General features: G+C 61.7%; 51 protein-coding genes and 2 tRNA genes (2 of these 53 running past the window's edge). 18 read left to right on the top strand and 35 right to left on the bottom strand.

The window, feature by feature from the left end; translation table 11 throughout:
- The 4 genes from AB4Z19_RS27385 to AB4Z19_RS27370 all read right to left on the bottom strand — a co-directional run.
- Positions 1-930, bottom strand: the 5' portion of a protein-coding gene (locus AB4Z19_RS27385; RefSeq protein WP_442025892.1) for a sensor histidine kinase. The gene continues 126 nt to the left of window position 1, outside the view; the window shows 930 of its 1,056 coding nt (coding positions 1-930); it begins with the start codon at positions 928-930; the stop codon falls past the left edge of the window.
- Positions 930-1,631, bottom strand: a complete 702-nt coding sequence (locus AB4Z19_RS27380) for a LiaF transmembrane domain-containing protein (protein WP_442025893.1) — start codon at positions 1,629-1,631, stop codon at positions 930-932. Before AB4Z19_RS27380 ends, AB4Z19_RS27385 begins: the two co-directional genes overlap by 1 nt.
- The gene (locus AB4Z19_RS27375) at positions 1,632-1,991 is read right to left on the bottom strand and encodes a LiaI-LiaF-like domain-containing protein (RefSeq protein ID WP_442025894.1); all 360 of its coding nucleotides are present in this window, start codon (positions 1,989-1,991) and stop codon (positions 1,632-1,634) included.
- A 574-nt stretch (positions 1,992-2,565) separates the two neighbouring features.
- A complete protein-coding gene (locus tag AB4Z19_RS27370; RefSeq protein WP_442025902.1) occupies positions 2,566-3,447 on the bottom strand; it encodes a LysR substrate-binding domain-containing protein in 882 nt (293 codons plus the stop codon).
- A 286-nt stretch (positions 3,448-3,733) separates the two neighbouring features.
- On the opposite strand from AB4Z19_RS27370, the gene AB4Z19_RS27365 reads away from it, so the two are divergent.
- Entirely contained in the window at positions 3,734-4,285 is a 552-nt protein-coding gene (locus AB4Z19_RS27365) for an FxDxF family PEP-CTERM protein (protein WP_442036714.1), read from the top strand.
- Positions 4,286-4,328: 43 nt separating this feature from the next.
- On the opposite strand, the gene AB4Z19_RS27360 is transcribed toward AB4Z19_RS27365, so the two are convergent.
- From AB4Z19_RS27360 to AB4Z19_RS27310, 11 genes are all read right to left on the bottom strand, one after another.
- Complete coding sequence (locus AB4Z19_RS27360; protein WP_442025896.1) at positions 4,329-5,183, bottom strand: formate dehydrogenase accessory sulfurtransferase FdhD; 855 nt, start codon at positions 5,181-5,183, stop codon at positions 4,329-4,331.
- Positions 5,180-5,530: a hypothetical protein gene (locus AB4Z19_RS27355; RefSeq protein WP_442025897.1), complete on the bottom strand. Its 351-nt coding sequence runs from the start codon at positions 5,528-5,530 to the stop codon at positions 5,180-5,182. The genes AB4Z19_RS27360 and AB4Z19_RS27355 overlap by 4 nt, the downstream gene beginning before the upstream one ends.
- A gap of 10 nt (positions 5,531-5,540) precedes the next feature.
- The gene (locus AB4Z19_RS27350) at positions 5,541-6,857 is read right to left on the bottom strand and encodes a formate dehydrogenase subunit gamma (protein ID WP_442036712.1); all 1,317 of its coding nucleotides are present in this window, start codon (positions 6,855-6,857) and stop codon (positions 5,541-5,543) included.
- A gap of 14 nt (positions 6,858-6,871) precedes the next feature.
- Positions 6,872-7,096 (bottom strand): hypothetical protein, encoded by a 225-nt coding sequence (locus tag AB4Z19_RS27345; protein WP_442025899.1) that lies wholly within the window; start codon positions 7,094-7,096, stop codon positions 6,872-6,874.
- Positions 7,093-7,701: a formate dehydrogenase FDH3 subunit beta gene (fdh3B, locus tag AB4Z19_RS27340; protein ID WP_442036710.1), complete on the bottom strand. Its 609-nt coding sequence runs from the start codon at positions 7,699-7,701 to the stop codon at positions 7,093-7,095. Before fdh3B ends, AB4Z19_RS27345 begins: the two co-directional genes overlap by 4 nt.
- 10 nt (positions 7,702-7,711) lie before the next feature.
- Positions 7,712-10,669 (bottom strand): formate dehydrogenase subunit alpha, encoded by a 2,958-nt coding sequence (locus tag AB4Z19_RS27335; RefSeq protein ID WP_442036708.1) that lies wholly within the window; start codon positions 10,667-10,669, stop codon positions 7,712-7,714.
- 18 nt (positions 10,670-10,687) lie between these two features.
- On the bottom strand, positions 10,688-10,882 hold the full coding sequence (locus tag AB4Z19_RS27330; RefSeq protein ID WP_442029058.1) for a hypothetical protein: 195 nt from the start codon (positions 10,880-10,882) through the stop codon (positions 10,688-10,690).
- An 86-nt stretch (positions 10,883-10,968) separates the two neighbouring features.
- Positions 10,969-11,580 (bottom strand): TorD/DmsD family molecular chaperone, encoded by a 612-nt coding sequence (locus AB4Z19_RS27325; protein ID WP_442036706.1) that lies wholly within the window; start codon positions 11,578-11,580, stop codon positions 10,969-10,971.
- Positions 11,577-13,658, bottom strand: coding sequence for a 4Fe-4S binding protein (locus tag AB4Z19_RS27320; RefSeq protein ID WP_442036704.1), 2,082 nt, complete (start codon positions 13,656-13,658; stop codon positions 11,577-11,579). The genes AB4Z19_RS27325 and AB4Z19_RS27320 overlap by 4 nt, the downstream gene beginning before the upstream one ends.
- Positions 13,633-14,292, bottom strand: a complete 660-nt coding sequence (locus tag AB4Z19_RS27315; RefSeq protein ID WP_442022865.1) for a DUF3306 domain-containing protein — start codon at positions 14,290-14,292, stop codon at positions 13,633-13,635. The genes AB4Z19_RS27320 and AB4Z19_RS27315 overlap by 26 nt, the downstream gene beginning before the upstream one ends.
- Positions 14,282-14,758 (bottom strand): DUF3305 domain-containing protein, encoded by a 477-nt coding sequence (locus tag AB4Z19_RS27310; protein ID WP_442022864.1) that lies wholly within the window; start codon positions 14,756-14,758, stop codon positions 14,282-14,284. The genes AB4Z19_RS27315 and AB4Z19_RS27310 overlap by 11 nt, the downstream gene beginning before the upstream one ends.
- A gap of 210 nt (positions 14,759-14,968) precedes the next feature.
- Between AB4Z19_RS27310 and AB4Z19_RS27305 the strand changes: the two genes are divergently transcribed.
- Complete coding sequence (locus AB4Z19_RS27305) at positions 14,969-16,018, top strand: type II asparaginase (protein WP_442022867.1); 1,050 nt, start codon at positions 14,969-14,971, stop codon at positions 16,016-16,018.
- A gap of 62 nt (positions 16,019-16,080) precedes the next feature.
- Here AB4Z19_RS27305 and AB4Z19_RS27300 read toward each other — a convergent pair whose 3' ends face one another.
- Positions 16,081-16,983: a LysR family transcriptional regulator ArgP gene (locus AB4Z19_RS27300; RefSeq protein WP_442022863.1), complete on the bottom strand. Its 903-nt coding sequence runs from the start codon at positions 16,981-16,983 to the stop codon at positions 16,081-16,083.
- A 97-nt stretch (positions 16,984-17,080) separates the two neighbouring features.
- On the opposite strand from AB4Z19_RS27300, the gene AB4Z19_RS27295 reads away from it, so the two are divergent.
- The 6 genes from AB4Z19_RS27295 (at position 17,081) to AB4Z19_RS27270 (ending at position 26,350) form a co-directional block, all read left to right on the top strand.
- Positions 17,081-17,689, top strand: a complete 609-nt coding sequence (locus AB4Z19_RS27295; RefSeq protein ID WP_442022862.1) for a LysE/ArgO family amino acid transporter — start codon at positions 17,081-17,083, stop codon at positions 17,687-17,689.
- A gap of 141 nt (positions 17,690-17,830) precedes the next feature.
- Entirely contained in the window at positions 17,831-19,816 is a 1,986-nt protein-coding gene (locus tag AB4Z19_RS27290; RefSeq protein ID WP_442036702.1) for a spermidine synthase, read from the top strand.
- A gap of 99 nt (positions 19,817-19,915) precedes the next feature.
- Positions 19,916-21,103 (top strand): efflux RND transporter periplasmic adaptor subunit, encoded by a 1,188-nt coding sequence (locus AB4Z19_RS27285; RefSeq protein ID WP_442022860.1) that lies wholly within the window; start codon positions 19,916-19,918, stop codon positions 21,101-21,103.
- 9 nt (positions 21,104-21,112) lie between these two features.
- Entirely contained in the window at positions 21,113-24,400 is a 3,288-nt protein-coding gene (locus AB4Z19_RS27280; RefSeq protein ID WP_442036700.1) for an efflux RND transporter permease subunit, read from the top strand.
- Positions 24,400-25,788 (top strand): TolC family protein, encoded by a 1,389-nt coding sequence (locus AB4Z19_RS27275; protein ID WP_442022858.1) that lies wholly within the window; start codon positions 24,400-24,402, stop codon positions 25,786-25,788. Before AB4Z19_RS27280 ends, AB4Z19_RS27275 begins: the two co-directional genes overlap by 1 nt.
- An 82-nt stretch (positions 25,789-25,870) precedes the next feature.
- Positions 25,871-26,350, top strand: coding sequence for a Dps family protein (locus tag AB4Z19_RS27270; RefSeq protein ID WP_442022857.1), 480 nt, complete (start codon positions 25,871-25,873; stop codon positions 26,348-26,350).
- A gap of 76 nt (positions 26,351-26,426) precedes the next feature.
- On the opposite strand, the gene AB4Z19_RS27265 is transcribed toward AB4Z19_RS27270, so the two are convergent.
- From AB4Z19_RS27265 to AB4Z19_RS27245, 5 genes are all read right to left on the bottom strand, one after another.
- Positions 26,427-27,131, bottom strand: coding sequence for an alpha/beta hydrolase (locus AB4Z19_RS27265; RefSeq protein ID WP_442022856.1), 705 nt, complete (start codon positions 27,129-27,131; stop codon positions 26,427-26,429).
- A gap of 123 nt (positions 27,132-27,254) precedes the next feature.
- On the bottom strand, positions 27,255-27,710 hold the full coding sequence (locus AB4Z19_RS27260) for a MarR family winged helix-turn-helix transcriptional regulator (protein WP_442022855.1): 456 nt from the start codon (positions 27,708-27,710) through the stop codon (positions 27,255-27,257).
- Between the two features lies 1 nt (position 27,711).
- Complete coding sequence (locus AB4Z19_RS27255; protein WP_442022854.1) at positions 27,712-28,281, bottom strand: flavin reductase family protein; 570 nt, start codon at positions 28,279-28,281, stop codon at positions 27,712-27,714.
- A gap of 9 nt (positions 28,282-28,290) precedes the next feature.
- Complete coding sequence (locus tag AB4Z19_RS27250) at positions 28,291-29,037, bottom strand: LrgB family protein (protein WP_442022853.1); 747 nt, start codon at positions 29,035-29,037, stop codon at positions 28,291-28,293.
- A complete protein-coding gene (locus AB4Z19_RS27245) occupies positions 29,030-29,380 on the bottom strand; it encodes a CidA/LrgA family protein (RefSeq protein WP_442022852.1) in 351 nt (116 codons plus the stop codon). Before AB4Z19_RS27245 ends, AB4Z19_RS27250 begins: the two co-directional genes overlap by 8 nt.
- Before the next feature lie 97 nt (positions 29,381-29,477).
- Between AB4Z19_RS27245 and AB4Z19_RS27240 the strand changes: the two genes are divergently transcribed.
- The 6 genes from AB4Z19_RS27240 to AB4Z19_RS27215 are packed head-to-tail and all read left to right on the top strand — an operon-like array spanning position 29,478 to position 38,250.
- Complete coding sequence (locus AB4Z19_RS27240; protein ID WP_442036698.1) at positions 29,478-30,641, top strand: efflux RND transporter periplasmic adaptor subunit; 1,164 nt, start codon at positions 29,478-29,480, stop codon at positions 30,639-30,641.
- Positions 30,641-33,787, top strand: coding sequence for an efflux RND transporter permease subunit (locus tag AB4Z19_RS27235; RefSeq protein WP_442024196.1), 3,147 nt, complete (start codon positions 30,641-30,643; stop codon positions 33,785-33,787). The genes AB4Z19_RS27240 and AB4Z19_RS27235 overlap by 1 nt, the downstream gene beginning before the upstream one ends.
- A complete protein-coding gene (locus AB4Z19_RS27230; RefSeq protein ID WP_442024194.1) occupies positions 33,780-35,204 on the top strand; it encodes an efflux transporter outer membrane subunit in 1,425 nt (474 codons plus the stop codon). Before AB4Z19_RS27235 ends, AB4Z19_RS27230 begins: the two co-directional genes overlap by 8 nt.
- Entirely contained in the window at positions 35,201-35,881 is a 681-nt protein-coding gene (locus AB4Z19_RS27225; protein WP_442024192.1) for a winged helix-turn-helix domain-containing protein, read from the top strand. The genes AB4Z19_RS27230 and AB4Z19_RS27225 overlap by 4 nt, the downstream gene beginning before the upstream one ends.
- Positions 35,874-37,220, top strand: a complete 1,347-nt coding sequence (locus AB4Z19_RS27220) for an ATP-binding protein (RefSeq protein WP_442024190.1) — start codon at positions 35,874-35,876, stop codon at positions 37,218-37,220. The genes AB4Z19_RS27225 and AB4Z19_RS27220 overlap by 8 nt, the downstream gene beginning before the upstream one ends.
- Positions 37,221-37,266: 46 nt before the next feature.
- Positions 37,267-38,250, top strand: a complete 984-nt coding sequence (locus AB4Z19_RS27215; RefSeq protein WP_442024189.1) for a catalase family peroxidase — start codon at positions 37,267-37,269, stop codon at positions 38,248-38,250.
- On the opposite strand, the gene gcvA is transcribed toward AB4Z19_RS27215, so the two are convergent.
- The 5 genes from gcvA to AB4Z19_RS27190 all read right to left on the bottom strand — a co-directional run bounded on the left by gcvA (position 38,244) and on the right by AB4Z19_RS27190 (position 44,231).
- Positions 38,244-39,158, bottom strand: coding sequence for a transcriptional regulator GcvA (gene gcvA / locus AB4Z19_RS27210; RefSeq protein WP_442024187.1), 915 nt, complete (start codon positions 39,156-39,158; stop codon positions 38,244-38,246). The two genes, AB4Z19_RS27215 and gcvA, sit on opposite strands and share 7 nt — an antisense overlap.
- A 21-nt stretch (positions 39,159-39,179) precedes the next feature.
- The gene (locus AB4Z19_RS27205) at positions 39,180-39,926 is read right to left on the bottom strand and encodes an SDR family oxidoreductase (RefSeq protein ID WP_442024185.1); all 747 of its coding nucleotides are present in this window, start codon (positions 39,924-39,926) and stop codon (positions 39,180-39,182) included.
- Positions 39,927-40,031: 105 nt separating this feature from the next.
- On the bottom strand, positions 40,032-43,283 hold the full coding sequence (locus AB4Z19_RS27200; RefSeq protein ID WP_442036696.1) for a PAS domain S-box protein: 3,252 nt from the start codon (positions 43,281-43,283) through the stop codon (positions 40,032-40,034).
- A 143-nt stretch (positions 43,284-43,426) separates the two neighbouring features.
- Positions 43,427-43,927, bottom strand: coding sequence for an SRPBCC family protein (locus AB4Z19_RS27195; protein ID WP_442028863.1), 501 nt, complete (start codon positions 43,925-43,927; stop codon positions 43,427-43,429).
- Positions 43,917-44,231, bottom strand: coding sequence for an ArsR/SmtB family transcription factor (locus AB4Z19_RS27190; protein ID WP_442028862.1), 315 nt, complete (start codon positions 44,229-44,231; stop codon positions 43,917-43,919). Before AB4Z19_RS27190 ends, AB4Z19_RS27195 begins: the two co-directional genes overlap by 11 nt.
- A gap of 159 nt (positions 44,232-44,390) precedes the next feature.
- Between AB4Z19_RS27190 and AB4Z19_RS27185 the strand changes: the two genes are divergently transcribed.
- The 3 genes from AB4Z19_RS27185 (at position 44,391) to AB4Z19_RS27175 (ending at position 46,914) form a co-directional block, all read left to right on the top strand.
- Complete coding sequence (locus AB4Z19_RS27185) at positions 44,391-44,945, top strand: DNA-binding protein (protein ID WP_442028861.1); 555 nt, start codon at positions 44,391-44,393, stop codon at positions 44,943-44,945.
- A 76-nt stretch (positions 44,946-45,021) separates the two neighbouring features.
- Entirely contained in the window at positions 45,022-46,233 is a 1,212-nt protein-coding gene (locus tag AB4Z19_RS27180) for a cation:proton antiporter (RefSeq protein WP_442036694.1), read from the top strand.
- Between the two features lie 75 nt (positions 46,234-46,308).
- Entirely contained in the window at positions 46,309-46,914 is a 606-nt protein-coding gene (locus AB4Z19_RS27175) for a hypothetical protein (RefSeq protein WP_442027817.1), read from the top strand.
- A gap of 10 nt (positions 46,915-46,924) precedes the next feature.
- Here AB4Z19_RS27175 and AB4Z19_RS27170 read toward each other — a convergent pair.
- The 6 genes from AB4Z19_RS27170 to AB4Z19_RS27145 form a co-directional block, all read right to left on the bottom strand.
- Positions 46,925-47,001 (bottom strand) — tRNA-Arg (locus tag AB4Z19_RS27170).
- A gap of 60 nt (positions 47,002-47,061) precedes the next feature.
- Positions 47,062-47,138, bottom strand: a tRNA-Pro gene (locus AB4Z19_RS27165).
- A gap of 58 nt (positions 47,139-47,196) precedes the next feature.
- Positions 47,197-48,549: a phosphoglucosamine mutase gene (gene glmM, locus AB4Z19_RS27160; protein WP_442036692.1), complete on the bottom strand. Its 1,353-nt coding sequence runs from the start codon at positions 48,547-48,549 to the stop codon at positions 47,197-47,199.
- A 17-nt stretch (positions 48,550-48,566) separates the two neighbouring features.
- Positions 48,567-49,391, bottom strand: coding sequence for a dihydropteroate synthase (folP, locus tag AB4Z19_RS27155; protein ID WP_442036690.1), 825 nt, complete (start codon positions 49,389-49,391; stop codon positions 48,567-48,569).
- A 128-nt stretch (positions 49,392-49,519) separates the two neighbouring features.
- Entirely contained in the window at positions 49,520-51,406 is a 1,887-nt protein-coding gene (ftsH, locus tag AB4Z19_RS27150; protein ID WP_442036688.1) for an ATP-dependent zinc metalloprotease FtsH, read from the bottom strand.
- Positions 51,407-51,573: 167 nt separating this feature from the next.
- Positions 51,574-52,221, bottom strand: coding sequence for an RlmE family RNA methyltransferase (locus AB4Z19_RS27145; protein WP_442027752.1), 648 nt, complete (start codon positions 52,219-52,221; stop codon positions 51,574-51,576).
- A gap of 52 nt (positions 52,222-52,273) precedes the next feature.
- On the opposite strand from AB4Z19_RS27145, the gene yhbY reads away from it, so the two are divergent.
- Positions 52,274-52,738, top strand: coding sequence for a ribosome assembly RNA-binding protein YhbY (yhbY, locus tag AB4Z19_RS27140; protein ID WP_442036686.1), 465 nt, complete (start codon positions 52,274-52,276; stop codon positions 52,736-52,738).
- 92 nt (positions 52,739-52,830) lie between these two features.
- On the opposite strand, the gene AB4Z19_RS27135 is transcribed toward yhbY, so the two are convergent.
- The 3 genes from AB4Z19_RS27135 to carB all read right to left on the bottom strand — a co-directional run.
- On the bottom strand, positions 52,831-53,265 hold the full coding sequence (locus tag AB4Z19_RS27135) for a DUF4149 domain-containing protein (protein WP_442027751.1): 435 nt from the start codon (positions 53,263-53,265) through the stop codon (positions 52,831-52,833).
- Entirely contained in the window at positions 53,265-53,741 is a 477-nt protein-coding gene (greA, locus tag AB4Z19_RS27130; protein WP_442027750.1) for a transcription elongation factor GreA, read from the bottom strand. The genes AB4Z19_RS27135 and greA overlap by 1 nt, the downstream gene beginning before the upstream one ends.
- A 99-nt stretch (positions 53,742-53,840) precedes the next feature.
- On the bottom strand, positions 53,841-56,166 hold the 3' portion of the coding sequence (carB, locus tag AB4Z19_RS27125) for a carbamoyl-phosphate synthase large subunit (RefSeq protein ID WP_442036684.1). It continues 893 nt past the right edge of the window; only the last 2,326 of its 3,219 coding nucleotides appear in the window; the start codon falls outside the window, past its right edge — the gene reads right to left on this strand; it ends in the stop codon at positions 53,841-53,843.

Here is a 56,166-nt window from a genome sequence, read left to right as displayed (position 1 = left end):
GATACCATTACCGCGCCGCTCCGGCACGCTTTCGTCCATGGCATTGGTCACGGTGATCTTCAGCACCGATCCCGCGCGCCAGGCCGCGACCAGCACCAGCCCACCTTCCGGCAGCTGGCCGATGCCATGCTTGACGGCGTTTTCCACCAGCGGCTGCACGATCATCGGCGGCACCAGACAGGCCAGCGCGCTTTTCTCGATCGCCTCCTCATGCACCAGCCGCTCGCCGAAGCGCACTTTTTCGATGGCGAGAAAATGCCGGTTCAGCGCCATTTCCTGCTCCAGCGTGACCTTCTTGTGCGCATCCATGCCCAAGCTCTGACGGAAGAAATCCGACAAGCGCAGAGTCATTTCGCGCGCGCCCTTCGGGTCCATCGAGGTCAGGGCGCTGATCGAATTCAGGCTGTTGAACAGGAAGTGCGGATCGATCTGGGTGCGCAGCATGCGCAGCTCCGCATCGCGCGCCATGAGCTTCAGTTCCAGCTCGCGGCGCTCGGCGTTGCGGGCACGCGTGAATTCCACCACCAGGTAGTTCGCCGCCGCCAGCAAGCCATACAGCAGCACGCCCAGCAGGAACAGCAAGGCCACCAGCGCCGGACGCAGCGTCACGCCCCAGCCGAATGCCCCCAGCAGCGCATTCCATGCCTGCAGAATGCCCACCCACAGGAAGCCCGCTACGACCGCTGCCGTGGACAGCGCCAGCAAAATCGCAGCCGGCGTGCGTTCACCGAGCGGGTTGGCGCGGCACAGGTAGTAAGTCGAGAAGCCGGCCCCCACTGCAAACAGCAGCGTGGCCGGCATCATGAACAGCATGGCGTAGCCCCAGGGACCGGGCGTCATGACGGTGACGACACCGCCCAGCCCTGCCCCCAGCAACAGCCAGACCAGCAGGTAGAGCGCGGCGCCGCGGCTTGTCAGCGCGCCCTGCATCAGTTACGGATTTCCACGCCGCCCATGATGGCGTAGCCGCGGATGATCAGTCGTTTGGTGTGCTCTTTCGGCACCACGGTCTTTTCGTCGAAGCCGCCCATCAGAGGCGTGCCTTCCATTTCCACGGTCCAGTCGATCGGCACCTTGATGGTGATGCCGCCACACAGGGCGAAGGTGGTAATCACAGCCTCGCTCACGATGTCGGATTCGCGCAGGTCCAGGTCGCAGCCGCCGAACATGGCGGTGATTTCGCCGCCGCGGAAGTCCTTGCTGATCACGCGGCGCTTGAAACCGCCCAGAATCGCGGTCGCATTCAGCAGCGGCTCCGAGCCTTCGATGTCGGCCAGTCCTTCCGGATTGACGGCCGGCTTGCGGGTCGATTTGAACACCACCATCAGGCCCGCCGCGATGATCAGCATCGGCGCCAGCACGCGCCAGCTGATATAGAACCAGCCAAAGCCCTGCAGCATGAACACCGTACCAATCAGCAGCAGGATGCCGCCTACCACCGAGCCGCGCTCGGAGCGCGCCTGAGAAATTTTGAGCAGACCGGCTACGATCAGGATCACGGGCCAGAATTGCAGGTTGTATTCGATGTCGATCCAGCCCAGGTTATCGAGCAGGAAGACAAAGCCCATGCAAATCACGGCAAAGCCAATCAGCATCTGTGCAGCGGTGCTGCGTTGACGTTGGGTCCTCATTTACATCTCCTTCTTGTTGTCGAAGTATTTAATCACAATCGGCTGCAAGACCAAACTGATGCCCGCCATGATGACGAGGATTGGCCAGCTATTGCCGAAGGTCAGTCCGTACACGTGCTCGAATGCGCAGAAGAACCACACTGCGAACAGCACTTCCCATACGCCGTCCATAAAAAGTTTTCCCGTAGTAGGTGGAATCATATTGTTGATGCCGAAAGCGAGGACCACGGCCGGCCAGTAGCGCCAGAACTGGCCCACGTGGACGACGTCGGTGCGGTCCATCAGGAACACCACGCCAACGCAAACGATCAGGATGCCCCAGATCAGCTGACGGCGCATTTGTTGTGATTCTTTGCTCATTGCTGCCTCCCCGTTGATGTCATGGCGCTAATGTACCGGCGCTCAAGGGGCGGCGAAACGGCTTTTCGGTGAATGGCGGAGGGGGATCGGTGAATGACGCGCTTTTCAGCGAACGGCGAAAAAAAGCCCGCTGTTGGCGCAGCGGGCTCTCGGGAGACAGGTAATGCGGGGGGTACGGACGCTAGGACCTGCCGGTTTCCATCTTCTGGTCAAACATCATCAGTCCCCATCCTAGCTGGCGACGGATTTCCTCCGGCGTGGGAGGAGGTTTGACTTCTTGTGAGCGCCGCTCGAGGTATTCGCGCACAACGTACTTGGATGGATGATTAGCCTGAGTCATGATGGCCTCCAATATTTTGTTGGTCTTGAGCCTGAATTCTGTGGTGCCGGTACTTCAGGCGACCGGCTTGCCTCGGATGAGCGTTCGTGCTTCGTTTTGATTCGAATTGCACGCGCATCGATCACGGTTCCATCTTAGTTTTGGAACGTTGACGCCACTGTGCGCCGTCGAACATTGACGCCCTCAGTTCATCCCGCCTTTGCGTAGGCGCTTGCCTACGCCGGACATCTTCTGTTACAGCTTCTGCTGCAGGAAGTCGAGGAAGCAGCTGATGCGCTGGGCCAGCTGTGTATTGCGGTAATAGACGGCGTGGATCTGCTGGCGGAAGCCGGTATTGAAGGGCTCCAGCACGCTCACCAGACGCCCCGCGGCGATATCGGCGCGTGTCATAAAGTCCGCCAGGCACACAATGCCCTGCCCAGCAATCGCCAGCTGGCGCAGGGTTTCACCGCTGGAAGCGGAAAGCACTGGCGCCACCGGCCAGGTATTGCCGCCGTCATGCCGCAGCGGCCATTGGTTGCCCAATTCGTATTGCGCGAACCCAAGCAAGGCATGCTGCGCCAGGCCTTCCGGCGTTTGCGGCACGCCGTTCTGCGCCAGATAGGCGGGGCTGGCCAGCACATGCAGGGGGCTGGAACTGAGCGGCCGTGCATGCAAGGTGGAATCGCTCAAGCTGCCGATACGGATGGCAATATCGGTGCGGTGTTCGATCAGGTCGGCGATCTGATCATTGCTGGTGAGTTCCAGCCGGATCTCGGGGAACAGTTTGCGGAACTCGGCCACATGCGGCACCACACAGTGCAGCATGAAAGGCGACGCCGCATCCACCACAAGGCGCCCGGCCGGACGCTGGCGGCGCATGCGGATGGTTTCCTCCGCCTCTTCCATTGCCTCAAGGATGGCGCGCGCTTTCGCCAGGAACAGCTGGCCCTCTTCCGTGAGTTCCATGCGCCGCGTGGTGCGCGTCAGCAGCGAGGTTTGCAGTTTTTCTTCCAGGCGCCCAAGCGCCCTGCTCACACCGGAACTCGTCTGTCCAAGATGCACGGCAGCGGCGCTCAGCGAGCCGCTGTCGATCACGGTAACAAAGGTCCTGAGCTCATCGGAGTGAATATCCATCTGCGGATTATACGGGCTCATGCACGCAAAAATATTCCCCTTGACCTTTTCCCGGCTTTAGGCGTCCCCCTAACGCGACTCTTCTATATGTCCGCAGGCGAACATACACACTTCATTAATGAATTATTCTTTTGATACCGTGGGATATATTTGCAGCGTTAGCAGAAGGGAAAAATTGATATTTTCTACAGGCCATAGAAAGTAAAAATTTGCAATATCCCGACTGTTGACATGTAACAAACCGCTACTACGTATCACAACAACACGATTTTCAAGGGGTATTAACATGAAGAAAGCGTTATTTAGCAAGGTAGCCGGAACTCTCCTGTGCACTGCCGGGCTGCTCGCCAGCACTGCTGCCAGCGCAGATACCACGTTGACCTTCGATGCTGCAGGCAATGCCGTCTTCGGCTCTCTGCATGCTTCGCCTGGCGATTTCGTCGACACCTATCTGTTCAGTGTCGACACCAACGCCAGTTATGCCAGCGGTACTGCGGTGGTGGGCAAAACCTGGATCGACTCCGCTCGTTTGGCAAACTACGGCATTACCGACATCCAGTTCTTCCAGGTGAATGCTGACAGCAGCCATTCCAACCTGGGCACGAACTTCTCTACCTCATCCGGTATTGAGTTCTATCCTCTGGACGCACTGATGACCGGTAACTATGGCTTCACCGTCACTGGCAGCACCGCTATCGCAAATATGGGCGGTTCCTATGCCGGTAACCTGAACCTGGCTGCACCTGTCCCGGAGCCGGCAACTTATGCGATGCTGCTGGTAGGCGTTGGCCTGCTGGGCTTCACCGCACGCCGCAAATCCAACGACAAGCTGGGTTAACCCGCAACCACTCCCCCGTGGAAACCCGCTGCGGCGGGTTTTTTCAGGCGTAGCGCAGCACGTCCGCCCGCAGTTCCAATAACTCTGGCTGGAAAATGAGGCGCTCTTTGCCGGTTAACAAGAGGAAGTGCTTGCCCGTGCAGCGGGCCAATAGGGTCATTCCGACTTGTTCGGCGACCATATGCCCCATCTGCGTCGTCCCCGAGCGGGACAGCAGGAAAGGAATGCCCATCTGCGCGCCTTTGATCACCATCTCAGAGGTCAGGCGGCCCGTGGTGTAGAACACCTTGTCGCCGCCTTCCATCCCTTCCAGCCACATCATGCCCGCAATCGCGTCGACCGCATTGTGGCGGCCCACATCTTCCACGAACCACAGCAAATCACCCGCTGCGTTGAACAGCGCGCAGCCGTGCACCGAGCCGGCCTGTTTGTAGATCGATTGCTGGGTGCGAATGGTATCGACAATGCGGTACAGCGTGCCCTGGTGCAGGCGCGCGTCCTGCGGCAGGTGGATCTTTTCGATTTCGTCCATCAGGCCGCCGAATACCGAGCCCTGGCCGCAGCCGGTGGTCACCACCTTCCTGGAGGTACGGGCTTCAACGTCGGCGATGCCATGGCGCGTTTTAACGGCCACGGCATCGACTTCCCAGTCCACCGTGATGGAGACGATCTCTTTCAGGCTGCTCACCAGGCGCTGGTTGCGCAGGTAGCCCAGCGTCAGCAGTTCGGGCGCGCCGCCCAGGGTCATCAGCGTGACCAGTTCGCGCTTGTCGACGTAGACCGTCAGCGGCCGTTCGGCGGGAATGGAGATCAGCGAGCTGCGCCCTTTTTCATCCAGCACCTCGACCTCGCGGGTCAATGCGGCGCTGGCCTGCGTCATTTGCGGACGGTAGCTCATTTCTTTTGCGGCGGTGGCTGTTTGGAACCGGCTTCGGGAACCGGCTTGGAGTCGGCCACGCCTACCTCAGCGACCTGGGCGACGTACGGCCCCGGGTCGGCGCAAGGCGGCGTCGGCATGGACGCCTTCTTGCCTGCGCCCTTGTGCTTGAAGTAGTCGGCGGCGACCTTGTCCTGCACCAGGCAAAGCTTGTAGGCCGCGACCTTGTCGCTCCACGCAGTCTTGGCCTTGGTTTCATCGGCCTTGGCTTTCGCTTCCGGACTTGGCGCTGGCAGCTTGGCCTGCGCGAACGGAGCCAGTGCAACCAATCCTGCCAGCGCCAGCGCGGCGCTCAGTGCTTTGTTCATCGCTGTCTCCTCAAACGGTCTTGGGTGCCGTGCCAACCGTCGCTGCGCCTTCCTGCGTACGCACGCGCGGCACTTCGCCTTTCTGGATCTGGTCGTACCAGATGTCGTGGTGCTCGATCGCCCATTCATCGTCCACATAGCCGTCGCGCATGGCGCGGTAGGCACCTTCCATGCCGATGGTGCCCATGTAAATGTGGCCCAGCGCGAAGGCGGACATCAGCACCGCCGCGCACAGGTGGATCAGGTTGGCATCCTGCATCAGTGAGCGCGTGTAATCGAGATTGGGCACGATGCGATCCAGCACGAAGCCGGATGCCGCCACCGTCAGGCCAAGCACGGTGACGCCGCCCCAGAACCAGAGCTTTTCGCCAGCATTGAAGCGGCCGGAGCTTGCGTGGCCGTGGCTTAGGGCGCCGCCCAGCGTGAAGATCCACTTGAAGTCCGCCGCAATCGGGAAATTGTCCTTGACGAAGATGATGAAGGTCAGAATCAGCGCCACCGTGAACAGCGGACCGACGAAGTTGTGCAGGGTCTTCAGCAGATAGGTCAGGTAGCCGAACAGGGTATGCCCCATAATCGGCATCAGCACGAACTTCCCGAACAGCATGGTCAGCCCCGACACCATCAGGATCACGAAGCAGATTGCCGTGGTCCAGTGCGTGATGCGTTCAACGGAAGTGAAGCGTTCGATCAGGCGGCCGGTACGCGGACGCTTCAGCTTGAGCTCCCCCACCGTAAAATAGAATCCAGCCAGCGCTGCGATGGTCACCAGCAGCAGCCAGCCGCCGACGACCATCATCGGGCCATTGCGGAAGCGGCGCCATGCCTCGCCTGCCGTGGTTGGCACGCTCTGGCCGGGATACTGGGCCTTGGCCTGAATCAGAATGCCCGCCTCGCGGTAAGGCAGGCTGGCGTAATTCTCTACGCCGGATTTCACCAGACGCCAGGTCGGCGCGTTATTGCCAGGCTGGGTTTGCGTGCGTTCGGCCTGATTCTGTTTCAGGATGTCCACCGATTCCACATACGGCGCGCCAGGCGCACGCGCATCCGGCACCGGACCTTTCAGCGCCACGCCGGGAGCGGTCGGGCCGGGCGTCTCGGCGCCGGGGCCAGTCGCGTTCTCGGCCTTGCGCCTGGACGGATCAGCGGCCTCGGTGGCCTTGGCACTGGCCGGCGCGGTGGTGCTGACGGTTGCCGGCATGGCCGGCGTACCGGCTGCCGCCGATGCCGCAGGCTGCGCGGCGGTGCGCGGCGGCGCGTCGGCATGTGCATGCGGCATCGCGAGCGAGGCACCAGCCAGCGCGAGGATTGCAAGCCATCGTTGCATGATGCGCCCTCCCCTTAGCGGTTGGTCCGCGGGTACTCGTTCTGCAGCTGGCCGCGTTCGCGGATCTGCTTGTCCCAGGCGTCCTGCTTGCCGGGTTCCCAGCCCTTGGCCATGTACTGGTCATGCGCACCTTTGTAGGCAGGTTCGTCGCCGCGGCTTACCTTGGTGCCGGTCATGGACTGGTCCACATCGCCGCAGGCGCTCAGCGCCAGCGCGGCCAGGATCACGAAAGCTTTCATGATTTCGCTCCTTCCGGCTTTTTGCCATAGGCTGTGCCCCAGCCCCAGACTTCGCTGCCCTTGCCGCGCGTGATCACGCGGGTGCGGAAGATATCCGCCACTACATCGCCATCACCGCCCAGCAATGCCTTGGTGGAGCACATCTCGGCACAGGCTGGCAGCTTGCCTTCGGACAGGCGGTTGCGGCCATATTTTTCGAACTCGGCCTGCGAGCCGTTTTCTTCCGGGCCGCCGGCGCAGAAGGTGCATTTGTCCATCTTGCCGCGCAGGCCGAAGGTGCCGTTGGACGGGAACTGCGGGGCGCCGAACGGGCAGGCGTAGGAGCAGTAGCCGCAGCCGATGCAGGCGTCCTTGTTGTGCAGGACCACACCCTCGTCGGTGCGGTAGAAGCAGTCCACCGGGCAGACCGCCATGCAGGGCGCGTCCGAGCAGTGCATGCAGGCCACGGAGACGGATTTCTCCTGGCCGACGATGCCGTCGTTGATGGTTACGACACGGCGGCGGTTCACGCCCCACGGGACTTCGTGCTCGTTCTTGCACGCGGTAGCGCAGGCATTACACTCGATACAGCGTTCGGTATCGCAGATGAATTTCATTCGTGCCATGGCTGTCCCCTCACGCCGTGAAGCGTTCGATATTGCAGATTGTGGTTTTAGTTTCCTGCATCATGGTCACCGAGTCGTAACCGTAGGTGGTGGCGGTGTTGACCGCCTCGCCGCGCACGATCGGCGCCGCGCCCTCCGGATACCACTCCAGCATGTCTTTGCCCTGCCACCAGCCGGAGAAGTGGAACGGGATGAAGGCCGTATCCGGTCCCACGCGCTGCGTGACCAGCGCCCTTACCTTGATGCGCGCGCCGGTCGGCGTGGACACGATCACGTAATCGCCGTTGCGGATGCCGCGCTCGGACGCCGCCTGCGGATTGATCTCCACGAAGTTCTCCTGCTGCAGCTCGGCCAGCCAGGGATTCGAACGGGTTTCCTCGCCGCCGCCTTCGTATTCGACCAGACGTCCCGACGTCAGAATGATCGGGAATTTCTTGGCCAGTCCCTCCTGCACATTCTTCTGCTGCAGGGTCTTGTACAGCGTCGGCATGCGCCAGAAGGCTTTCTTGTCGTCGTGGGTCGGGTACTTCTCGACCAGGTCCGGCCGCGTGCCGTAGATCGGCTCGCGGTGCAGCGGTACCGGATCGGGGAAGTTCCACACCACCGCGCGCGCCTTGGCATTGCCGAACGGATGAACGCCGTGCACCTTCAGGCACACCCGCTGAATGCCGCCGGACAGATCGGTCTTCCAGTTCTTGCCTTCGGCCGCTTTCTGCTCGGCCTCGGTCAGATCCTCCCACCAGCCCAGCTTTTTCAGCAGCACATGGTCGAATTCCGGATAGCCGGTAGTGATGTCGGAACCCAGCGAGAACGAGCCGTCTTCCGCCAGCAGATTGACACCGTCCTTCTCCACGCCGAAGTTGGCGCGGAAATTGCCGCCGCCATCCATCACGTGCTTACTGGTGTCGTACAGATTGGCCGAGCCGGGATGCTTGAGTTCCGGCGTGCCGTAGCAAGGCCACGGCAGGCCAAAATAGTCGCCGGTGAGGTCGTAGCCGGTGATCGGGTCCTTGCCGCCTTTGCAGCGCAGGGTCTTCACGTCGAACATATGCATATTGCGCATGTGCGACTTCAAGCGCTCCGGCGACTGGCCCGTGTAGCCGATGGTCCAGCTGCCGCGGTTGATCTCGACCAGCATGGATTCCGGTTCCGGCTCCATCATGCCGCCCTTGCCCGGCACCAGTTTCAGCTTGGCCACCAGCTGCTTGCCGAAGCCCAGCTTTTCCGCCAGCTGATACATGATCATGTGGTCGGTGCGCGATTCGAACAGCGGTTCGATCACTTTTTCACGCCACTGGAGCGAGCGGTTGGATGCGGTCACCGAGCCGGAAGTTTCGAACTGGGTTGCAGCCGGCAGCAGGTAGACGGCGCGGTTCGGATTGACTTCCTGGCCCTCCACTTTCATGGCGGCCATGGCGGCAGTCGCCGATGGATACGGGTCGATTACCACCAGCAGATCCAGCTTGTCGAAAGCCTTCTTCATTTCCAGACCGCGCGTCTGCGAGTTCGGCGCGTGGCCCCAGAACACCATCGCCTTCACATTGCTGTCCTGGTCGATCAGCTCATTCTTTTCCAGCACCGCGTCGACCCAGCGCGACACCGTGGTGCCGGATTTTTCCATCATGGCCTGCGATGCAAACTGGGCTTTCACCCATTCGTAATCGACGCCCCACACATTGCACCAGTGCTTCCAGGCGCCGGTGGCCAGGCCGTAGTAGGCCGGCAGCGAATCCGGGTTCGGCCCTACGTCGGTGGCGCCCTGCACATTGTCGTGGCCGCGGAAGATATTGGTGCCGCCGCCGCTCACGCCCACATTGCCCAGCGCCAGCTGCAGGATGCAGGATGCGCGCACGATGGCGTTGCCGATGCTGTGCTGGGTCTGGCCCATACACCACACGACCGTGGAGGGACGGTTCTTGGCCATGGTCTCGGCCGCGTACAGCACCTCGGCTTCGGGCACGCCGCACGCTTCCTCGACTTTGTCCGGCGTCCACTTGGCGACTTCCTCGCGCACCTTGTCCATGCCGAATACGCGGGCCTTGATGTATTCCTTGTCTTCCCAGCCGTTCTTGAAGATATGCCACAGCATCCCGTACAGGAAGGGAATGTCCGAGCCGGAACGGATGCGGATGTAGTGGTCGGCCTTGGCCGCCGTACGCGTGAAGCGCGGATCGACCACGATCATCTTGCAGCCGGTTTCCTTCGAATGCAGCATGTGCAGCATCGACACCGGGTGCGCCTCCGCAGCATTCGAACCGATATACATGGCAGCTTTCGAGTTCTGCATATCGTTGTAGCTGTTGGTCATGGCGCCGTAGCCCCAGGTGTTCGCCACACCCGCCACCGTGGTCGAGTGGCAGATGCGCGCCTGGTGATCGCAGTTATTGGTGCCGAAGAAGGACACGAATTTGCGCAGCAGCGCCGACTGCTCATTATTGTGCTTGGACGAGCCGACGAAGAACACCGAATCCGGGCCATTCGCCTTCTTCATGGCCAGCAGCTTTTCCGATACTTCTTTCAGCGCCTGGTCCCAGCTGATGCGCTGGTATTTGCCATCCACCAGCTTCATCGGGTATTTCAGGCGATGCTCGCCATGTCCGTGCTCGCGCAGCGCCGCGCCTTTTGCGCAGTGCGAACCGAGATTGATGGGCGAATCGAATACCGGCTCCTGGCGCACCCACACGCCATTCTCCACGATCGCATCGACCGAGCAGCCCACCGAGCAGTGCGAGCATACGGTACGCCGCACCACGGGTTTGGAAGCGGCCGCCGCTTCATCCTTGGCCTGCGCCTTGCGCACCAGCTGGAATTGCGTGGCTGCCAGGCCGACGCCGACACCAATGCCGGAGCGCTTCAGAAATGCGCGGCGGTCCATGGTCGGCAGCGCGCGCGACAGGCTGTCGCCCAGGCTGGCCGCAAATCGTCCGGACGAACGCTGGCCCGCAGGCCCCTTACGCGTCAAGAGCATGATGTTCCCCTCCCCACTTTATATTTTGGTGGTGCGGTAATACTTCTTGATATGTTCGGTCACTCGGTAGCCCGGACCCGGCGGATCTGCGGGTTCCGGTGCGGCTTCCGTTTCAGCGGGGCGGGAAGCCAGTTTTGCCGCGACGCCGGCGGCGGCGACTGCGCCCAATCCGGCAAAAAAGGTCCTGCGGCCAGTCTTCGATTGCGTGGACATCACGGTCTCCTTGTCAGGGAAGATGCCTTGCTTCTAAAGATAACTAATTTACATTAGCACACTTTTATAAGTGACGCGCTTACTGCTCAACTCATATCAAACGCCTGCGCTTCCACGGCGATGAATGCCTGGGCTAACGCCGCCACGGCGCGGTAAAAGCGCGCCTGCGGATGATGGCGGATCGCGTCGCACATGCGGTCCGCCCAGGGCTGGATATGGGTCGTAAAGAATTCCTTCTGCGTTGCTATGCTGCCATGCAGCACTTCCTCCGAGGTGATCAGGAAGCGCATGACGTCGCACAGGGCAGCGAAGTGGTCTTCGCTCTCAGGCATATCGTCCACCCGTTCTACGCCGAGTTGCGCCAGGTCGGCGCGCAGATTGGCCAGCGGCTTTTCCATCATGAAGCCGGACAGGTAGTAGGAACCGTACAGGAAGAGCTCCGGCTTGCCGACGCCGATGAACAGTGTTTCGTATTCGTCGCGCGCCTGGTCTGCGCTGGTGTCGCGGCAGGCTTGCTGCAGGCCGCGCCAGGCTTCCACCAGGATGCCGTCGCCCTCCACCGGCGTCGGCCCGATTTCGTCCAGCAGGTCCTGCATCGGCGGGGCATAGAACAGCATGGCCAGCACCGCATACAGCTCAGCGCGCGCGGCTTCCTCACCCTCATCCTTGCGTTCGAAATGCAGGCTCATTTCATTCATTGACGCTTGACCTCCAGGATGGACACTTCTTTCGCCGGCTGCATCATGTCGATCACGCGGCAGTCGGAACACATGCGCAGGCGATCCAGATTGCCGGCGAAGGCGCCGTGCGCGGACAGCCTGGCCACCATGTTCTCGACCATTTGCAGCGTGCCAAAAGGCTTGTCGCAGCGGATGCAGTGATAGGGCTGGGCCTCATTCATCACGCGCGGCTGTTTTGCTTCCGGCGTGAGCAACAGGCGTAGCGTGAGCGTGATGGCGTTTTCCGGGCAGGTTTTTTCGCACAGACCGCATTGCACGCAATTGGTTTCAGTGAAGCGCAGCTGCGGCAGATTGGGATTGTCCGCCAGCGCCGATTCGGGACAGGCGCCGACGCAGGCCATGCACAGCGTGCAGCTATCCTTGTTCACGGCCAGCGTGCCGAATGGCGCGCCGTGCGGCAGCGCGATTTCCTGCTGCGGTTGCGGCGCCTGCGCCAGCAGATGGGTCAGCGCGTAGTCCAGCGTGTTGCGCTTGAGTGCTGCCAGGTTGAAGGTCGCGGGCTGCGCGGGCGTGAGCCCTGCCTCGACACGGCGCAGTGCGGTATCGAGTTCCATCGCATTATTCGCGCGCAGCAGCTGCATGTGCTGGCCGGAGTAGCCAAGCGCATTCAGGATGGTTTGCGCAATGTCCATTTGCTGTTCCAGCGCTTCGCAATGTTGCGGGGCTTCCTCGCCCGTAGCCAGCACCAGGATGTTGGATGCGCCATAGGCCACGGCGGACAGCCAGACGTCGATGCCCGTCGAGGCGATGTGATGCAGCGCCAGCGGGATCACGCGCGCGGGCAGGCCTTGCGCGGCGCCCGCCCCCGCCAGCTGGCCAAGCTGCAATATCAGCTCCGCACCCTGCCCTTCGCCATGCAGCAGCAGCGCGGGACGCTTGCCGCCTGCCCTGGCGTAAGTCGCCAGCATGGTCTTGATGGTCGCGCCGAGATCCGAGGCGCGCGGGTACACATAACTCAGTGCGCCGGACGGGCACACCGTGGCACAGGCGCCGCAGCCAGCGCACAGGCTCGGGTTGACCTTGATATGGTCGCCGTTTGCGCTGATCGCTTCCGCCGAACAGATGTCGATGCAGGCATTGCAGCCCGGCTGCTTGCTGCGGCTGTGGGCGCAGATGCTGTCTTTGTATTGGAAGAAGCGCGGTTTGCTGAAGATGCCGACTAATTCCGTCAACTGGAGCGCCTGTTCGGCGGCTTTGGTTTCGTCGGCGCCGGGGGCGAAGTAGCCTTGCGGAAGCTGGTGCATGCGCAGCAGCGGGGTTTCGTGCAGGTCGAAGATCAGGTCGAATTCGGCTTCTCGCTCGGTGTCGCGGCGGTCGAAATTGATGGCGCCGATGGCGCCGCAGGCGGATACGCAGTCGCGATGGTCTTTGCAGGCATTCAGATTGACCTGATACATCAGATCGATCGCGTTTTCCGGACAGGCTTTGATGCAGGCATTGCAGCGGGTGCAAAGATCGAGGTCGATCGGGTTGGCTTGCTGCCAGCTGGCTTTGAAGGCGCCCAGCCAGCCTTCGACGCGCGACTGCGCGCCGGTCCAGGTGGGCCACTGGCGGCCAGTGAGCGAGGCGTCGCCGCTGGTCAGCAGCACGCTCACCTGCAGTTCACGCTCCAGCCGCCTGGCCCAGCGCAGCACGCGCTCGGCAGGCCCCATCAGCAGGACGCGGCCTTCGGATTGGTATTCGACTTCCGGCACCGGCTCGGGATCAGGCAGGCGTGCTGCGGCCAGCAGGGCTGCCAGCTTTGGCGTGACATGCGCCGACTCGCTGCTCCATCCGCCGGTTTCGCGGATGTTCACGAAGCGCAGCGGCGCGACGGTCTGCTTCATTTCCGCCAGTTCTTCGAACAGCGGCTGTTCCTGCGTGCAGGCGACCACGAGGCGCTCGCCGCCTTCCAGCGTATTGATGTAGTTGTCCACCTCGCGGCGGCACAGCTGCGAAGCCACCGGCAACGCGCCCTCCCCCAACGCCGCGCCAAGCGCCTGGCCATCCACCGGCATGGTGTGGTTGCAGTTACAGACTTTGATCCGTGTGTTCATCGGCATCCTGGCTTTCGGCTGGGAAGATTGTGACGCGCGCGCCCTGCGGCGCGACGGCGCCAGCCGCGGAGGCGACATCGACGGCGTCGCCTGCGGGGGCGGCGGAGGCAGCAGAGCCGGCATCGTGGGCGCCATCGACAGCTTGGGCGGCAGCGGCGGCAGCGGCCGAAGGGGCGGCTGCACGCGCGGCTTGTGCGTTGGCGGCGGTGTTCCCAGCGGCGGGCGCCATGGCGGTGCGTGATGCCGGCAACGTGCCCGCACTGGCCGCCTCCTCGCGCGCGATCGTCGCCAGCGGATCGAGCAAATCCTTCGCGTGATTCAGCGCCGCGATCATGGTGGCCGTCATGGGCACGAACTTGTTGTAGTCCTCGATATAAGTATCCAATCCATCCATCACATTAAAGTGTGGATCGGAGAATATCTTTTTCATGGCCGCGCGGCGCACGGTTTCGTCCACGCCGCGGGCGACAAAGGGAGTGAAATCGTCATGCACGCCGAGAGCGGCGACCTGCTCCAGGGTGGGAGCGTCTTCGGTGGGAGCGTCTGCTTCAGGTACAACAGGGACCGCGGCGACTTCCTGGTTCGCCTCACTCTTGCGGCGCGACCAGCGCGCGAAGAAGGTTTCAGCGGCCACGGCGCATCACCTCCTGTTCCGCCATTTCCTGAACTGCCGCCCCGCCTTCGAACGAAGGCTTGCGGCGCTTTCGCTTCGGCTCAGGGCGGTAAAACTCCTGAACGAAGGACTCCAGCTGGCGCACGATATACGGCGGCGCGGGCAAGGTATCGACCTGCTCCCCGCCATCCATCATGCGTGCAGCTTCATTATAGGAAAGGGTAACGACCTGCGGAACGGCCAGCTCGGCATCGTTCATGCGCCACATGACAAACCAGCAAGGCGCGCGCGAATCGAGATTGAGAAAATACCCCTCCGCCTCATCGGAATACAGGCGCAGTTCGAAGCCGGTATATAACCAGCGCGTGTCGGATGGGTCGTCGTGCAGACAGCGCGGCGCGCCATCGCGCACCCACGGCGATACCACCACCTCACAAGGCTGCCACTGATACGGTTGCCAGCGGCTTTTCAGCGGGCGTCTTTGCATGACAACCGCCAGGCTGAGTGCATCTGTCTCCAACGTTCCCCCGTCATACGCTATTGCGTTGCAGCAAAAATCATTTTGAAACCGACTACGACATACTGCACCAGAATTCAGACAAATGCCATATATAAAACGTTTCCGAAACGGCTCCACTACTATAAGATGCGTCCCATTCCCGTTTCCCCAGGAGATTTCATGCTTCGTCAACAGACCATGCGATTCATTGTCGCGCTCTTTTCCTTACTGCTCGCTTTCAGCGTCCACGCTGAGAAACTTCCTAACGTGATGATCCTGGCGACCGGCGGCACGATTGCCGGCAGCGGCGCCACTTCGACCACGACCGTCGGCTATACCGCTGCCACCGTCGGCGTGCAACAGCTGATCAATGCCGTGCCGGAACTGAGCAAGGTCGCCAACGTGACCGGCGAACAAGTGTTCCAGATTGCCAGCGAGAGCATGACCAACGAGCACTGGCTGACCCTGGCCAAGCGCGTGAACACCCTGCTGGCCCAGCCGAACGTGGATGGCATCGTGATTACCCACGGCACTGACACGCTGGAGGAAACCGCTTACTTCCTGAACCTGGTGGTGAAGAGCCGCAAACCGGTGGTGGTGGTTGGCGCCATGCGTCCGGGCACCGCTTTGTCCGCTGATGGTCCGCTGAATCTTTATAACGCCGTTATTCTGGCCGGCAGCCAGGAGGCAATTGGCAAAGGCGTTCTGGTTTCCCTGAACGATCAAATCCAGGGCGCGCGCGACGTGACCAAGACCAATACCTCGACGCCGGATTCGTTTAAAACGCCGGAACTGGGCATGCTGGGTTATATGCAAGGTAATAAGCCTTACTTCTACCATGTTTCCACCCGCCGCCATACCGTAGAAACCGAATTCGACATTTCGAATCTGCAGTCCCTGCCGCAAGTCGATATCGTATATGGCTATGCGAATATGAGCCCGGTTGCGCTGAATGCATTTATTTCGGCAGGCGCCAAAGGCATTATTCACGCCGGCACTGGTGATGGCAGTCTGGCTGCCAAAGTTAAGCCTGCGCTCATCGCAGCTCGCAAGAATGGCACGATTATCGTTCGCGCCAGCCGCGTTGGTCAGGGTATTGTGGCCCGCAATGGCGAAGCAAATGACGATGAACTGGACTTCGTGGCATCCGATACGCTGAATGCCCAGAAAGCCCGTATTCTCTTGATGCTGGCACTCACCAAAACGAATAACACCAAAGAAATCCAGCGCATGTTCTGGATGTATTAATTCAAAGCCCGCCTCGGCGGGCTTTTTTATTTCTGATCGCGCCAACTCCTGGCGCGATTCAGCTAGTTTTCGGCATGTGGCCCCAATGCCCGCGCTGCGGCGGCGATCACCTGCTCCGTCAGCTTTTCCAGCTTCGGCGACTGCACGCGCCAGGAATGCCAGTAGAGCTCAACGTCCTTATATTTTCCTGGTGCCAGGTCCAGCAATTCTCCGGTTTCAAGCATGTCTTCATATTGCTGAACCGGCAGCATGCCATAACCCAAGCCCAGCCTGATCGCGTGCACAAATGGATCGCTGGCGGGCACATAAATGACCGGATAAGCGCCCGGCATTAATCCCAGTTCTTTCTTGACGAAATTCGATTGCAGTAAATCCTTGCGGTCGAATGTGGCAAGCGGCGCCTTTTTGCCCGCGTCGCGAGTAAAGCCATTGGGGAACCAACGCCGCACGAAATCCGGCGTCGCCAGCATTCGGTAGCGCATGGTTCCCAGAAATTGCGCCGTGCATCCGCGCATGGGTTTCGGCTCGCTGGATACGCCGGCCAGCGCCAGCCCTTTTTCCAGCAGCGTATAAGTGTGATCCTGATCGTCCAGAATAATATCGAGCAGGATATTTTCGCGAATCAGGAATTCGCTCAATTCAGGCAGAAACCAGGTTCCCAGCGTGTCGTTATTTACCGCGACAGCAATTGCCGTGGGCTGTGCGTCGTCCGCCGCCAATTCGGCCAGAAATTCCTGCTCCAGTAATCGGCTGCGGCGCAGATATTGCACCAGCTTCTGACCGGCCGATGTGGGACGGCATGGCCGGCTACGAATCAGCAGCGGCGTGCCGACCGCAGCTTCCAATGCGCCCAAGCGCTGGGAAACAGCCGACGGCGTCAGATGCAGCTGCGCCGCCGCCTGCTCAAAACTGCCGGTGTCGACGATGGCAAGCAGGGCCTCGCTCTGACGGGAATCGGGAAGCATAAGTTTAGAGAAATTAATGAATACTGAAAAATATTAAATCAGCTTCATTCCAAGCGCCAGCCGCGCGACAATTCCGCCATCAAAAAAGGAGGAAGAAATGCAAAGCTACGTCAACGGATTGGGCCTGGGAGCCAGCCTCATCATGGCCATCGGCGCTCAGAATGCGCATGTGTTAAGGATGGGAATCCGCCGACAGCACGTCGTCTTGACGGTGATTGCCTGCGTCATCATCGACATCGTCCTGATCTCCCTGGGCGTAGCCGGAGCTGGCGCCGTCATTCAGAATTCTCCTACCCTGCTGATCATCGCTCGCTGGGGGGGCGCCGCTTTCCTGCTCTGGTACGGTCTGCGCAGCTGGCGTTCCGTGCTGACGCCAAAATCGCTGAACCTCGGCGCCGAAGCCGCCGCGCCGGATGCCCACCAGGCCTTGACCACGGTGGTCGCGCTGTCCCTGCTGAATCCGCACGTCTATCTCGACACCGTCGTGCTGCTCGGCTCCGTCGGCGGCAGCTATCCGGAAAGCCAGCAGCGAATGGGCTTCTCCTTCGGTGCGATGACGGCATCCGTGCTCTGGTTCACCGCCCTCGGTTTCGGTGCGGCGCAATTGTCCGGGGTGTTCCAGCGCCCCATGGTCTGGAAGGGCATCGAAGCGCTGACGGGCGCCACAATGATCGCGCTGGCAGCCAGCCTGGTCCTGCGCGCTTGAGATTTTTGCTGCATCTGTTGGCTTCAACCAACACCTGTTGTGTATGAATGGCCCTAATATAGATAAATGGTCATTATTTATGCCGCAACAATCTTTCTGAGCGCTTTTCTGCTGTTCCAGGTCCAGCCTGTAGCGGGGAAGATGATTCTGCCGTGGTTCGGCGGATCGGCGGCCGTCTGGACCACCTGCATGCTGCTGTTCCAGGTGCTGCTCCTGCTGGGATATTTTTATGCGCACCTGACCACCCGCTATCTGAAGCCGCGCCGCCAGGCCGCGCTGCACATCGCACTGCTGGTCGCCGCGATACTGACTTTGCCGCTAGCGCCAAGCGTCTACTGGAAGCCTGATCCGGCCAGCGATCCCGCCATGCTCCTGCTCGGGATGCTCGCAACGACCATCGGCCTGCCCTACTTCGTGCTGTCCTCTACCGGGCCGCTGCTGCAGCACTGGTTTGCAGGCGAGCGGCCGGGCAGCGTGCCTTACCGGCTGTTCGCGCTGTCCAATTTCGGTTCGATGCTTGGCTTGCTCAGCTTCCCGCTGCTCTTCGAGCCCGAATTCACCATGCCGCAGATCGCGGGAGGATGGTCGATCGGCTTCATCGCCTTCGCCGCCTGCAGCGCGAGCCTGGCCTTGCGCTCATCGAAGCACGTTCATCACGCCAGCCCCGAAGCCCATTTCGCCACGGCGGGCGGCGGTACCATCGGCGCGCTGTCGGCGCTGTCCATCGGCGCCGGCGCGCAGGGCAGCGGTCCCTCGACGCGCGACATGCTGCTATGGTGCATACTGGCCGCCGTGCCGACGGTCTTCCTGATGGCGGCCACCAGTCACCTGACCGCGAACATCGCCCCCATGCCCCTGCTCTGGGTGCTGCCGCTGGCGATCTATCTGCTGACCTTCATTCTCTGCTTCGAAAACCCGCGCTGGTATCAGCGCCGCATCTTCCTGCCACTGCTGATGATCCTGACGCCGCTGCTCATCGGCGGCATTGACCATCCCAGCCTGCTCCCGCGCGGCATCTTCTGGCCGATCGCTTTGTACTGCGCCGGCGTGTTCGCCTTCTGCATGAGCTGCCACGGCGAGCTGGCGCGCCTCAAGCCAGCGCCGAAGCACCTGACATCGTTCTACCTGATGATCGCCTGCGGTGGCGCGCTTGGCGGCATTTTCACCGCCCTGCTCGCGCCCCGGATCTTCAATGACGACTACGAACTCCCACTCGCCTGCATCGCCACACTCATTGTGGTCGCTGCCGCGATCTGGAAGCATGAAATCGGCCGTGGCTGGGCCAAGGTGATGCTGGTATCCGCCTCACTGGTGACCATGATGTGGGGCGGCACCGTGTTCGGCCCCGGCAGCCAGGAAGTCAAAGACCGCAACTTCTACGGCACCATCAAAGTGCAGGAAGCCATGCGCGGGCACGATCACGTGCGTCAGCTGGAACACGGCGCCATCATGCATGGCTACCAGTACCTCGACCAGGCACGCCGCCGCTGGCCCACCGCCTATTTTGGTACCGATAGTGGCGCCGGCATCGCCGTGCAGGCCGCACGTGATGGCGCCGGAGAGCGCGTCGGCATCATCGGTCTCGGCGCAGGCACCATGGCCGCCTACTGCCAGGCCGGTGACGTCTTCCGCTTCTACGAAATCAATCCGCTGGTCAGCCGGTTCGCCAGCTCGCATTTCACCTATCTGCGTGATTGCCCCGGCAAGGTCGAACTGGCGCTGGGCGACGGCCGCCTCACCCTCGAATCCGAAGCGCCCCAGCACTTCGACTTGCTGATGCTGGACGCCTTCTCCGGCGACGCCGTGCCCACCCACCTGCTCACGCGCGAAGCTTTTGCCATCTGGTTCCGTCACTTGAAGCCGGACGGCGTGCTGGCGGTGCAGATCTCAAACCTTTACCTGAATCTGGCGCCGGTGGTGAGCAAAATGGCCGCCTACTATGGCCGCCATGCCTACATCGTCAGCTCGCACAGCAATCCGGCGCGCGGCACCAATGCGGCGAAGTGGGTTCTGATCGGCCCGCCCGAGCGCCTGGCCCGTTTCAGCGCCGCGCAGCCGCTGGCGCCATCACCAAACCAGCGCCTCTGGACCGACGACTACAGCAGTCTCGCAGGCATTCTTCGATAGGCATAGTTAAACTTAATTATATTTATGATATTCTGGCGCGCGACGCTGTAATAAACGGTTACCCCCCGCTGTGCAACGCAGTTCTGAAGGGTTCGCGCCATGAATACAATCGCAGCACGCATTGTCTCTGTCTCAGTCGTCGTCCTCCTCGCCGCATGCGGCGCCAAGGAAGATCCATCCAAGCAGCAGGGCCAGCCGCCCGCCGTTGCAGTCGCTCCCGTCGTCAAGCGCACGGTCCAGGAGTTCGACGAATTCACCGGCAGGCTCGAAGCACCGGACACCGTCGACGTGCGAGCGCGCGTGGCAGGCAATCTGGTGAAGGTCCACTTCAAGGAAGGCCAGATCGTCAAGAAAGGCGACCCGCTGTTCACTATAGATCCGCGCCCCTATGCGGCCGAAGTAGCGCGCGCGGATGCTCAGCTGCAGGCGGCGCGCACGCAGATGGCGCTGAATAAATCCGAACTGGCGCGCGCCGAAAAGCTGGTGGCGGTACGCGGCGTCAGCCAGCAGGAGCTGGATCAGCTGAAGGCGGCAGTGGACAATTCACAGTCCTCGATCCGCGCCGGCGAAGCAGCCCTGACCCAGGCCAAGCTCAATCTCGAATTCACCAACGTCACCTCGCCCATCGCAGGGCGGACTTCGCGCTTCAATGTCACGGAAGGCAATCTGGTGAATGTGGGCGATCCTGTGCTGACCACCGTCGTCTCCACCGACAAGGTATACGCTTACTTCGATGCCAGCGAAGCGATCTACCTGAAATACATGCGGGCCGCCCGCGAAGGAACGCGCGTCTCTTCGCGCGATACGCCAAACATCATCTTCCTCGGCCTGGCCAATGAGGAAGGCTACCCGCATGAAGGCAAGATGAACTTCGTGGACAACCGCCTGAATCCCGCCACCGCTTCCCTGCGCGGCCGCGCAGTGTTCGACAACAAGGATGGCCAGTTCATACCTGGCCTGTTCGCCCGTTTGAAACTAGTCGGGAGCGGCAATTACACAGCAACCGTGGTGCCCGACCGCGCCGTCACCACTGACCAGACGCGCAAAGTCGTTCTGGTCGTCGGCAAGAACAACATCGTCGAACAGCGCGATGTGAAGCCTGGCGCCCTGATCGACGGCATGCGCGTGGTGGAAGGCGTGAAGGAAGGAGAACTGATTATCGTGGACGGCCTGCTGCGCGCCTTCCCCGGCGCGCCAGTCACGCCTCAGGTGCTGAAGGTGGATGAGAAGGGCATGCCGATTCCCGCCCCGCCGCCCGCTGCACACGCCCCGGCAGCCAAGAGCTAAGGAGGCGCCATGGATATCTCAAAGTATTTTATTGAGCACCCGCGCCTCGCCAGCGTCCTTTCGATCTTCATCTTCCTGGTCGGCCTGCTGGCAATCTTCCAGCTGCCTATTTCCGAGTATCCGGAAGTGGCGCCGCCGCAGATCGTGGTGCGCGCCCAGTACCCCGGCGCCAACCCGCGCGTGATTTCGGAAACGGTCGCAACGCCGCTGGAAGAGCAGATCAACGGCCTGGAAAATGTGCTGTACTACCAGAGCCAGGCCACTGCCGACGGCAGCGTCACCATCACCGTCACCTTCAAGATCGGCACCGTGCCGGAACAGGCCGAGACGGCGGTGCAAAACCGCATCAACCGCGCCCTGCCGCGCGTGCCCGACATCGTGCGCCAGATTGGCGTGACGACTGAAAAGCAATCGCCCAACCTGACCATGGTGGTTCACCTGATCAGCAAGGACAATAGCCACGATGCGCTTTATCTGCGCAACTACGCCAACCTGAATGTACGCGACGATTTGCTGCGCATCCCCGGCATGGGTTCGGTGCTGTTCTTCGGCTCCGGCGACTATGCTATGCGCGTCTGGCTCGATCCGCAGAAACTGGCCTCGCGCAATATGACCGCCAGCGATGTGGTGGGCGCCATCCGCGAACAGAATACCCAGGTGGCGGCGGGCGTGGTGGGCTCTCCGCCTGCGGTGGACAACACCGACTTCCAGCTGGCCGTCAATGCCCAGGGCCGGCTGATTACGGAAGAAGACTTCTCCAATATTATCGTACGCAGCGATCCCAAGACCGGCGCCCTGGTGCGCGTCAAGGATGTGGGCCGTGCCGAAATGAGCTCCAATTCCTATGCGCTGCGCAGCCTGTTGAATAACAAGGAAGCGGCGGCAATCGGTATCTTCCAGGCGCCTGGCTCCAACGCGCTGGCGCTGTCGGAAAACGTGCGCTCCACCATGCAGCGCCTGAAGGCATCCTTCCCGGCTGGCGTCGATTACGACATCGTGTACGACCCCACGCGCTTCGTGCAGACCTCGATCGAGAAAGTGGTGCACACGCTGATTGAGGCCGTGCTGCTGGTGGTGCTGGTAGTGATCATCTTCCTGCAAACCTGGCGCGCATCGGTGATTCCCCTGTTGGCAGTGCCGGTGTCGATCGTCGGTACCTTCGGCGTGCTGCTCCTGCTGGGCTACTCGATCAACACGCTGACCCTGTTTGGCCTGGTGCTGGCCATCGGTATCGTGGTGGACGACGCCATCGTGGTGGTGGAAAACGTGGAACGCAACATTGCCGACGGCCTGGCGCCGCACGAAGCCACGCACAAGGCGATGAGCGAAGTAAGTGGACCAATTATCGCGATTGCGCTGGTGCTGTGCGCAGTGTTCATTCCGCTGACCTTTGTGCCCGGCCTGTCCGGCCAGTTCTATCGCCAGTTCGCAGTCACCATCGCGATTTCGACCGTGATCTCGGCCATCAACTCGCTGACCTTGTCGCCCGCCATGGCGGCTTTGCTGCTGCGTCCCCACGACGCGCCCAAGGACAAGATCATGGTGGTCATGGACAAGCTCTTTGGCCGCTTCTTCCACTGGTTTAACTGCTTCTTCCAGCGCCGCAGCAAGGCTTACAGCCGGGGCGTGGAAGGCATCCTGAAGCGCAAGACCGCCGCCCTGATTGTGTACGGCGTGCTGCTGGCCCTGACAGCCGTCATGTTCGGCGCGGTGCCCAGCGGCTTCGTCCCGTCGCCGGATAAGCAGTATCTGATCGGCGTGGCCCAACTGCCGGCCGGCTCCACGCTGACGCGCACTGAAAAAGTCATCCGCGATATGAGCGATATCGCGCTCAAGGTGCCCGGCATCGTGAACTCGGTGGGATTCCCTGGTCTGTCCATCGCAGGCTTCTCGGCCGCGCCGAACGAGGGCATCGTGTTCTTCGGTCTGTCGCCGTTTGAGGAGCGAACATCCTCATCGCTGTCGAAGGACGCCATTCTGGGCAAGGTGAACGGCGCCATGCAGCAGATTAAGGACGCCCGGATCTTCGTGGTGCCGCCGCCTGCCGTTGAAGGCCTGGGCGCCGCCGGTGGTTTCAAACTGCAGATCCAGGACCGCAGCAGCCAGGGCGAACAAGCCCTGTATGGCAGTGTCTGGGGCATCCTCGGACCGATTTACGGCAATCCAAAATCCGGCATCGCTACGCCCTACTCCACCTACGACATCAACGTGCCGCAGCTGTTTGCCGACGTGAACCGTACCAAGGCCAAGCAAATGGGCGTGCCGCTGCAAGCGATTTACGACACGCTGCAGATCAATCTCGGCTCGCTCTACGTCAACGACTTCACGCGCTTCGGCAAGACCTACCAGGTGGTGGTGCAGGCCGATGCGCCTTACCGCGCCAGCGCCGACAACATCACGCGCCTCGAAACGCGCAACGATGTGGGACAAATGGTGCCGCTGGGCTCCGTGATGCAGGTGAGCCCGACGTTTGGCCCGACACGTGTAACGCGCTACAACGGCTTCCCATCGGCGGACATCAACGGCGCGCCCAAGCCCGGCTTCTCCAGCGGGCAGGCGGAAGCGGAAATCGAGAAGATGGTGAAGGCTCTGCCGCGCGGCATGGGCTACGAGTGGACGGACCTGACTTACCAGGACCGGCTCACGCGCGACATCACCCTGCCCGGCGTCGGCATCAAGATCCCTACGCTGGCGGCCGTGCTGCTCGTGTCCGTGGTGCTGGTGGTGCTGGTGCTGACGGCGCAGTACGAGAGCTGGAGCCTGCCGCTCGCCATCATCCTGATTGTGCCGATGTGTATTCTGTGCGCGCTGTTCGGGGTCTGGCTATCGCACTTCCCGCCCTTCATGCAGACAGGCGACCTGAATATTTTCACACAGGTGGCGCTGGTTGTGCTGGTGGGCCTGGCCTGCAAGAACGCGATTCTGATCGTGGAATTCGCCAAGGAGCTGGAAGAAAAAGGCCGCACGATGATGGAAGCGATTCTGGAAGCTTGCCACTTGCGTCTGCGCCCGATTCTGATGACATCCATTGCCTTCTGCGCCGGCGTGATTCCGCTGATCCTTGGCAGCGGCGCGGGCAGCGAAATGCGCCGCGCCATGGGGATTGCGGTGTTCGCCGGCATGGTCGGCGTGACCGTGTTCGGTATCTTCCTCACGCCCGTGTTCTATAGCCTGGTCCGCAAAGGCACTGAGAAAGGCCGCCAACATGCCGCTGATGTACGGCGCCAGGTTGATGCCGCGGCCCATCCCTTCCATGCCGGCATCGACGATGCCGATAAGCCAAAGGGGAAACACTAATGCGCGCCCCAATCATTCTCATAGCGGCTGCAACACTGACGGCCTGCTCGCACGCGCCGCAGCTGCCGCACTATCAGTCACCGGCGCAAGCCGGCTTCGTCAACGCGCCAGCGCAGGCGGATGCCGCAGCGCCCGTGGCCGATTTCTGGCAACGCTTCCAGGATGACGAGCTGTCGTCCCTGGTGCAGCGCGCGCTGAAAGCCAATACCGATGTACGCACTGCCGCCGCCCGCCTGGCCGAAGCACGCGCCATCGGACGTGAAGCGGATGCCAATCTGTGGCCCTCCGTGAACGTGGACCTGGGCGCAGCGCGCATCCGCGCCAAGAATGACCAGGGTGTACCGACCACCAACAAGGTTTATTCGGCCGGCCTGGACGTGCTGTGGGAAGTCGACCTGTTCGGCCGCCTGAGCGATGCCCGCCGCGCCGCGCAGGCTGGCGTGCTGGTTGGCGAAGCGGGCTACCGCGCCGCCCAGTTAAGCATCGCGGCCGAAGTGGCGCGCAATTACTTCACCTTGCGCGGCCTGCAGGAACAGCTGCGCGTGGCCGTCGCCTCGCTGGAAACCCAGCGCGCCGCCTTGCAGCTGGTGGAAGCACGCGAAGGAGCGGGCCGCGGCACGGCGCTCGACACCGAACGCGCCCGCGCCCTGGTGCAATCGACCGCCGCCACCGTGCCCGCCTTCGAATCGCAGCTGGCGCGCACCCGTTATCGCCTGGCCGTGCTGTGCGGCCTGACGCCAACGGGATTGGACGGCGAACTGCAACCGGTGCGTCCCCTGCCCGGCCTGAAGTCCGTGGACCTGGGGGGCATCGGCACGCCGGAAAACCTGCTGCGCCGCCGTCCCGACGTGCAGCTGGCCGAAGCGCAACTGGCCGCAGCAGCCGCCAATGCTGGCGTGGCGCGCAGCGCGTGGTTCCCGACCGTGACGCTGGGCGGGACGCTGGGACAGAACTCGTCCAGCATCGGCGACCTGACCAAGGGCGCATCCTATGCCTACAATCTGGGCGCGCAGCTGACCTGGAACCTGCTGGACTTTGGCCGCATCCGCGCCCAGATCGCAGCGGCTGACGCGCGCGGCGAAGCGGCGGCGGTAAATTACGAAGCCGCCGTGCTGGCCGCGCTGGAGGAAACGGAAGGCGCCTTCGTCAACTACACGCGCTCACAGGAGCAGGCGGCCCTGCTGTATGACGCGGTTGTATCGTCCGAGCAGGCGGCCAATATCGCACGCGAACGCTTCTCGGTCGGTTCCACCGATTTCCTGGTGGTGCTGGACGCAGAGCGCGAGCTGCTGTCGGCCCGCGACCGGCTGGCGCAAGCGCAGACCGGCGCAGCGACTTCGCTGGTGACGGTCTACAAGGCGCTCGCCGGCGGCTGGGACGTACGCTGAACAGTGTGCACCTTTACACGCGATTTTCACGGGCGGGCTACAATGAAACGCAAAGCCTACCCGTATTGAAAGGAGCAGGACGATGGATGCAGTAAAGATCGATATCGGCATGACCGACGAAAGCCGCCACAAGATCGCCAATGGCCTTTCCCGCCTGCTGGCCGACAGCTACACGCTGTACCTGATGACCCACAACTTTCACTGGAACGTGAAGGGTCCGATGTTCAATTCCCTGCACCTGATGTTCATGACCCAGTACAGCGAACAGTGGACTGCGCTGGACCTGGTTGCTGAGCGCATTCGCGCGCTGGGCTATCCGGCGCCCGGCACTTACGCCGAATTCGTGAAGCTGGCGTCGATCAAGGAAGTGGAAGGCGTGCCGAAGGCGATGGAGATGGTGCGCCACCTCGTCAGCGCTCAGGAAGCTACCGCACGCACCGCACGCGAGCTGCTGCCGCTGGCTGATGAAGCGAACGACCAGCCGACGCTGGACCTGCTGACCCAGCGCCTGGACGTGCACGAAAAGACTGCGTGGATGCTGCGCAGCCTCCTCGAAGAGTAAAAAGACCGGCGGGTCAAAACGACCCGCCCTACGCGACGCGTCCAACGTAGGGCGGATCATCGATCCGCCATCCCGCTCACTCGCCCTTTGCAGCGATATTCCTGGCCGCCTTCTCAATCAGGGCCGCCACCGCTTTCGGCTGCGAGATGTAGACCGAGTGACTGCCGGGCACCTCCACCACTTCCGCCTTGATCCGCTGCGACATCGCGCGCTGCGCTGCGGGTGGGATCATCTTGTCGTCCTTGGCAATCAGGTAATAGCTCGGCTTCACCTTCCACGAAGCTTCAGTCACAGCGCCTGTAGCAGCGGCCAGGCCCCATGGCAACTGGGACGCGGCCATGAAGCTGGCCTTCGTCGGTTCCACGTCGCCGGCGAAAGACGCCGCAAACTTGGCCTGATCCAGCAGCAGGAAGCCATCTTTCGGCGGCAGGATCGGTGGCACAGGTGCGCCCGGCACTGGGTTCTTGATCAGGGAATCGACCGACTCGCCCTTCTCCGGCGCAAACGCCGCCACATACACCAGACCTTTCACTTTCGGATCGTTGCCCGCTTCGGTAATCACCACGCCACCATAGGAATGGCCAACCAGCAGCACCGGGCCTTGCTGGGAGTTGATCACGCGCTTGGTATAGGCCACATCGTCGGTCAGCGAAGTGGTTGGGTGCTGCACAACGCTGACGTTATAGCCATCTTTTTGCAGGATATTGCGTACGTCTTCCCAGCCGGAGCCGTCAACAAAGCCGCCATGTACCAGGACGATAGAGAGAGCCAGTGCGTTCATGATAAGTTCCTTCTCAATAGTTTTCACGTTAATAAATAGCGCGCTAAGCGCTTGATGGAGCTCATATTAGTTAGCGCGCTAATCAAATGCAAGAACTATTTACATGACGGTCATGCTCAAAACTTACTCACCCAGCGTATTTGCCAGTCCGAAGTTGAGGGAGTTCAGGTCGGTCATCAGGCGCTGCACTTCCTCCAGCGAAACGCCGGCCGATTCGGCGATGTGCTTCTGCACCAGGCAGCCGTCCTTGCGCAGGGCCTTGCCTGCTTCGGTCAGCGTAAGCACGCGGTTGCGTTCATCGTTGGGATCGCGGTCGCGGTTGACATAGCCGACCGCTTCGAGACGTTTGACCAGCGGCGTGATCGAGCCGGGGTCCTGGCCCAGCCGCCCGGCCAGATCCTTGATGCCCAGGCCCTCCTCTTCCCACAGCACCACCATCACGAGATACTGGGGATAGGTCAGGTTCAGCGCCGCCAGCAGAGGCTTGTAAATCTGCGTCATCTTCAGCGACGCCGAATACAGTTTGAAACAGAGGTGCTGGTCGAGGGTGTTGGGAATGTGCTTGGCCATAGGCGGCATTTTACACGTCCAGGGCTTCGCCGATGGCGTAGAAGTGGCCACCGCCAATGTAGTGCAGGCTGCGCCAGCGCGGATCGGCGTTTTCGAATTCCCAGTGCCCGTTGCGGAATACGCGCGTGTCGGCCCAGGCGCCAACGATCTCACCGATAAACAGGTCGTAGGTCTGCTGGTTGTGCGGCTCGGGAATCAGCTTGCAGGCCAGCCAGGCGGAGCTTCCCGCAACAAAAGGCAGTTCATAGCCATCGATGCTGAACAGATCAACGCCTACCTGCTTCAGTTTGTCCGGCTCATTGAGCAGGCTGCGGTTGCCGACTTCGTAGGTGAGTTTGACCTGCGCCGCGTTCGGCACCTGGATCACGAACTGGCCGCTTTGCTCGACCAGCGCACGTGTTGCGGCGCTCTTGTCCAGCACGACGGTCAATTTCGGCGGCATGAAATCCAGCGCGCAGGCCCAGGCTGCGGCCATGACGTTGGCGACGCCGCCATGACTGGCCGAAACCAGCACGGTCGGTCCGTGATTGATAAGGCGGCTGGCTTTGCTCAGCTCCACCGGGGCGATATGGCTATCCATGCTTGTTCCTTAAGACGATGCGCCAAATGCGCGCAGCAGCCATGGTACCAGCCAAGGCGCCAACAGTGCAGTGGCTACCCCATTCAGGCCCATGCCCAGTCCCGCAAACGCGCCCGCCTGCGCACTGACCTGGAAGGCGCGCGCCGTGCCGATGCCATGCGCCGCTACGCCCAGTGCAAAGCCGCGCGTTTCCATCGACGCGATGCGCATGCCGTTGAAGAGGAAGCGCGCCGTGATGGCGCCAAAGATGCCGGTGCTGATCACCAGGACCGCCGTCAGCGACGGCAATCCGCCAAGCCGCTCGGACACCGCCATCGCAATTGGCGTCGTGGCGGATTTGGGGCCGATCGAGCGCAGGAGTTGCCCGCTGCCGCCCATCAGGGCCGTAATGCCGACGGCCGACGCAATGGCCGTCGCCGAACCGCAGACTAGGGCTACCAGCAAAGGCAGCAAGTTACGCCTCAAGCGCGGCCACTGGCGCACCAGCGGCACCGCCAGCGCCACTGTGGCGGGTCCCAGCAGAAAGTGCACAAACTGCGCGCCGGCGAAATAGCGCTGGTAGTTCATGCCGCTCGCGACCAGCACCAGGCTGATGATGGCAATTGCGATGGCCACGGGATTCGCCAGCGGCGACATCTTGCAGCGCATGTAGATGGCCTGTGCAATCGCGTAGGCGCACAGCGTGAGCGTGAGTCCCAGCAGCGGCGAGGCGGACAGGTAGACCCAGAACGGTCCCAGCTCGTTCAGCTTAAACATCGTCTTCTCCCGGCGAGCCCAAGGCGCGCAGCACCAGTGCGGTGACGGCCATCGTCAGCAGCGTGCTGCCAATCAGCCCTGCAAGCAATGCCAGCCAGTGGCCGGAACCGCTGGATGCAGCAACCAGGATGCCCACGCCAGCCGGCACGAACAGCAGCGACAAATGGCGCAGCAGCTCATTCGCCGTGTTCTCGATCCGTTCCAGCAGCGCCGGAAACGCCAGCAAGGCTGCAAACAGCAGCAGCATGCCCGCCACGGGGCCGGGCACCGGCAAGCCGAAGACATAGACCAGCCCTTCGCCAAGGCATTGAAACACCAGCAAAACGGCAAACGACAGGAGCATTGGCACCTCCACATTAACGAAATTTAATATTACGCAAATCGGGGCTTTAGGGACAGAGGAGCAAAGTAGCAGACATGCCAACACGAAGGATTGCACCATGTATTCGCTCAAGACATCCTGTACCGCAGCCGCACTAGCCGCCCTGGCGCTGGCAGGTTGCGGCGCAGAGAAGAAAAACGCCCCCGCCGCCCAGACGCCCGAAGTCTCCGTCGTCACCGTGCACCGCGAAAGCGTGCCCGTCTCCATCGAGCTGCCCGGCCGCACTTCTCCTTACCTGATCGCCCAGGTGCACGCCCGCGTGGACGGTATCGTGCTGCAGCGCGCCTTCCAGGAAGGCGCCGATGTGAAGGCCGGCCAGCTGCTCTACCAGATCGACCCCGCGCCTTACCGCGCCACGTTCAACAGCGCACAGGCCGCGCAGCAAAAAGCGGAGGCCAATCTCGCCAACGCCAGCGCGCAACTGGAGCGCTACAAGGTCCTCGTCGGCAGCAATGCAGTCAGCAAGCAGGTGTACGACAACGCGGTCGCCACGCAACAGCAGGCCGCCGCCGATGTCGCCGTCGCCAAAGCGGCTGTCGATAGCGCGCGCATTAACCTCGGCTACACCAGCGTGACCTCCCCTATCGCGGGCCGCAGCAGCATTTCGCAGGTGACGCAGGGCGCTTACGTGCAGGGTGGGGCTGCGACCTTGATGACGAGCGTGCAGCAGATCGATCCCATTTACGTCGACCTCCAGCAATCCAGTCTGGCAGGACTGCAATTGCGCCAGGCCATGGCGAACGGCCAGATCAAGCGCAGCGGCGAGTCGAAAGTCAGCCTGACGCTGGAAGATGGCACGCAATATCCGCTGGCCGGCGCGCTCGAATTCAGCAACACAACGGTCGATCCGTCCACCGGGTCGGTCACCGTGCGCGCCCGCTTCCCGAATCCGGACCACGTGCTGCTGCCTGGGATGTTCGTGCGCGCCCGTGTCGCGCAAGGCACCAACGACAAAGCGGTGCCCGTCCCCGTCGCCGCCGTTTCGCACGACCAGCAGGGCAATGCCACTGTGCTGGTGGTGGGCGCCGACCACAAAATCGTCCAGCGCACGATCGAAGCGAAGACCCTGACTGAGGGCCGCTGGCTGGCCGAAGCGGGCCTGCAGGATGGCGATCAGGTCGTGCTGTCCGGCGCACAGAAAGCGCCACCCGGCACTGTTGTGCGTACCGTCAATGCGCAGCCGCAGCGCCTGGCTTCCATCGCGGGACCGGGAGCACAATAATGGCGAAGTTCTTTATCGAGCGGCCGATCTTCGCGATCGTCATCGCCATTCTGATCATGCTCGGCGGCGTACTGGCTATCTTCGCGCTGCCGATTGAGCAATATCCACCCGTCGCGCCGCCCACGGTGCAGATCTCGACGACCTACCCCGGCGCCTCTGCAACCACGGTACAGGATACCGTGGTGCAGGTGATCGAGCAGCAAATGAGCGGGCTGGATAACCTGCTCTACATGTCGTCCAGCAGCGACGACACCGGCCAGTCCACCACCACCCTGACCTTCGCGACCGGCACCAATCCGGACATCGCCCAGGTGCAGGTGCAGAACAAGCTCCAGCTGGCCGTGCCGCTTCTGCCCGCTCAGGTGCAGCAATCCGGCGTGCGCGTCACGAAATCGACCAATTCCTTTCTGATGGTGCTGGGTTTTGTTTCGACCGACAACAGCATGAGCAAGTTCGACATCGCCAACTATGTCGTCTCGCACGTGCAGGACCCGCTCAGCCGCGTCAACGGCGTGGGCAATATGAACGTGTTCGGCACGCAGTATGCGATGCGCATCTGGCTCGATCCGGCAAAATTGAACAGCTATTCGCTGACGCCGACCGACGTCACCGCAGCCATTCAGGCGCAGAACGTGCAGATCTCCGGCGGTCAACTGGGCGCCGCGCCGGCTGTGAAGAATCAGCAATTGAATGCAACCATTACGGAATCGACCTTGCTGCGCACACCGGAGGACTTCGGCAATATCTTCCTCAAGGTGCAGGCCGACGGCTCGCAAGTGCGCTTGCGCGATGTGGCACGCATCAATCTCGGCGCAGAGAACTTCAACGTCGATAACAAATACAGCGGCCAGGCCGCATCCGGCATCGGCATTCAGCTGGCACCCGGCGCCAACGCGCTGGATACAGGCAATGCGGTGCGCGCCCGCATCGCCGAACTGGAGCCCTACTTTCCTCACGGGCTGAAAGTCGTTTATCCAAACGACGTGACGCCCTTTGTGAAGATTTCGATCGAGGAAGTGGTGAAGACCCTGATCGAGGGTATTGTGCTGGTCTTCTTCGTCATGTACCTGTTCCTGCAAAGCTTCCGCGCCACGCTGATCCCGTCGATTACTGTGCCCGTGGTCCTGCTGGGTACTTTCGGCGTGATGTCGGCGCTGGGATTCACCATCAATACGCTCTCGATGTTCGGCATGGTGCTGGCGATTGGCCTGCTGGTCGATGACGCCATCGTCGTTGTCGAAAACGTGGAGCGCGTGATGCACGACGACGGGCTGCCGCCGCTGGAAGCGACGCGCAAGGCCATGGGACAGATCGGCAGCGCTCTGGTTGGCGTGGCTGTCGTGCTGTCGGCCGTGTTCGTGCCGATGGCATTCTCGGCTGGCACGGTCGGCGCAATTTACCGCCAGTTTTCACTGACGATCATTTCTTCGATGGTACTGTCGGTGTTCGTGGCGCTATCACTCACGCCTGCACTGTGCGCGACGCTGCTCAAGCCTTCCAGCGGCGACCACTATGAGAAGAAAGGCTTCTTCGGCTGGTTCAATCGCTATTTCGACAAGGGCCGCGACCAGTACCAGTCAGGCGTGGGCCATGTGATCGCCCGCGCGGGCCGCTGGGCAATCATCTACGCGGCGGTGATTGGCGCGGTCGTGCTGATGTTCATGCGTCTGCCGACTTCCTTCCTGCCGGATGAAGACCAGGGCTTTATCTACGTTCAGGTGCAAACGCCGCCAGGCGCCACGCAGGCGCGTACCGGCGCGGCGCTGGACGATGTATCGGATTATCTGCTGCACGAGGAAGCGGCCATTGTGGACGCGACCTTTGTCGTCAACGGCAATAATGCTTTCGGCCGCGGGCAGAATCAGGGCCAGATCTTTGTTCGCCTGAAGGACTGGAGCGAACGCACGGCGCCCGGCACCTCGGCGGCTGAACTGTCTGCGCGCATCTCAAAGCATTTCGCGGGCTATAAGGACGCGCTCATCACGCCGACCAGCCCACCGCCAATCCGCGGTCTGGGCACGGCGGCAGGTTTCGACTTCGAGCTGGAAGACCGCGGTGGCCTGGGTCACGCGGCGCTGGCGAAGGCCCGCGACCAGCTCTTGGCGATGGCAAAGAAAGACCCGATGATTGCCGGTGTGCGTTTCGCGGGCCAGCAGGATAATCCGGCCTTCAAGATCAATATCGACCGCGAGAAGGCGGCGGCGCTGGGCGTCAATGCGTCCGATGTCGATCAGGCGTTTTCGGTGCTGTGGGGCTCGCGTTACGTGAACAATTTCCTCGATACGGATAACCGCATCAAGAAGGTCTATGTGCAGGCGGATGCGCAGTACCGCATGAATCCGGAGGACCTGAGCCAGCTTTATGTGCGCAATGCCAGCGGTACGATGGTGCCCTTCTCTTCCTTCGCTACGACGCAATGGACATACGGCCCGCCGCAGCTCCAGCGCTACAACGGTGTGGAAGCCATGGAGATCCAGGGCCAGGCAACGCCGGGACACAGCTCGGGCGAGGCCATGCTGGCCATGGAAGCGCTGGCGAAGCAGCTGCCGTCGGGTATCGGCTTTGAGTGGACGGGCGTGTCGCTGCAACAGCAGCAGTCCGGCTCGCAGGCGCCGCTGCTCTACGCGCTGTCGATACTGGTGGTATTCCTGAGCCTTGCGGCGCTGTATGAGAGCTGGTCGATTCCGCTGTCGGTCATTCTGGTGGTGCCGATTGGCGTGCTCGGTGCGCTGGCGGCCACCGGCGTGCGCGGACTGCCGAACGATGTGTTCTTCCAGGTTGGCTTGCTAACGACCATCGGTCTGTCGGCCAAGAATGCGATTCTGATTGTGGAATTTGCACGCGAACTGCAGGCGAAAGGCATGGCGGCCAAGGACGCGGCGATCGAAGCGGCACGCATGCGCATGCGGCCGATTGTGATGACGTCGATGGCCTTCGTGCTCGGCGTGCTGCCGCTTGCGCTGGCGCATGGCGCCGGGTCGGCGAGCCAGATTGCGATTGGCACGGGCGTGATTGGCGGCATGCTGACCGCGACCTTCCTGGCGACGTTCATGATTCCGATGTTCTTTGTGGTGGTCAGCGACAAGCTTGCTCGCAGCAGGCCGGCAGCGCCGGCTGCACTGGCAGGAGGTCCGCAACATGGCTAATCGCATGCTCATCGCCGCCCTCAGCGCCGCTCTCCTCGGCGGCTGCGCGCTGCAGCCAGCCTACCAGCGCCCAGCGTCACCGGTTCCGGCCACTTATCCGGCCGGCGAAGCCTACGCAAAGAGCCAGGCCCACCCGGCGAGCGGCCCCAGCATGAGCGCCGCATCGACAACGCCCTCCACCCGCGGCGCGGCGTCCGTGGCGGCGGATCTTGGCTGGCGCAATTTCTTCGTCGATCCGCGCCTGCAGCGGCTCGTGGAGCTTTCTCTGCAAAACAACCGCGACCTGCGCGTCGCCGTGCTGAATGCGGAAAAGGTGCGGGCGAAGTACCAGATCCAGCGCTCCGCCCTGTTCCCGCAACTGGGCGCGGCCGCCAGCTCCACCGCCAGGAACGGCGTACCCCGCAACGATCTCGCACAATTTACCGCCGCGTGGGAGATCGACTTATTCGGCCGTCTGCGCAGCCTGTCCGACGCCGCGCAGGAGCAATACTTCGCCAGCGCCTACGGACGCCAGGCCGCGCAAACGCTGCTGGTATCGCAGGTCGCCGACCAGTACCTGACCATGCTCGCCTACGACGAAGAGCTGGCCGTCACCCAGCGCACGCTGGACACCGCGCAAGCCTCCTACAAACTGGTGAAGCTGCAATTCGACACCGGCACCGCGTCGGAACTCGATCTGCGCCAGTCGCAAATCGTGGTGGACCGCGCACAATCCAGCCACGCCGCCCAGGTACGCCAGCGCGCGCAAGCCGAGAATGCGCTGGTCCTGCTGATAGGCCAGTCCCTGCCAGCCGATTTGCCGCCGCACGCGCCGCTTGGCGCGCAAACGCTGACCGGCATTCCCGCTGGCCTGCCGTCAGACCTGCTCGCGCGCAGGCCGGACATCCTGCAAGCGGAAGCCCTGCTGCGTTCCGAAAACGCCAACATCGGCGCCGCGCGCGCCGCGTTCTTCCCGCAGATCACGCTGACGGGCGCCATCGGCTCCGGCGCGTGGTCCTTCGTGCCCGCACTGGTCGAACCGATCTTCGACGCCGGCCGCAACAAGGCCAATCTGGACGTGGCCACGCTGGAAAAGGACATCGGCGTCGCCCAATACGAAAAGGCCATCCAGACCGCCTTCCGCGAAGTGTCCGACGGCCTCGCCGCGCGCGGCACCTACGACGACCAGCTGGCCGCGCTCCAGCGTGAAACGGACGCCCAGCAGCGCCGCCTCGACCTGGCCAACAGCCTGTATGAGAACGGCGTGAACAGCTACCTCGACGTGCTGACCGCACAGACAGACCTCTACAACGACCAGATCTCCCTGATCTCCGCCCGCCTCGACCAGCTCACCAGCCGCGTGAACCTGTACCGCGCCCTGGGCGGCGGCTGGCTTGAGCGTACAATGGACGCTCATCCGACTACGGGGGCGCCGTGAAACTGCTGATCGTCGAAGACAATGCGCGTGTCGCACAGTTCCTGAAAAAGGGACTGACCGAAGCCGGGCATACGGTCGATCATGCCGACAATGGCCGCGATGGCATGTACATGTCCGTTAGCGAACCGTATGACGCCATCATCATGGACCGCATGCTGCCCGGCGGCGTCGATGGCCTGGGCATCATCGAAGCGCTGCGCAAGACGGGCAACAAGACGCCCATCCTGATCCTCAGCGCGCTCGATAACGTCGATGAACGCATCAAAGGCCTGAAAAGCGGCGGCGACGACTACCTGGTCAAGCCCTTTGCCTTCGGCGAACTGCTGGCGCGGCTGGATGCCCTGCTGCGCCGCGCGCAGGTGCAGCCGGTCGATACCACACTGAATGTGGACGACCTCTCCATGGACCTGCTGTCGCACAAGGTCACGCGCGGCGGCAAACCCGTCGCGCTGCAGCCGCGCGAATTCAAGCTTCTGGAATATCTGATGCGCCATGCAGACCAGGTTGTTACGCGCACCATGCTGCTTGAAAACGTATGGGACTATCACTTCGACCCGCAAACCAATGTGATCGATGTCCACATCAGCAAGCTGCGGCAGAAGATTGACGGCGGCGAACGGCGCCCGCTGCTGCGCACTATCCGCAACTCAGGCTATATGCTGACTGCCGATGTTTAAGTCCCGGCTCCTGCGTTTCTCCGCGCTGAACGCGGCACTGGCCTACGTGCTGGTGACCTTCGCCGTGCTTGGCCTGTTCGCCATGCCGCTGTGGCTGGCCTGGCGCAAATCGGTGGACGAATACCGCATCGAAGTGCTGGAAGCCGAAGCCCACCGCATGCGCAACCTGCTGAACAGCCAGGGCATCGACGCGCTGGCGCGGGCCATCGACGTGCAGGTACGCGGCGACCTCGCCAAGCAAGGCCAGTACATGCTGCTCGCCACGCCATCGCTGGAAAAGCGCGCGGGCAACCTGGCGGACTGGCCGCATGGCGCCACCGATGCTGCGGGCGCGCAGTTCCTGACCATTGATGTCGAAGGACGCCAGACGCGCGCCGCGCTATGGCATGAAGCCCTGCCCGGCGGTTACCACGTGCTGGTGGGCCGCGATGTCAGCCGCTTCGAAGCGATGGAGACGCTGTTCTGGTATGGCCTGGTGGGATCAGGCACGCTGGTGCTGACGGTGGCGATTATCGGCGGCCTGATGATCCGGCGCGCCCTGCTCGCACGCGTGCAGCACATCAACGAAACCGCATCGCTTATCGTCGAAGGCGACCTGTCGCGCCGCTTGCCGACCACCGACGGCGGCGACGAACTGGAGATGCTGTCGCACACGGTCAACCGCATGCTGGATCAGATCGAGCACCTGGTGCACGGCGTGCGCAATACCTCCAACGCGATTGCACACGACCTGCGCACGCCGCTGGCGGAGCTGCGCGCGCGGCTGGAGGAGCTGACCGTCACGCGTCCCTCATCCGAAACCGCCTTCGCTGAAGTGGAAGCTGCGATTACCGATGTGGACCGCGTCATCGGCATCTTCAACGCCTTGCTGCGGCTGGCGGAAATCGACAGCGGCATGCGGCGTTCCGGCTTCGTGGAAGTCGATGTGACGGCGCTGGCGGCCGAAGTGGTCGAGCTGTACCAGCCCGTCGCCGAGCTGCATGACATCACATTGAGCTATCGCGCCTTCGGCCGCCTGTCCGCATCGGGCGATCCGGTGCTGCTGGCGCAAGCCATCGGCAACCTGATCGACAACGCACTGAAATACGGCCATCGCTCCGTCACCGTTGAAGCGCGGCGCGGCGCGCGTGTGGAAGTGGTGGTGAGCGATGATGGCCCCGGTGTCCCCGATGAAGAAAAGCCGAAAGTGATAGAACGCTTTTACCGCAGCGACGCCAGCCGCGCTACGCCCGGCGTGGGTCTGGGACTCAGTCTCGTTGCGGCCGTCGCGCGTCTTCACGGCGGCGCGTTGGAACTCGGCGACAACCACCCCGGCCTGCGAGCAGCCCTGACATTTTGATGGTAGTCTCTTGACTACTCTCAACTTTTTGCCAGGAGGAATGGCCATGAATTCTGCTGTACGCTCTGCCGCAGTGCTTGCCCTGATGTTCGGCCTGTCGAGTGCGATTGCTCAGGAAGAGCAAAAACCTTTGCCTGCAGCACTAGTTGATGCATTAAACAAACTATCCGGCGGTCCGCATAACGGCTTCCGCGCCAATCATGCCAAGGGCGTGATGGTCACCGGCACCTTCGCCCCATCGGCACAGGCCAAAGCCTGGAGCAAGGCGCCCCACTTCATGAAGCCCGTGCCGGTCACCGTGCGCTTCTCCAACGCCACCGGGGTGCCTACCTTGCCCGACGCCGACGGCAATGCCAGCCCGCATGGCATGGCGATTCGCTTCCAGCTGGCCGGTGGCGTGACCACGGACATCGTCTCGATCTCCGCCAACGCCTTCCCCGTCGCCACGCCTGAAGACTTCCTCGCGCTGCTGACCGCCATCGGCAACAGCGGCCCGGACGCCGCCAAGCCGACGCCCGTCGAACAATTCCTGGGATCGCACCCGGCTGCGCTGAAGTTCGTGACCACGCCGCGTCCCGCGCCAGAAAGCTTCGGTACCCTGGCCTTCTATGGCGTGAATGCCTTCAAGTTCACCAACGCGAAAGGCAAGAGCAGCTATATCCGCTACCAGATCCTGCCGGTCGCCGGCGAACATGCGCTGCCGGAAGGTGCGAAGCCCGAGCCGAACTATCTGATGGAAGAACTGCCGGCGCGCGTCGCCAAAGGCCCGGTGAAATTCAAGCTGATGGCGCAGATTGCCAACGAGGACGACAATGTCAATGATCCGACTGCCGTCTGGCCCGCCGCCAACAAGGTGGTTGAACTGGGCACCATCACGCTGAACAAGATGGTGACGGACCAGGTGGCCGAACAGAAGAAGATTCTTTACAACCCGGTCGCCCTGCCCGCCGGTATCGAGCCTTCGGCCGATCCTGTGCTGGCGATGCGCTTCCCGGCTTACGCGGTGAGCTATGGCCAGCGCGGTCAGTAAGCCGTCGCTTCGGAAATCAGCCACTCCTTAAACGCGACCACCGGAGCTGCGTTCTCGCTTTCCTTACGATGCACCAGGTAGTAAGCGAGTTCGCAGCTCTTCGATTCTTCAAACGGCCGCACCAGGCGGCCCTCCGCCAGATCACGCTCCACCAGGCTGCTGCGGCCAAGCGCCACGCCATTGCCCGAAATGACCGTCTGCAGCGCGGCGGCGGAGTCGTTGATCTGTATGCCGCGGCTGCAATCGACCTCACTGCGGCAGCCGGCTTTTTGCAGCCAGGAGCGCCAGGTTGGAAAAGACGGAAACGCCAGCATCGAGACGTCGTGTATCAGCAGGTGGTGCTGCAGATCGGCGGGCTGCCTGAGCGGGTGTTCGCCTTCCAGCAGCGCCGGGCTGCAGACCGGGAAAAATTCATCACGCATCAGCAACGTCGACACCAGGCCCGGCCACGCCCCTGCCCCATAACGGATGCCGACATCCACGCGGTCCGCCGTCAGGTCGACCACGCGGTTGCTGGTGTCGATGCGCAGGTCGTAATAAGGGTGCTTCCGCTGGAAGCGCTCGACCCTGCACAGCAGCCATTTATCGGCGAAGGCGCCTGGCACCGTCACGGTAAAGGGAATACGCGATTTGCTGGCTTTCAGTTCTTCCACCACTTCCGACAGCAGATCGAAGCCGGATTGCAGTGAAGGCAGCACCGCGCGTGCCGCATCCGTCAGCACCAGCCGCGAAGGACCGGACGTGGAACGATGGAACAGCTCCACGTCGAGCGTATCCTCCAGGCCGCGTATGAGATGGCCCACCGCTGCCGGCGTGACGTTCAGCTCCTCCGCCGCGGCCGCATAGCTCAGATGCCGTGCGACCGCTTCGAAGGCGCGAAGTGCATTCAGATGATTCGGTGCTCGCATGAATCGATCTTAGCAGCTCCCTCAGAACTGCGACAGGCCGCCATCCACCACCAGCTCCGCGCCGGTGGTAAAGGAGGAATCATCGCTCGCCAGGAACAGCGCGGCTTTCGCGATTTCGCCCGCTTCGCCGAAGCGTTTCAGTGGAATTTGCGACTGGATGGCATCCGCTGTTTCGGACAACTGAGACTCGGACAGCCCCAGTTTGCCGTGGAATGGCGTAGCAGTCGGCCCGGGGCTGACGGCGTTCACGCGGATGCCGCGCGGCGCCAGTTCAGCGCCAATCGAGCGCACCAGAGAACGCACCGCCGCCTTGCTCGCCGACAGAATCGACAGCCCCGGCGTACCCACCGCATTCAGGAAGGACGTGGTCACCACAATGCTGCCGCCCTTTGGCACAATCGGCGCCGCCTTCTGGATCGTAAAGAACAAGCCCGAGAAATTCAGCGAAAACTGCTCATCGATTTGCTCCGGTGTGATGGCTTCCAGCGGCGCGGCGGTGGCTGCACCGGCATTGGCGTACACGATATCGATGCGGCCGAATCTGGCGCGGATCTGCTCCACGGCTGCTTCGATCTCAGCGGGCTTGCGCAGGTCAACAGACAGCACCATCGCATGGCCACCCAAGGCCTTTGCCGTGGATGCGAGACGTTCCGGATTGGTGCCGGTCACAATCACTTGCGCGCCTTCAGCGCGGAACAGTTTCGCAGCCTCCAGGCCGATGCCCGAGGTGCCGCCGGTAATTAGCGCGATTTTGTTTTGCAGTTTCATTTCAAACTCCTTCAAGGATGGGTTGGCGATGAACCCAGTATGGACACCGGGAAGCCTGCAAACAAACGAGATGATTTCGCCGAGCGGAATAGAAAAACTAGTCGGCTACTGAGAGGCCGCCGGCAGCACTCTTTTCAGGGAAGCCAGAGCCACCGGCCGCTCCAACTGGTGGTCGAAGCCCGCGTCGCGGGCGATCACCTTGTCGTGCGACTGGCCGGAGTCATTCAGTGCGATATAGGTGGCATGTTCATCCGGGTGCAGGGCTCGTAGCTGGCGCGCCAGGGCGTAGCCTTCGACCTCCGGCAGGTCGGTGCGGATCAACACTGCGTCCGGATGCAGCTCCTCGGCTCGTGCCAGGGCGCTCGCTTCATCGGGACACAGCGCCACCATATGGCCCTCGGCCCGCAACGCCGCAGGCAGCGCCGCGTCGCTCTCATCTGCCCGGCCGACCATGAGAATATGCAGCGGCCGCGCGCTTGATGGATTGTCCTGGCGTAGCAAGGGCAGCGTGACGGTGAAGGTACTTCCCTTGCCGCGTCCCTCGCTGGTGGCAATGATATGGCCATTGTGCAGGGAGACTACGCTCTTCACCAGCGCCAGGCCCAGACCAAGCCCGCCCTCGCTGCGGTCGGGCGTGCGCTCGGCCTGCGTGAACAACTCAAAAACATGCGGCAGCAGGTTGGCGTCCATGCCGATGCCGTTGTCGCTGACGCTGATTTCGACCTGGCCGTCATGCACCACGACCTTCAGCACGATACGACCGCCCTGCGGCGTGTACTTGGCCGAGTTGTTCAGCAAATTGACCACTACCTGCACCAGCCGCGAGTCGTCGCCCAGTACGATGCCGCCGTCTTCGCTCATGTCCACTACCAGCTCGTGCTTGCGGCCGTCGATCAGCGGGCGCGATTGCTCGACCGCGTTGCTCACGACGGCGCTAACGCTTACTTCTTCCTTGTCGATCGAGACCAGCCCGCGCGTGACACGCGAAACGTCCATCAGATCGTTCACCAGACTGGACATGTGCTTGACCTGCCGGTCGATGATTTCGCTGGAGCGCCGGATGTACTCCGGATTGTGCGCCGCCATCTTGAGCAATTGCGCCGCCGCACTGATCGGCGCCAGCGGATTGCGTAGCTCGTGCGCCAGCATGGCCAGGAAGTCGTCCTTGCGCTGATTGGTTTGCTGCAGCGCCTCTTCCGCCTCGCGCTGCAAAGTCACGTCGGTATTGGTGCCCAGCCAGCGGATCACCTTTCCGTACTGGTCGCGGATCGGCAAGGCGCGCGACAGGAACCAGCGGTACTCTCCATCCGCGCCGCGCAAGGGGAAGGTATCTTCCCACACCGTTTGATCCTCGACGATCTTCTTGCGATACAGCGCGACGACCCGCGCGACATGATCGGGATGGTGCACCTTGGCCCAGCCCCAGCCCTGCATCTCTTCCAGCGTGGTGCCGGTATAGTCGAACCAGCGGTTGTTGTACCAGTAGATATAGCCGTCGCCATCGGCCATCCACGCCAGCTGCGGAATATTGTCTGCCAGCGTGCGGAAAGTCAGTTCGCTGGACTTGAGCTCCGCTTCAGACTTCTTCACTTCACTGATATCGAGGATATAGGCGATGCCTTCGTTGCGCGTCCCCGCGAAGTTGGCCGCACCAACATAGACAGGAACACGGCTGCCATCACTGCGGAAATACTCTTTTTCGATTGGCCCCATCCGGCCGGTTTCCTGCAGACTGGCCCAGGCGCGGTCCGACACTTCCGTCCATTCCGGCGGCGTGAGCGAACGCCAGGACAGCCCTTCGCGCTCGAAACGCTCACGCGAATAACCAAGCATGTGCAGGAAGGCGTCATTGGCCTCGATCAGCGAGCCATCGAAACGGTATTGAATGATGCCGATGACCGCAGATTCCACAATGGCGCGGAATTTCGACTCGCTGATCAGGCGCGCTTCCTCCGCCAGCTGCTGGCGCGTGACGTCAACCACGGCACCCGACATATGCTGCGGCTTGCCCTGCGCGTCGGTAAATACAGTGCCGCGGCCATGCAGGTAGTGCATGCGCCCTTCCCTGTCGCGCACGCGGTAGCGCTCATAGTAAGGCTGGCCGGATGCCAGCGATTTGTCGATGCCGGCGATGACGGCGGCGGCATCTTCCGGATGCACGGCATTGAAATAAGCGGAGATTGGCGCGCTGTCCGCAGCATCCGGCGCGATGCCGAACATCGCTGCCAGATAGCGGTCCGCATGGACGCGGTCCGCCTGAATGTCCCAGGTCCAGGTGCCGATATCGGCAGCCGTCAGCGCAGCTTCCAGGCGCTCCTGGGTATTGCGCAGCGCGGCGCGCATCACGATGCTTTCGTGGATATCGGTGGACGTGCCCATCCAGCGCACGATCTCGCCTTGGTCGTTCCGCACCGGCAGCGCACGCGCAAGGCGCCAGCGGTACTCGCCCGAGCGATGCCGCAGGCGAAACTCCGTTTCGTAAGGTTCCCCCGTCGCCAGGCTATGCTGCCAGCGCTCCTGCATGGGCTGCACGTCATCGGGATGGAATAAGCCTACCCAGGCATCGCCCGTGGCCGAATTTTCCGGCACGCCGGTGAAGTCATACCATTGGCGGTTGAAGTAATCGTGAAAACCGTCGGCGCGCGTGGACCAGACGATTTGCGGCATGGCGTCGGCCATGGTGCGGAAGGTGGCCTCGCTTTCCCGCAGCGCACGCTCCGCCTGCTTGCGCTCCGTGATGTCCCGGTAGAACACGGCCAGGCCATCGGCCACCGGGAAGGCGCGCGCTTCGATCCACATATCCTGCCCGTTATGGCTGTAGACCTGTTCGGCATCGATCTGCACCCGTTCACGCATCGCCTTGCGGTAGGCGTCCGCCAGCGGCAGCTGTTCGGAGCCCGGCCAGACTTCCCAGTGCGTCCGTCCCAGCATTTCCGAGCGGGGACGCCCATCGATGCGCAGCGCTTCGTCGTTGATTTGCAGGATGCGGAATTCGCGATCGAGCAGCACGAAACCTTCGTTGATGGCATGCAGAATCAGCTCATCGTCGCCACGTACCCTCTCCGGCTCAGGGCGGACCAGCGCCAGGGGCTGGCCAGCTTCGTCGATGCGCTTGCGCGTCACTTCGCACCGGATCACGTCACCGCTTCTTGCGATAAATTGAGCGCGCGCGGCGCCGTCGCGCGGACGATCCTGGCTGGTAATCAGGTCGGCAACGCGCCGTTGCGCCAGCTCGGCCTCGGAATAGCCGAGCAAATCGCAGAACATGCTGTTCGCGGCAAGGATCGTTTCCTCGCCAGAGTACAACAGCGCCGCGCAGGGTATGAGGTCCACCAGGCGCGATGAGTCGATTGACATCACCATGGGTCGGGGAACGGTCTTGTATAGGAGCTAAATTCATCATACAAGAATCGCCGTTCAGGGCTCGCCACTTACGATTGCCGGGATTGCGGCGACAATTCCGCGCGCGGGTCCCCGCCGCGCGCGTTGGCTGCACCTCGTCAGTGGAGAACCGCGAGCAGTTCGTCCAGGCGTTCCAGCGTCGAGGTCAGGCCTTCCTTCATGCCCATATTGATGACTTGCTGCAGCGCTTCAGGCGAGGAGTAGTGAACCACCGTCTCGACAACGGTATGTGCGGCGCGGTCCGTGAAGGTGACGTTCCATTTGGAGCGCGGCAAATCCGGATTCAGCGCGCCGGTGCTGTCGCAGAAGCCATCGAGCGAAGTGTAGTGATCGATCGGTTGAATGGATTGGTAGTCCATGCGGCCCCAGTATTCCGTGCCATTGGGCTCGACCATCGCGTAGAGCCAGTGCCCGCCCTCGTTGAAATCCATGAAGCTGGTCTTGGTGGTCAGCGGCTTCGGTGCGAACCAGCGGTCGAGCAGCTCGCTCTTGGTATAGCAGTCCCAGACCAGCTTGCGCTTGGCAGCAAACTCGCGCTTGACGGTGATGGTGCTCTTCGCTTCGTCGACAATAAAATCAAATTGCAGTTCAGCTTTCATCTTCTTCGCCTTTCAGAGTGGACAACAGGTTATCGAGATTCTCGTATCGGTTTTCCCAAAGTGCGCGCTGCTCGTCGAACCACTTTTGTGCCGCGGTCAAGTTGTCGCGCTGAAGTTTGCAGGTTCTCACCCGCCCTACTTTTTCCGATGCTATGAGGCCGCTGCTTTCGAGCACCTTGATGTGCTTGAGGAAGGTCGGCAGCCCCAGGCCGAATGGTTCCGCCAGCTCCGTGATCGTTGCATCTCCGCTGCCAAGCCTGGCGATGACGGATCGCCGGGTCGGATCGGACAGCGCGTGGAACATGTCGTTTAGTGATGCAGAATAGTTTCCCATGTGGCGAACTATAGCAGAACACTTCGCCACCTAGCAAACTATTTGTTCAAAAAAAATGCCTTTGATTTTGTTTAATATGTGCTAACCTTCTCAACCATTACATAATTACATAACGACAAGGCCGGAGACATGGCAAGAACAGGGATTTCCAAATCCAGGGTTCAAGAGGCACGCGATCAGCTGATCGCCGAAGGCCGTTACCCCTCTGCGGACGCGGTGCGTGCCGCGTTGGGCAACACTGGTTCCAAGTCGACCATCCACAGATACCTCAAGGAGATGGAGCTTGAGAGCGCTGAGGCCCGCGCCAGCCGCCAGGAAACGGAGCATTCGCTGCAGACGCTGATCGGGCAGATCGCGGACAAGCTCCACAGCGACGCCGAGAAGCGCATGCGCGCCATCACAGCCTCTTTCGAGGAAGCGCTGCGCCGGAAGGACGCGGAAATCGCAGAACTGCACGAGGCGATTGCGATGCTGTCCGTGCGTCTGCACGCGCCCGTGCCGGCGCATGGCAAGCAAGAGGAAACGCCCGCCTCGCGTGCCGGCTTCGGCCACTTCGACAGCCTGGCCTCCGCCAGCCGCAGCGGACAGCAAGGCAACTCAGCCTTCAGCATCATGCTGCACAACGACCGCGCCACCCTCCCCGACATCAACCGAATTCGCCCGACAGGCGTGAAGATTCAGTAAGTACCGGCAGCATTTTTTTGCCGCATTTTTTTGCAGCATTTGGAAACGTTACCAAACAATTAGAAAGAGGAGCAGAATGCATACCGCAATGGGTACTACCGAGATCTTCCTCCTGGCGATGGTGATCATCTTTCTCATACCCTACGTCATCTGGCGCCTGGGGAATACCAACTACTATGCGCCGCTGGTGGTGGTGCAGATCATTGCAGGCATCCTGCTTGGTCCCGGCGTGCTGGGCGCCGCTTATCCCGACTACTACCAGTTTGTGTTCAACCCTGCCGTCATTCAGTCGCTGAACAGCATTGCATGGTGGGCCGTCATGATCTTCGTGATGATTGCGGGGATTGAACTGGATCTGGCCAAAGCCTGGGAGCACCGGCGCGAAAGCCTGATCACGGCAGGGATGGCGCTGGGCACGCCGCTGGTGTTCGGATGCGTCGCCGCGGTGGGCATGCTGATGTACAGCGGCTGGATCGGACCCAACGGTCACGAGTGGCAATTCGTGGTCGGCGTAGGTATGGCGTGCGCCGTCACCGCCCTCCCCATCCTGATTCTCCTGATGGAAAATCTGGATATCCTGCGCCAGCCTATCGGCCAGCGCATCCTGCGCTATGCCAGCGTGGACGATGTCGCGATCTGGGGTGTGCTGGCACTGATTCTTCTGGACTGGACGCGAGTGGGCCGCCAATTGGGCTTCCTGTTCCTCTTCGCGGTTGCCGCCTGGGGTTACCGCAAACTGATGGTGCGCATTCCCGAACGGGATCGCTGGTATGTGGCAATGGTGTGGCTGGCGATTTGCGGTTTTGCGGCCGATTGGGCCGGCCTGCATTTCATGGTCGGCGCCTTCCTCGCCGGCGCAGTGATGGACGCGCACTGGTTCGATCAAAAGCAGATGGACATGATGCGCCATCACGTGCTGCTCGCCTTCATGCCGGTCTTCTTCCTCAGCACCGGATTACGTACCAACTGGGGCGTCGGCGGTTCCGCCGTGTTCATCGCTGCCGCGGTGCTATTGGTCGCGTCGGTGTCCGGCAAACTGATCGGCGTGCAGATCGCAGGCCGCATTCTGAAATGGGCGCCAGGCGAGGCGTCGATTATCGGCTGGCTGTTGCAGACCAAGGCGCTGATCATGATCATCTTCGTCAACATCCTGCTGGACAAAGGCATCATCACGAACGAGACCTTTACCGCACTGCTGCTGATGGCAGTCGGCAGCACCATGCTGACTGTGCCTGTGGTGTATCCGCGCCTGCAGCAAGTACGCGAACTGATCTTCCGGGCGGCCTGAAACGCGGGATGTTTGACTGGTTAGCATTCTGATATGCTAATCTCAACGCATCTCACGGAATAATGTGGCCCGACAATGGATATTCTCAGTGCGGTGGAAAATATCCGGCGACGGGCCGAATCCGTCGCGCTTGCCCATCCAGAGCGGCATGACGAAGCGCTGGACCTCGCCGACCTGGCCGAGCTTACCTTTCAGGAGAAGCACAGCGCCTTGCTGTCGGGCCGCGAGACAGCGATCGCAGAGATCGCGGCGCTCAACGCCGAACTCACCGACATGCAAAACGGAAGCTTCTTCGCGCGCCTGTTCCAGCGCGGCGCGGAGCGGCAACTTCGTCTGGAACTGGAGAGCGCCCTGCAGAAGCGCAATCGCTACGACGCAGAGATCGAGCGCGCCAGAGACAGCCAGTTTAATAACGAACAGTCGCGGCGGCGGCTGCTCGATATGTTCGAGTCCTTACGCCGCAACAAGATCGTGCGCAAGGACGCACTGGGCGTATGCCAGGCCGCTGAGGCACTGATGGAAGATCTGAGGAAGAACATTCAGCGCCGTCCCGATTTTGCCAGGAAGTTTGGTGCGAAGAAGCTGCTGGTGCCGATGCGCGAAGCTTTCGATCTGAACGACGCAAACACCTTCCTGTTGCTGGTGCGGCGCGAAATGCAAGCGGTGATGGATGAGCTGTGACCCACAAACATGGCCTGCCCAGCAGGAATCGAACCTGCGACCCTCGGCTTAGAAGGCCGATGCTCTATCCAACTGAGCTATGGGCAGTGCGGTGGGGATTCTCGTAAACGACGAACGGGTTGTCAAGAGACAACCCGCCAGGTGATATGGTCGGAGTACAAGGATTCGAACCTTGGACCCCCTGCTCCCAAAGCAGGTGCGCTACCGGGCTGCGCTACACTCCGATAACGTCATAATACCCCTTGGGAGCAGTTGCCGTCAATGTCAGGACAGCAACTTAGCTTACGCCGCAAGCTGAGTATCGACCTTATCGGCAATGCGGCGTGCCATGCTTTCCGCTTTGGCGGCATCGCGCGCTTCAACCATCACGCGAATCAGCGGCTCAGTACCTGAAGCGCGAATCAGCACGCGGCCCGCATCGCCCAGTTCTTTTTCGACCTTTTCTTTTTCCGCGACCATGGCTGAATTCTTCTGCCAGTCAAAGCCTGCCGGCACGCGCACATTGATCAGGGTCTGCGGGAACAGCTGCAGTTCGCCTGCAATTTCCGACAGCTTCTTGCCCGAGCGCTTCAGCGCGCACAGCACCTGCAGCGCGGAGATGATGCCATCGCCGGTGGTGTGTTTGTCCAGCGCCAGCAAGTGGCCGCTGCCTTCGCCGCCGAGAATCCAGCCCTTCTCCTGCATCACTTCCAGCACGTAGCGGTCGCCCACCTTGGCGCGCGCAAAGCCGATGCCCTTTTCTTTGAAGGCCACTTCCAGCGCCATATTGGTCATCAGCGTGCCGACCGCGCCCTGCACGTCGCCGCGTGCCACGCGATCCATCACCATCACGTACAGCAGCTCATCGCCGTTGTACAGACGGCCGTTGGCGTCGCACATGATCAGACGGTCTGCGTCGCCATCGAGCGCGATGCCCAGGTCGGCGTTGTGCTGCAGGACAGCTGCCGCCATGGCCTTCGGCGCGGTCGCACCGTGGCCTGCGTTGATGTTGAAGCCGTCCGGCTTATTGCCGATCGCGACCACTTCCGCGCCCAGTTCATGGAACACGTGCGGCGCGATGTTGTAGGCAGCACCGTGGGCGCAATCGACCACGATCTTCAGGCCGCGCAGGTCTTGCTCGTTGGGGAAGGTGCTCTTGCAGAATTCGATGTAGCGGCCCTGCGCGTCTTCCAGGCGCTTGGCGCGGCCCAGCTTCTCGGAATGCACGCAGCCCATCGGCTGGTCGATCAGGGCTTCAATGTCCAGCTCCACCGCGTCCGGCAGCTTGGTGCCTTGGGCAGAGAAAAACTTGATGCCATTGTCCTGGAAAGGATTGTGCGAGGCGGAGATCACCACACCGGCCGACAGGCGCAACGCGCGCGTCAGGTAAGCGATAGCGGGCGTCGGCATTGGGCCGGCCAGCATCACGTCCACGCCGGCGGCAGCGAAGCCTGCCTCCAGCGCTGCTTCCAGCATATAGCCGGAGATGCGCGTGTCCTTGCCGATCAATACGGTCGGGCGCGCCATGCCGGGCGTGGCCGTCTTGGCCAGCACCTTGCCTGCGGCATAGCCGAGGCGCATCACGAAGTCTGGCGTGATCGGCGCTTCGCCGACCAGGCCGCGGACACCATCGGTGCCGAAATATTTGCGTGCCATTCTTTATCTCATCCTTTTTATTGAGCTGCGTGCCACACTTTTAATGCGTCGACAGTCTCGGCCACATCGTGCACCCTGACGATTTGAGCGCCATGGGCCACCGCGGCCAGCGCGCCGCCAAGGCTGCCGGCCAGGCGCTGCTCCACTGGTTTGCCGGTCACGGCGCCAATCATCGATTTGCGCGACAGGCCCGCCAGCAGCGGCACACCCAGCTCGGCCACCATGCGGCGCCCAGCCTTGAGCAATGCGTAATTATGCTCGACCGTTTTGCCGAAGCCAAAGCCGGGATCGATCCAGATGCGATCCCGCTCAATCCCGGCGGCGGTCAGGGCCGCAATGCGTTCGCGCAGAAAGTCCACCACCTCCTGCACGACGTCATTGTACTCGGGCTTGTCTTGCATTGTTGTAGGATCGTTAAGCATGTGCATAACGCACAACGCACAATCGCTGTCTTTGACGGCTTCAATGGCGCCGGGGGCGCGGAAACCGTTTATATCGTTGATCATGTCCGCGCCGGCCAGTATCGCTTCGCGCATGACTTCCGGTTTATAGGTGTCGACCGAAATCGCCTTGCCGCTGTCGCGCAACGCGAACAGCACCGGTAGCACACGCCGCAGTTCTTCATCCAGCGAGACAGCAGGCGCACCGGGACGCGAGGATTCGCCGCCCACGTCGATGATGTCGACGCCGTCGCGTATCATCTGCTCGGCGTGGTTGATGGCGTAGTCCAGCGTGGCGAATTCACCGCCGTCGCTGAAAGAGTCGGGAGTAACGTTGAGGATGCCCATCACCAGCGCGCGACTGGCGGGGAAATTGAAGCGGCCGAATTTGATTGGGGGCATGCTGAAAACCCGGGACATAAACCCGGTGGCTGCCACATCGTGGCAGCCACCAGCTTCACGCTGGTGGTTCTAAAAAATAAGGGTGAGGATTGCTCCTCACCCTTCGGTAGTGTATCGCGTCGACGCGATCAGGCCGGTGCAGCGACGTTGGAGTTCGGGTTGGCGCCCGGACCGTCACCGCTCGGCTGCTTGCGGATGGTCACGCCGGCTTTTGGCGGACGCGGCTCCTGGCCGGACATGATGTCGTTGATCTGGTCCGCATCGATGGTTTCCCATTCCAGCAGGGCCTTGGTCATCACTTCGACCTTCTCGCGGTTCTCTTCCAGCAGCTTGCGGGCCAGCGCGTACTGGCTGTCCAGGATGTTGCGGATTTCCGCATCCACCTTCTGCTGGGTCGCTTCGGAGATGGTCTTGTTGGTGCCGCCCAGGAAGCCGTCGTTCTGGGTATCTTCATACACCATCACGCCCAGCGCATCGGACATACCGAACTTGGTGACCATCGAACGTGCCAGCTTGGTGGCGCGGGCGAAGTCGTTGGAAGCGCCGGTGGACATCTGGCCCACGAAGATCTCTTCCGCGATACGGCCGCCGAACAGGATGGAAATCTCTTCCAGCATCTTGTCCTTGTAGCCCGAGATATTGTCGTGCTCAGGCAGCTGCCAGGTCAGGCCCAGCGCCCAGCCGCGCGGCATGATGGTGACCTTGTGCACCGGGTCCGCTTTCGGCAGCAGCTTCGCGACCACGGCGTGACCGGATTCGTGGTACGCCGTATTGCGGCGCTCCTCTTCGCGGATGATCATGGACTTGCGTTCCGGGCCCATGAAGATCTTGTCCTTCGCATCTTCGAAGTCCTGCATATCGACCAGACGCTTGGAACGGCGGGCGGCAAACAGCGCTGCCTCGTTGACCAGGTTGGCCAGGTCGGCGCCGGAGAAGCCCGGCGTACCGCGGGCAATGATGTCCGCTTTCACGTCGGTACCGATCGGCACCTTGCGCATGTGGACGTTCAGGATCTGTTCGCGGCCGCGGATGTCCGGCAGGCCCACCGACACTTGACGGTCGAAGCGGCCCGGACGCAGCAGCGCCTTGTCCAGCACGTCGGCACGGTTGGTCGCGGCAATCACGATCACGCCGGAGGAAGCCTCGAAGCCGTCCATCTCAACCAGCAGCTGGTTCAAAGTCTGTTCGCGTTCGTCGTTACCGCCGCCCATGCCGGCGCCACGATGGCGGCCAACAGCGTCGATCTCGTCGATGAAGATGATGCAAGGCGAATGCTTCTTGGCGTTCTCGAACATGTCGCGCACGCGGGATGCACCCACGCCGACGAACATTTCAACGAAGTCCGAGCCGGAAATCGAGAAGAACGGCACCTTGGCTTCGCCTGCGATGGCGCGCGCCAGCAGGGTCTTACCGGTACCTGGAGGGCCAACCATCAGCACGCCGCGTGGAATACGGCCGCCCAGTTTCTGGAACTTGGTCGGGTCTTTCAGGAAGTCGACGATCTCCGACACTTCCTCTTTCGCTTCGTCGCAACCTGCCACGTCGGCAAAGGTCACGGTGTTATTCGTTTCATCGAGCATGCGCGCCTTCGACTTACCGAAGGAGAACGCGCCGCCCTTCCCTCCGCCCTGCATCTGGCGCATGAAGAACACCCATACACCGATCAGGAGCAGCATCGGGAACCAGGACACGAACACCTGTTGCAGGAAACCAGGCTCCTCAGGCGGCTTCACGTCGAAGCGCACGCCGTTGTCGCGCAGGTCGCCAATCAGACCGCGGTCCAGGAAGGTGGAGGTCGTGCGGACCTTGGAATCGTCAATGCGGGTCGCGGTGATGCTGGTGCCTTCAATCAGCACTTCCTTCACGCGCTTGGCTTTGACTTCATCCAGCAGGTCGGAATAGGCAATTGGCTTGCTGCCGCTCGAAATGCTGTGGCTGTCAAATTGCTTGAACAGCATAAATAACAGCAAGGCAACGATGACCCAAATAGCCGATTTAGAAAACATGTTATTCACGAAAACTCCTTGGATGCGGGGCCGCACCAGTTACCTGTAGCACGAAGACCGATTTTACTCGCAATAAGCAGGCCGTGCTACAAACCTGCCCAAAGGTGCGCAGAACAGCCACGCTCCTTGGCTGAATATGCGGCATTTTCGCGTAAAGACAAGGGCAAAATAGCAATCTATTCGGCCGGATTCTTCAAACCGCGGCCTAATAAGAAGATTTCTGAGGATTTATCCCGGCTGGCCTTCGGTTTTTTCTGAATGACTGTCTTGAATTCCGACCTGAATTTCTCCACGATCTGGCTGAATCCCAGATCCTTGAAACATTTGACCAAAAGCGCCCCACCCGGTTTCAGGTGGTGCTGAGAGAAATCAATTGCCAGGTCAATAAGATCTTCCATGCGGGCCGCGTCCGCGACCGAGATACCGGACAGGTTTGGGGCCATGTCGGACAAAACAAGGTCTGCTTTGCGGCCCTGCAGCACCTCGGCCAGCTGGTCCAGGATTTCCTGCTCGCGGAAGTCGCCCTGGATGAAGTGCATGTCGGCGATCGGCTCCATCGGCAGGATGTCCAGGCCAATGATGGTGCCGTGGATGCCGCCGCCTTCCTTGCCCGCCAGCTTGCGGCGGGTGTACTGGCCCCAGGAGCCAGGGGTGCAGCCGAGGTCGACGATGACCTGGCCCGGCTTGATCAGCTTCTCGTCTTCGTCGATCTCTTTCAGCTTGTACGCGGCGCGTGCGCGGAAGCCATCCTTCTGGGCGGCGCGCACGTAAGGGTCGTTGATATGGTCGTGTAACCAGTTTTTGTTTATTTTGTTCTTAGCCATTAGCGTAGAATACTGCCTTTAAGAGAACCACTAGAGAACTAGCAAAAAAATTATGTTGAACCTGACTCCTGTCGAGCGCAGCGCTCTGCGCGCAGAAGCCCACGGCCTGAAGCCCATCGTGATGGTCGGCGAAGCCGGCCTGACCCCTGCCGTCATGAAGGAAATCGAGCTGGGCCTCGATTCCCACGGTCTGATCAAAGTCCGCGTTTTCGGCGACGACCGCGAAGCGCGCATCGAAATGTACGAAACCATTTGCGCGGAGCTGGATGCGGCGCCTGTGCAGCACATCGGCAAGCTGCTGGTGCTGTACCGTCCGAAGAAGGATGCCGAGAAGACTGCTGCCAAGTCCGGCAAGGGCATGCGCATGGTCACCGTCGTCAAGCCCAGCCCTAGCGGCCGCAGCAAGCCAACCGTGACGAAGGTGCTGCTGAAAGGGAATGAACGCGTGACTTCCGGCGGCAACATCAAGCGCGCCAAGAAGCGCCAGACCAGCACCAAGAAATCGACGCTTGCCTGAACCCTAACGTCGGGTCAGACCCAAGGGTCTGACCCCGATACGCGGCGGCAGCGGGCTGGGGTCTGACCCTTGGGTCTGACCCGATTTTAGGGTTACTGCTTCCAGACCAGCCAGCCGGCCAGCAGGCTTTGCACCAGGAAAATCACACTCGAAATTCCGTGCAGCATGCCGAAGCGGTTCTTCACTGCTTCATCGGCCAGGCCGGTGGAACGCAGCTCGGCCATCATCGGCTGCAAGCCAAAATGGCTGACCACGGTGCACATCACCATCGCCACGATCAGCAGCAGCACGGTGCGGCGGCGGCGCGGCGTCCAGTCCGGCGTTGCCAGCCACAGCAGCAGCCCCATCGCCACGCCGCAGCCCAGCGACAGCATTGCCTCCGCATGGAACAGGCTGCCGGCAATGGTGCCGGCCAAGATGCGGTCGTTCAGTGTCGCAAACAGGGTCGGCGCCACCAGGTAGCCGACCGCCCACAGGCTGCCGGCCCACAAGGCAGCGACCAGCAGGCGTACTTTAGGCAGCAGCATCAAATGTAGCGCACTTCCAGGATTTCGTATTCGCGCGGACCGCTTGGGGCCTGCACTTCCACCACGTCGCCGGCGTATTTGCCGATCAGGGCGCGGGCGATTGGCGAGGTTACGGAAACCTTGTTCAGTTTCAGGTCGGCTTCGTCGATGCCCACGATCTGGTAGCTCACTTTCGCGCCGGAATCCAGGTCTTCCAGATCCACGGTGGAGGCGAACACCACGCGGCCTTCCGCGTCCAGGGTGGACGGGTCCACGATCTGGGCCGAGCTCAGCTTGCCTTCCAGTTCCGCGATGCGGCCTTCCACGAACGCCTGGCGCTCTTTGGCGGCATCGTATTCGGCGTTTTCGGACAGGTCGCCGTGCGAACGCGCTTCAGCGATCGCGTCGATAACAATACGGCGCTCCTTGGTCTTCAGCTGGTGCAGCTCTTCCTTCAGCAGCTCGGCGCCAAATTTAGTCAGTGGAACTGTGTTCATGTTCTGTCTCTTGTTAAATTGCTAAAAAGCACAGAGCCCGCGCCATGCTTCAGCGCGGGCTCTGTAATTAGGTTGTTACTGCGTACTGCTTACATTACCTTAGTTTAAAGACTTATGCAGGCCTTGTAAATCGTACACGCGCAACTCGTCCAGATGGCGGATGCCGGCAACGGCCGCCTCGGCGCCAGCGATCGTGGTGTAGGTGGTCACACGGGCTGCCAGCGACGAAGTACGGATATTACGCGAATCGTTGATGGCAGTACGTTTCTCTTCAACCGTGTTGATCACCAGGGCGATCTCGTGGTTCTTGATCATGTCGACCACGTGCGGACGGCCTTCGGACATCTTGTTGACCGCGGTGACCGGAATACCGGCCGCCGAGATCACGGCCGCAGTGCCCTTGGTCGCCACCAGGGTGAAGCCGGCATCGACCAGGTCCTTCGCCACTTTCACGGCGCGCGGCTTGTCGGAGGCTTTCACGGACAGGAAGACCTTGCCCGACTTCGGCAGCTTCACGCCCGCGCCCAATTGCGACTTCACGAACGCTTCCGCGAAGGTCATGCCGACGCCCATTACTTCACCGGTCGATTTCATTTCCGGGCCGAGGATGGTGTCCACGCCAGGGAACTTCACGAACGGGAACACCGCTTCCTTCACGCTGTAGTAAGGCGGCACCACTTCCTTGGTGATGCCCTGCTCCGCCAGCTTCTGGCCGACCATGCAGCGTGCAGCGATCTTGGCCAGCTGCAGGCCGGTCGCCTTGGACACGTAAGGCACGGTACGCGAGGCGCGCGGGTTCACTTCCAGCACGTACACGACATCCTTGCCGTCCTGCTTCTGGATCGCGAACTGCACGTTCATCAGGCCGACCACGTTCAGGCCCTTGGCCATCAGCGCAGTCTGGCGCTTCAGTTCATCGATGGTTTCCTGCGACAGCGAATAAGGCGGCAGCGAGCAGGCGGAGTCGCCCGAGTGCACGCCGGCCTGTTCGATGTGTTCCATCACGCCGCCGATGAAGGTGGTGTCGCCGTCGGAGATGCAGTCCACGTCGCACTCGATGGCGTCGTTCAGGAAGCGGTCCAGCAGCACCGGCGAGTCGTTCGACACCTTCACCGCTTCGCGCATATAGCGCTCCAGGTCGCGCTGCTCGTGCACGATTTCCATCGCACGGCCGCCCAGCACGTAGGAAGGACGCACCACCAGCGGGTAGCCGATTTCCTGCGCCAGCTTCAGCGCTTCTTCTTCGGTACGCGCGGTACGGTTAGGCGGCTGACGCAGTTCCAGGTCCTGCAGCAGCTTCTGGAAACGCTCGCGGTCTTCGGCGGCGTCGATCATGTCCGGCGAGGTGCCGACAATCGGCACGCCGTTGGCTTCCAGGTCCAGCGCCAGTTTCAGCGGGGTCTGGCCGCCGTACTGCACGATCACGCCGACCGGCTTTTCCAGGTCCACGATTTCCAGCACGTCTTCCAGCGTCAGCGGCTCGAAGTACAGACGGTCGGAGGTATCGTAGTCGGTCGACACGGTTTCAGGATTGCAGTTGACCATGATGGTCTCGTAGCCGTCTTCGCGCATTGCCAGCGCAGCGTGCACGCAGCAGTAGTCGAATTCGATACCCTGGCCGATACGGTTCGGGCCACCGCCCAGCACCATGATCTTTTTCTTGTCGGTCGGGTTGGACTCGCACTCTTCCTCGTAGGTCGAGTACATGTACGCGGTGTTGGTCGAGAACTCTGCGGCGCAGGTGTCGACGCGCTTGTACACCGGACGGATGCCCAGTTCGCGGCGCTTGTTGCGGATTTCGGTATCGGTAGTCTGCAGCAGGTAAGCCAGGCGGCGGTCCGAGAAACCCTTCTGTTTCAGTTTGAACAGCGTGGTCTTGTCGATGTTTTCCAGCTTCTGGGTGTCCATCCACAGTTCCAGGTCCACGATCTCCTTGATCTGGATCAGGAACCACATGTCGATCTTGGTCAGGTTGTGCACTTCCTCCAGGGTGAAGCCCTGCGCAAATGCATCGCCCACGTACCAGATACGCTCAGGACCTGGCTCGCCCAGTTCTTCTTCCAGCGTTTCGCGGTCGGTGGTTTTCTGGTTCAGGCCATCCACACCCACTTCCAGGCCGCGCAGGGCTTTCTGGAAAGATTCCTGGAAGGTGCGGCCAATCGCCATCACTTCACCCACGGACTTCATCTGGGTGGTCAGGCGGTCGTCGGCGACCGGGAATTTTTCGAAGGCGAAGCGCGGCACCTTGGTCACGACATAGTCGATCGAAGGTTCGAACGACGCCGGGGTAGCGCCGCCGGTGATTTCGTTGCGCAGTTCGTCCAGGGTGAAGCCCACGGCCAGTTTCGCTGCCACTTTGGCGATCGGGAAGCCGGTGGCTTTCGATGCCAGTGCCGAGGAACGGGACACGCGCGGGTTCATCTCG

The organism is Pseudoduganella sp. RAF19 (assembly GCF_052114165.1).
GTDB lineage: Bacteria > Pseudomonadota > Gammaproteobacteria > Burkholderiales > Burkholderiaceae_D > Rugamonas.
This window is presented reverse-complemented; position numbering and strand designations above follow the sequence as displayed.

What these genes read in the sequence shown, in the direction of transcription:
- AB4Z19_RS27380 (WP_442025893.1), bottom strand. Translation starts at nt 1,631, where the DNA reads ATGAGGACCCAACGTCAACGCAGCACCGCTGCACAGATGCTGATTGGC.
- AB4Z19_RS27375 (WP_442025894.1), bottom strand. Translation starts at nt 1,991, where the DNA reads ATGAGCAAAGAATCACAACAAATGCGCCGTCAGCTGATCTGGGGCATC.
- AB4Z19_RS27370 (WP_442025902.1), bottom strand. Translation starts at nt 3,447, where the DNA reads ATGGATATTCACTCCGATGAGCTCAGGACCTTTGTTACCGTGATCGAC.
- AB4Z19_RS27365 (WP_442036714.1), top strand. Translation starts at nt 3,734, where the DNA reads ATGAAGAAAGCGTTATTTAGCAAGGTAGCCGGAACTCTCCTGTGCACT.
- AB4Z19_RS27360 (WP_442025896.1), bottom strand. Translation starts at nt 5,183, where the DNA reads ATGAGCTACCGTCCGCAAATGACGCAGGCCAGCGCCGCATTGACCCGC.
- AB4Z19_RS27355 (WP_442025897.1), bottom strand. Translation starts at nt 5,530, where the DNA reads ATGAACAAAGCACTGAGCGCCGCGCTGGCGCTGGCAGGATTGGTTGCA.
- AB4Z19_RS27350 (WP_442036712.1), bottom strand. Translation starts at nt 6,857, where the DNA reads ATGCAACGATGGCTTGCAATCCTCGCGCTGGCTGGTGCCTCGCTCGCG.
- AB4Z19_RS27345 (WP_442025899.1), bottom strand. Translation starts at nt 7,096, where the DNA reads ATGAAAGCTTTCGTGATCCTGGCCGCGCTGGCGCTGAGCGCCTGCGGC.
- fdh3B (WP_442036710.1), bottom strand. Translation starts at nt 7,701, where the DNA reads ATGGCACGAATGAAATTCATCTGCGATACCGAACGCTGTATCGAGTGT.
- AB4Z19_RS27335 (WP_442036708.1), bottom strand. Translation starts at nt 10,669, where the DNA reads ATGCTCTTGACGCGTAAGGGGCCTGCGGGCCAGCGTTCGTCCGGACGA.
- AB4Z19_RS27330 (WP_442029058.1), bottom strand. Translation starts at nt 10,882, where the DNA reads ATGTCCACGCAATCGAAGACTGGCCGCAGGACCTTTTTTGCCGGATTG.
- AB4Z19_RS27325 (WP_442036706.1), bottom strand. Translation starts at nt 11,580, where the DNA reads ATGAATGAAATGAGCCTGCATTTCGAACGCAAGGATGAGGGTGAGGAA.
- AB4Z19_RS27320 (WP_442036704.1), bottom strand. Translation starts at nt 13,658, where the DNA reads ATGAACACACGGATCAAAGTCTGTAACTGCAACCACACCATGCCGGTG.
- AB4Z19_RS27310 (WP_442022864.1), bottom strand. Translation starts at nt 14,758, where the DNA reads ATGCAAAGACGCCCGCTGAAAAGCCGCTGGCAACCGTATCAGTGGCAG.
- AB4Z19_RS27305 (WP_442022867.1), top strand. Translation starts at nt 14,969, where the DNA reads ATGCGATTCATTGTCGCGCTCTTTTCCTTACTGCTCGCTTTCAGCGTC.
- AB4Z19_RS27300 (WP_442022863.1), bottom strand. Translation starts at nt 16,983, where the DNA reads ATGCTTCCCGATTCCCGTCAGAGCGAGGCCCTGCTTGCCATCGTCGAC.
- AB4Z19_RS27295 (WP_442022862.1), top strand. Translation starts at nt 17,081, where the DNA reads ATGCAAAGCTACGTCAACGGATTGGGCCTGGGAGCCAGCCTCATCATG.
- AB4Z19_RS27290 (WP_442036702.1), top strand. Translation starts at nt 17,831, where the DNA reads ATGATTCTGCCGTGGTTCGGCGGATCGGCGGCCGTCTGGACCACCTGC.
- AB4Z19_RS27285 (WP_442022860.1), top strand. Translation starts at nt 19,916, where the DNA reads ATGAATACAATCGCAGCACGCATTGTCTCTGTCTCAGTCGTCGTCCTC.
- AB4Z19_RS27280 (WP_442036700.1), top strand. Translation starts at nt 21,113, where the DNA reads ATGGATATCTCAAAGTATTTTATTGAGCACCCGCGCCTCGCCAGCGTC.
- AB4Z19_RS27275 (WP_442022858.1), top strand. Translation starts at nt 24,400, where the DNA reads ATGCGCGCCCCAATCATTCTCATAGCGGCTGCAACACTGACGGCCTGC.
- AB4Z19_RS27270 (WP_442022857.1), top strand. Translation starts at nt 25,871, where the DNA reads ATGGATGCAGTAAAGATCGATATCGGCATGACCGACGAAAGCCGCCAC.
- AB4Z19_RS27265 (WP_442022856.1), bottom strand. Translation starts at nt 27,131, where the DNA reads ATGAACGCACTGGCTCTCTCTATCGTCCTGGTACATGGCGGCTTTGTT.
- AB4Z19_RS27260 (WP_442022855.1), bottom strand. Translation starts at nt 27,710, where the DNA reads ATGCCGCCTATGGCCAAGCACATTCCCAACACCCTCGACCAGCACCTC.
- AB4Z19_RS27255 (WP_442022854.1), bottom strand. Translation starts at nt 28,281, where the DNA reads ATGGATAGCCATATCGCCCCGGTGGAGCTGAGCAAAGCCAGCCGCCTT.
- AB4Z19_RS27250 (WP_442022853.1), bottom strand. Translation starts at nt 29,037, where the DNA reads ATGTTTAAGCTGAACGAGCTGGGACCGTTCTGGGTCTACCTGTCCGCC.
- AB4Z19_RS27245 (WP_442022852.1), bottom strand. Translation starts at nt 29,380, where the DNA reads ATGCTCCTGTCGTTTGCCGTTTTGCTGGTGTTTCAATGCCTTGGCGAA.
- AB4Z19_RS27240 (WP_442036698.1), top strand. Translation starts at nt 29,478, where the DNA reads ATGTATTCGCTCAAGACATCCTGTACCGCAGCCGCACTAGCCGCCCTG.
- AB4Z19_RS27235 (WP_442024196.1), top strand. Translation starts at nt 30,641, where the DNA reads ATGGCGAAGTTCTTTATCGAGCGGCCGATCTTCGCGATCGTCATCGCC.
- AB4Z19_RS27230 (WP_442024194.1), top strand. Translation starts at nt 33,780, where the DNA reads ATGGCTAATCGCATGCTCATCGCCGCCCTCAGCGCCGCTCTCCTCGGC.
- AB4Z19_RS27220 (WP_442024190.1), top strand. Translation starts at nt 35,874, where the DNA reads ATGTTTAAGTCCCGGCTCCTGCGTTTCTCCGCGCTGAACGCGGCACTG.
- AB4Z19_RS27215 (WP_442024189.1), top strand. Translation starts at nt 37,267, where the DNA reads ATGAATTCTGCTGTACGCTCTGCCGCAGTGCTTGCCCTGATGTTCGGC.
- gcvA (WP_442024187.1), bottom strand. Translation starts at nt 39,158, where the DNA reads ATGCGAGCACCGAATCATCTGAATGCACTTCGCGCCTTCGAAGCGGTC.
- AB4Z19_RS27205 (WP_442024185.1), bottom strand. Translation starts at nt 39,926, where the DNA reads ATGAAACTGCAAAACAAAATCGCGCTAATTACCGGCGGCACCTCGGGC.
- AB4Z19_RS27200 (WP_442036696.1), bottom strand. Translation starts at nt 43,283, where the DNA reads ATGTCAATCGACTCATCGCGCCTGGTGGACCTCATACCCTGCGCGGCG.
- AB4Z19_RS27195 (WP_442028863.1), bottom strand. Translation starts at nt 43,927, where the DNA reads ATGAAAGCTGAACTGCAATTTGATTTTATTGTCGACGAAGCGAAGAGC.
- AB4Z19_RS27190 (WP_442028862.1), bottom strand. Translation starts at nt 44,231, where the DNA reads ATGTTCCACGCGCTGTCCGATCCGACCCGGCGATCCGTCATCGCCAGG.
- AB4Z19_RS27185 (WP_442028861.1), top strand. Translation starts at nt 44,391, where the DNA reads ATGGCAAGAACAGGGATTTCCAAATCCAGGGTTCAAGAGGCACGCGAT.
- AB4Z19_RS27180 (WP_442036694.1), top strand. Translation starts at nt 45,022, where the DNA reads ATGCATACCGCAATGGGTACTACCGAGATCTTCCTCCTGGCGATGGTG.
- AB4Z19_RS27175 (WP_442027817.1), top strand. Translation starts at nt 46,309, where the DNA reads ATGGATATTCTCAGTGCGGTGGAAAATATCCGGCGACGGGCCGAATCC.
- glmM (WP_442036692.1), bottom strand. Translation starts at nt 48,549, where the DNA reads ATGGCACGCAAATATTTCGGCACCGATGGTGTCCGCGGCCTGGTCGGC.
- folP (WP_442036690.1), bottom strand. Translation starts at nt 49,391, where the DNA reads ATGCCCCCAATCAAATTCGGCCGCTTCAATTTCCCCGCCAGTCGCGCG.
- AB4Z19_RS27145 (WP_442027752.1), bottom strand. Translation starts at nt 52,221, where the DNA reads ATGGCTAAGAACAAAATAAACAAAAACTGGTTACACGACCATATCAAC.
- yhbY (WP_442036686.1), top strand. Translation starts at nt 52,274, where the DNA reads ATGTTGAACCTGACTCCTGTCGAGCGCAGCGCTCTGCGCGCAGAAGCC.
- AB4Z19_RS27135 (WP_442027751.1), bottom strand. Translation starts at nt 53,265, where the DNA reads ATGCTGCTGCCTAAAGTACGCCTGCTGGTCGCTGCCTTGTGGGCCGGC.
- greA (WP_442027750.1), bottom strand. Translation starts at nt 53,741, where the DNA reads ATGAACACAGTTCCACTGACTAAATTTGGCGCCGAGCTGCTGAAGGAA.